Origin of the sequence: Collinsella aerofaciens (assembly GCF_001404695.1) — a bacterium.
GTDB classification, from domain to species: Bacteria; Actinomycetota; Coriobacteriia; order Coriobacteriales; family Coriobacteriaceae; genus Collinsella; species Collinsella aerofaciens_E.
This window is the reverse complement of sequence record NZ_CZAQ01000002.1, coordinates 57,672-101,875: the sequence shown is the minus strand read 5'-3', so window position 1 is coordinate 101,875 and position 44,204 is coordinate 57,672. Positions and strand designations below refer to the sequence as shown.

The 44,204-nt window shown below is 60.0% G+C and carries 42 protein-coding genes, 5 tRNA genes and 1 pseudogene (1 of these 48 only partly in view); 29 read left to right on the top strand and 19 right to left on the bottom strand.

The features are described from left to right. The first annotated feature begins 217 nt into the window (after positions 1–217). The 6 genes from AQ996_RS01285 to AQ996_RS01260 all read left to right on the top strand — a co-directional run bounded on the left by AQ996_RS01285 (position 218) and on the right by AQ996_RS01260 (position 12,659). Positions 218–1,786 carry a threonine/serine exporter family protein gene (locus AQ996_RS01285; RefSeq protein ID WP_216594982.1) on the top strand — a complete coding sequence of 523 codons (1,569 nt, stop codon included), beginning with the start codon at positions 218–220 and terminating at the stop codon, positions 1,784–1,786. A gap of 312 nt (positions 1,787–2,098) precedes the next feature. Further along, positions 2,099–2,647 carry a DUF2798 domain-containing protein gene (locus AQ996_RS01280; protein ID WP_055250338.1) on the top strand — a complete coding sequence of 183 codons (549 nt, stop codon included), beginning with the start codon at positions 2,099–2,101 and terminating at the stop codon, positions 2,645–2,647. Positions 2,648–2,928: 281 nt separating this feature from the next. Then, the gene (locus tag AQ996_RS01275; protein ID WP_055250335.1) at positions 2,929–7,368 is read left to right on the top strand and encodes an acyl-CoA dehydratase activase; all 4,440 of its coding nucleotides are present in this window, start codon (positions 2,929–2,931) and stop codon (positions 7,366–7,368) included. Beyond that, positions 7,352–8,041 carry a TetR/AcrR family transcriptional regulator gene (locus AQ996_RS01270; protein ID WP_055250333.1) on the top strand — a complete coding sequence of 230 codons (690 nt, stop codon included), beginning with the start codon at positions 7,352–7,354 and terminating at the stop codon, positions 8,039–8,041. The genes AQ996_RS01275 and AQ996_RS01270 overlap by 17 nt, the downstream gene beginning before the upstream one ends. Before the next feature lie 192 nt (positions 8,042–8,233). Further along, entirely contained in the window at positions 8,234–10,876 is a 2,643-nt protein-coding gene (locus AQ996_RS01265; protein ID WP_055250331.1) for an ATP-dependent Clp protease ATP-binding subunit, read from the top strand. Positions 10,877–11,201: 325 nt separating this feature from the next. Next, positions 11,202–12,659 (top strand): aminoacyl-histidine dipeptidase, encoded by a 1,458-nt coding sequence (locus AQ996_RS01260; protein ID WP_055250330.1) that lies wholly within the window; start codon positions 11,202–11,204, stop codon positions 12,657–12,659. 127 nt (positions 12,660–12,786) lie between these two features. Here AQ996_RS01260 and AQ996_RS01255 read toward each other — a convergent pair whose 3' ends face one another. From AQ996_RS01255 to AQ996_RS01245, 3 genes are all read right to left on the bottom strand, one after another. After that, positions 12,787–14,091: a type II toxin-antitoxin system HipA family toxin gene (locus tag AQ996_RS01255; protein ID WP_055250328.1), complete on the bottom strand. Its 1,305-nt coding sequence runs from the start codon at positions 14,089–14,091 to the stop codon at positions 12,787–12,789. Then, a complete protein-coding gene (locus AQ996_RS01250; protein ID WP_055250326.1) occupies positions 14,092–14,523 on the bottom strand; it encodes a helix-turn-helix domain-containing protein in 432 nt (143 codons plus the stop codon). Between the two features lie 120 nt (positions 14,524–14,643). Next, positions 14,644–15,228 (bottom strand): manganese efflux pump MntP, encoded by a 585-nt coding sequence (locus tag AQ996_RS01245; RefSeq protein ID WP_055250325.1) that lies wholly within the window; start codon positions 15,226–15,228, stop codon positions 14,644–14,646. A gap of 374 nt (positions 15,229–15,602) precedes the next feature. Between AQ996_RS01245 and disA the strand changes: the two genes are divergently transcribed. From disA to AQ996_RS01215, 6 genes are all read left to right on the top strand, one after another. Then, complete coding sequence (gene disA / locus AQ996_RS01240) at positions 15,603–16,643, top strand: DNA integrity scanning diadenylate cyclase DisA (protein WP_369796797.1); 1,041 nt, start codon at positions 15,603–15,605, stop codon at positions 16,641–16,643. Then, positions 16,643–17,371 carry a 2-C-methyl-D-erythritol 4-phosphate cytidylyltransferase gene (ispD, locus tag AQ996_RS01235; protein WP_035137545.1) on the top strand — a complete coding sequence of 243 codons (729 nt, stop codon included), beginning with the start codon at positions 16,643–16,645 and terminating at the stop codon, positions 17,369–17,371. The genes disA and ispD overlap by 1 nt, the downstream gene beginning before the upstream one ends. Next, complete coding sequence (gene ispF / locus AQ996_RS01230; protein ID WP_006234975.1) at positions 17,361–17,855, top strand: 2-C-methyl-D-erythritol 2,4-cyclodiphosphate synthase; 495 nt, start codon at positions 17,361–17,363, stop codon at positions 17,853–17,855. Before ispD ends, ispF begins: the two co-directional genes overlap by 11 nt. Positions 17,856–17,858: 3 nt before the next feature. Then, positions 17,859–19,325, top strand: coding sequence for a cysteine--tRNA ligase (gene cysS, locus AQ996_RS01225; protein ID WP_055250324.1), 1,467 nt, complete (start codon positions 17,859–17,861; stop codon positions 19,323–19,325). A gap of 186 nt (positions 19,326–19,511) precedes the next feature. After that, positions 19,512–20,426, top strand: a complete 915-nt coding sequence (gene rlmB / locus AQ996_RS01220; RefSeq protein WP_055250322.1) for a 23S rRNA (guanosine(2251)-2'-O)-methyltransferase RlmB — start codon at positions 19,512–19,514, stop codon at positions 20,424–20,426. 3 nt (positions 20,427–20,429) lie between these two features. Further along, positions 20,430–21,107, top strand: a complete 678-nt coding sequence (locus tag AQ996_RS01215) for an NYN domain-containing protein (protein ID WP_006234978.1) — start codon at positions 20,430–20,432, stop codon at positions 21,105–21,107. Positions 21,108–21,134: 27 nt separating this feature from the next. Here AQ996_RS01215 and AQ996_RS01210 read toward each other — a convergent pair whose 3' ends face one another. Continuing rightward, positions 21,135–22,475, bottom strand: coding sequence for a DNA-binding protein (locus tag AQ996_RS01210; protein WP_055250319.1), 1,341 nt, complete (start codon positions 22,473–22,475; stop codon positions 21,135–21,137). 224 nt (positions 22,476–22,699) lie between these two features. On the opposite strand from AQ996_RS01210, the gene AQ996_RS01205 reads away from it, so the two are divergent. Continuing rightward, positions 22,700–22,774 (top strand) — tRNA-Thr (locus AQ996_RS01205). A gap of 148 nt (positions 22,775–22,922) precedes the next feature. On the opposite strand, the gene AQ996_RS01200 is transcribed toward AQ996_RS01205, so the two are convergent. After that, positions 22,923–24,113 carry a hypothetical protein gene (locus tag AQ996_RS01200; RefSeq protein WP_055250317.1) on the bottom strand — a complete coding sequence of 397 codons (1,191 nt, stop codon included), beginning with the start codon at positions 24,111–24,113 and terminating at the stop codon, positions 22,923–22,925. A 118-nt stretch (positions 24,114–24,231) separates the two neighbouring features. Here AQ996_RS01200 and AQ996_RS01195 point away from each other — a divergent pair, with 118 nt between their 5' ends. Next, the gene (locus AQ996_RS01195; protein WP_055250316.1) at positions 24,232–24,480 is read left to right on the top strand and encodes a helix-turn-helix domain-containing protein; all 249 of its coding nucleotides are present in this window, start codon (positions 24,232–24,234) and stop codon (positions 24,478–24,480) included. Continuing rightward, positions 24,470–24,736 carry a hypothetical protein gene (locus AQ996_RS01190; RefSeq protein WP_055250313.1) on the top strand — a complete coding sequence of 89 codons (267 nt, stop codon included), beginning with the start codon at positions 24,470–24,472 and terminating at the stop codon, positions 24,734–24,736. The genes AQ996_RS01195 and AQ996_RS01190 overlap by 11 nt, the downstream gene beginning before the upstream one ends. 117 nt (positions 24,737–24,853) lie before the next feature. Here AQ996_RS01190 and AQ996_RS10220 read toward each other — a convergent pair. The 5 genes and pseudogenes from AQ996_RS10220 to AQ996_RS01175 form a co-directional block, all read right to left on the bottom strand. Next, a pseudogene (locus tag AQ996_RS10220) lies at positions 24,854–24,928 on the bottom strand (hypothetical protein); the annotation flags it as partial. Between the two features lie 104 nt (positions 24,929–25,032). Continuing rightward, on the bottom strand, positions 25,033–25,164 hold the full coding sequence (locus tag AQ996_RS10045) for a hypothetical protein (RefSeq protein WP_252204688.1): 132 nt from the start codon (positions 25,162–25,164) through the stop codon (positions 25,033–25,035). A 23-nt stretch (positions 25,165–25,187) separates the two neighbouring features. Continuing rightward, a complete protein-coding gene (locus tag AQ996_RS10040) occupies positions 25,188–25,442 on the bottom strand; it encodes a phage integrase N-terminal SAM-like domain-containing protein (protein WP_253274576.1) in 255 nt (84 codons plus the stop codon). An 856-nt stretch (positions 25,443–26,298) separates the two neighbouring features. Next, positions 26,299–27,495: a hypothetical protein gene (locus AQ996_RS09995; RefSeq protein ID WP_055250306.1), complete on the bottom strand. Its 1,197-nt coding sequence runs from the start codon at positions 27,493–27,495 to the stop codon at positions 26,299–26,301. Positions 27,496–27,531: 36 nt separating this feature from the next. Next, positions 27,532–27,939 carry a hypothetical protein gene (locus tag AQ996_RS01175; protein WP_148315792.1) on the bottom strand — a complete coding sequence of 136 codons (408 nt, stop codon included), beginning with the start codon at positions 27,937–27,939 and terminating at the stop codon, positions 27,532–27,534. Positions 27,940–28,261: 322 nt separating this feature from the next. On the opposite strand from AQ996_RS01175, the gene AQ996_RS01170 reads away from it, so the two are divergent. Continuing rightward, a complete protein-coding gene (locus AQ996_RS01170) occupies positions 28,262–28,492 on the top strand; it encodes a helix-turn-helix domain-containing protein (RefSeq protein WP_055250302.1) in 231 nt (76 codons plus the stop codon). A gap of 62 nt (positions 28,493–28,554) precedes the next feature. Here the strand turns inward: AQ996_RS01170 and AQ996_RS09720 are convergent, their stop codons facing one another. Further along, a complete protein-coding gene (locus tag AQ996_RS09720) occupies positions 28,555–28,704 on the bottom strand; it encodes a hypothetical protein (RefSeq protein ID WP_156333776.1) in 150 nt (49 codons plus the stop codon). Between the two features lie 318 nt (positions 28,705–29,022). On the opposite strand from AQ996_RS09720, the gene AQ996_RS09895 reads away from it, so the two are divergent. From AQ996_RS09895 to tnpA, 3 genes are all read left to right on the top strand, one after another. Beyond that, positions 29,023–29,322 (top strand): DUF2958 domain-containing protein, encoded by a 300-nt coding sequence (locus AQ996_RS09895; protein ID WP_055250300.1) that lies wholly within the window; start codon positions 29,023–29,025, stop codon positions 29,320–29,322. A 4-nt stretch (positions 29,323–29,326) separates the two neighbouring features. Next, positions 29,327–29,929: a hypothetical protein gene (locus tag AQ996_RS01160; protein ID WP_055250298.1), complete on the top strand. Its 603-nt coding sequence runs from the start codon at positions 29,327–29,329 to the stop codon at positions 29,927–29,929. A 188-nt stretch (positions 29,930–30,117) separates the two neighbouring features. After that, positions 30,118–30,576, top strand: coding sequence for an IS200/IS605 family transposase (gene tnpA / locus AQ996_RS01155; protein WP_055250296.1), 459 nt, complete (start codon positions 30,118–30,120; stop codon positions 30,574–30,576). A 365-nt stretch (positions 30,577–30,941) separates the two neighbouring features. Here tnpA and AQ996_RS01150 read toward each other — a convergent pair whose 3' ends face one another. From AQ996_RS01150 to AQ996_RS01130, 6 genes are all read right to left on the bottom strand, one after another. Then, complete coding sequence (locus tag AQ996_RS01150) at positions 30,942–32,900, bottom strand: type IV secretory system conjugative DNA transfer family protein (RefSeq protein ID WP_055250293.1); 1,959 nt, start codon at positions 32,898–32,900, stop codon at positions 30,942–30,944. Continuing rightward, positions 32,897–34,252 carry a hypothetical protein gene (locus tag AQ996_RS01145; RefSeq protein WP_055250291.1) on the bottom strand — a complete coding sequence of 452 codons (1,356 nt, stop codon included), beginning with the start codon at positions 34,250–34,252 and terminating at the stop codon, positions 32,897–32,899. Before AQ996_RS01145 ends, AQ996_RS01150 begins: the two co-directional genes overlap by 4 nt. Beyond that, positions 34,245–34,706, bottom strand: coding sequence for a hypothetical protein (locus AQ996_RS01140; protein WP_055250289.1), 462 nt, complete (start codon positions 34,704–34,706; stop codon positions 34,245–34,247). The genes AQ996_RS01145 and AQ996_RS01140 overlap by 8 nt, the downstream gene beginning before the upstream one ends. Positions 34,707–34,752: 46 nt before the next feature. After that, positions 34,753–34,911 (bottom strand): hypothetical protein, encoded by a 159-nt coding sequence (locus AQ996_RS09715; RefSeq protein WP_156333775.1) that lies wholly within the window; start codon positions 34,909–34,911, stop codon positions 34,753–34,755. A gap of 43 nt (positions 34,912–34,954) precedes the next feature. Continuing rightward, positions 34,955–35,161, bottom strand: a complete 207-nt coding sequence (locus tag AQ996_RS01135; protein ID WP_055250287.1) for a helix-turn-helix domain-containing protein — start codon at positions 35,159–35,161, stop codon at positions 34,955–34,957. 174 nt (positions 35,162–35,335) lie between these two features. Continuing rightward, complete coding sequence (locus tag AQ996_RS01130; RefSeq protein ID WP_055250286.1) at positions 35,336–36,562, bottom strand: tyrosine-type recombinase/integrase; 1,227 nt, start codon at positions 36,560–36,562, stop codon at positions 35,336–35,338. Positions 36,563–37,572: 1,010 nt separating this feature from the next. On the opposite strand from AQ996_RS01130, the gene AQ996_RS01125 reads away from it, so the two are divergent. The 10 genes from AQ996_RS01125 to rplA all read left to right on the top strand — a co-directional run bounded on the left by AQ996_RS01125 (position 37,573) and on the right by rplA (position 41,954). Further along, positions 37,573–37,654, top strand: a tRNA-Tyr gene (locus AQ996_RS01125). A gap of 10 nt (positions 37,655–37,664) precedes the next feature. Next, positions 37,665–37,740: transfer RNA gene (locus AQ996_RS01120), tRNA-Thr, on the top strand. A gap of 3 nt (positions 37,741–37,743) precedes the next feature. Next, positions 37,744–37,820: transfer RNA gene (locus AQ996_RS01115), tRNA-Met, on the top strand. A 96-nt stretch (positions 37,821–37,916) separates the two neighbouring features. After that, on the top strand, positions 37,917–39,107 hold the full coding sequence (gene tuf / locus AQ996_RS01110; protein ID WP_035137538.1) for an elongation factor Tu: 1,191 nt from the start codon (positions 37,917–37,919) through the stop codon (positions 39,105–39,107). A 279-nt stretch (positions 39,108–39,386) separates the two neighbouring features. Next, positions 39,387–39,536 (top strand): 50S ribosomal protein L33, encoded by a 150-nt coding sequence (gene rpmG / locus AQ996_RS09585; RefSeq protein ID WP_022093895.1) that lies wholly within the window; start codon positions 39,387–39,389, stop codon positions 39,534–39,536. Between the two features lie 13 nt (positions 39,537–39,549). Then, positions 39,550–39,625: transfer RNA gene (locus AQ996_RS01105), tRNA-Trp, on the top strand. A gap of 76 nt (positions 39,626–39,701) precedes the next feature. Continuing rightward, a complete protein-coding gene (gene secE / locus AQ996_RS01100; protein ID WP_022093894.1) occupies positions 39,702–40,040 on the top strand; it encodes a preprotein translocase subunit SecE in 339 nt (112 codons plus the stop codon). Between the two features lie 3 nt (positions 40,041–40,043). After that, on the top strand, positions 40,044–40,580 hold the full coding sequence (gene nusG / locus AQ996_RS01095) for a transcription termination/antitermination protein NusG (RefSeq protein WP_006234984.1): 537 nt from the start codon (positions 40,044–40,046) through the stop codon (positions 40,578–40,580). 120 nt (positions 40,581–40,700) lie between these two features. Beyond that, positions 40,701–41,129, top strand: coding sequence for a 50S ribosomal protein L11 (rplK, locus tag AQ996_RS01090; protein ID WP_022093893.1), 429 nt, complete (start codon positions 40,701–40,703; stop codon positions 41,127–41,129). A gap of 117 nt (positions 41,130–41,246) precedes the next feature. Next, on the top strand, positions 41,247–41,954 hold the full coding sequence (gene rplA / locus AQ996_RS01085; protein ID WP_022093892.1) for a 50S ribosomal protein L1: 708 nt from the start codon (positions 41,247–41,249) through the stop codon (positions 41,952–41,954). A 124-nt stretch (positions 41,955–42,078) separates the two neighbouring features. Here rplA and AQ996_RS01080 read toward each other — a convergent pair whose 3' ends face one another. Both AQ996_RS01080 and AQ996_RS01075 read right to left on the bottom strand, forming a co-directional pair. Continuing rightward, positions 42,079–42,789, bottom strand: coding sequence for a metallophosphoesterase family protein (locus AQ996_RS01080; RefSeq protein WP_055250284.1), 711 nt, complete (start codon positions 42,787–42,789; stop codon positions 42,079–42,081). Next, positions 42,786–44,204, bottom strand: the 3' portion of a protein-coding gene (locus tag AQ996_RS01075; protein ID WP_055250282.1) for a BMP family ABC transporter substrate-binding protein. It continues 498 nt past the right edge of the window; only the last 1,419 of its 1,917 coding nucleotides appear in the window; the start codon falls outside the window, past its right edge — the gene reads right to left on this strand; it ends in the stop codon at positions 42,786–42,788. The genes AQ996_RS01080 and AQ996_RS01075 overlap by 4 nt, the downstream gene beginning before the upstream one ends.

The following is a 44,204-nucleotide window of genomic DNA, read 5'->3' as shown; positions in this document are numbered from 1 at the left end:
GGCCGTCGCGAGGAAGCGGCTCAGGGCGATATACGCCGTGATGCGCGACCGGGTGCCCTACCGGGAGTAGCCCCGACGGTTGACAAAACTATAGGAACACCCAATGGCTACCCAATGGCTATTGCGCACATGGCTCGCATGACAGCCGTCTCTTTTATGTTTCCTTTAGCCGTTGCTGCCTAGGATGGGGGTTAGTCGGTAGGAAGGGAGCCCCTGTATGGACGATGTGAGCGAGCGTGCAATCGAAGAGGACATGCTCGATCAGTTCAATTACTTTGATGATGAGGATGAGGAGCTAATCGATCGTCGCGAGCCAGCGCCGCTTGATTCCTTTGATCTGGTCGATGAAGAGCCCGACGAGGACGAGGGCGAATCGGCGGAGCCCTCACAGCCTTCGCGCCTTGACTCGCTGCTTTCGAGAGCCCCCATGCACCACGGTGTCCGTGCCGGCGCGCTCCATATGAAAACTGACTGGCACCAGATCGTGACGGCAGGCGATGAACTTGCCGTCGATGCGCCGCTCACCGATAAATCATCCATCATCTGCCGCACCGGAATGCTTATGCTGGCAAGCGGAACGGGTGCCTGGCGCGTGCGCGATACCATGAATCGTGTTGCTGCCGTACTGGGCGTCACGATTCACGTCGACCTGAGTCTTCTGTCGTTTGAGTGCACCTGCATCGAAGATGGCCACTGCTTTAACGAGGTTGTCAGCTTGCCCACAACGGGCGTCAATACCCATCGCATTTGGATGATGGAGAGTTTCCTCAAGGAAATCGAGACCTATGGTCGTCGCTTCACGGTGCACGAGTATCACGAGATGCTCAAGACCGTTGAGAGTTCAAAACCTGATTACGCGCCTTGGCAACAGGGCCTTGCGGCGGCCTGCGCCTGTGGCGCCTTCGTTTTTTTGCTCGGCGGCGGCCCCATCGAGATGGCCTGCGCGTTCGTGGGCGCGGGTGTCGGCAACTTTGCCCGCTCCCATATTCTCAAGCAAGGCCTTGGTCAGTTCAGCGCGCTGACGACCGGCGTTGCGCTCGCTTGCGTTTCGTATCTGCTGGCATTGCTCGGCCTTGGCCAGGTCATACCGGGGGCAATGTCGCACCAAGAAGGCTATATCGGCGCCATGCTCTTTGTGATTCCCGGCTTTCCACTCATTACGGCAGGCCTCGACATCGCTAAGCTCGACATGCGAAGCGGTATCGAGCGCCTTTCATATGCCGTATCGATTATTGTGATGGCGACCCTCGTAGGTTGGATGGTTGCCGAGTGTGTTGGCCTGGCGCCGGACGACTTTGCCCCGCTCGGCCTTTCGCCGCTTGCCCTTACGCTCCTGCGCGTGGTGATGAGCTTCGTTGGCGTATTCGGCTTCTCGGTGATGTTCAGCAGCCCGGTAAAGATGGCCGCGGCAGCTGGGTTGATCGGCGCCGTTTCCAATACCCTGCGCCTTACGCTCGTCGATGCGCCGACGATGATTCCCTTCCTGGGCCTCAGCACGGGAATGCCTCCCGAGGCAGCAGCGTTTATCGGCGCGCTGGTATCGGGTCTGCTGGCAAGCTTGGCCGAAGTCAAGCTCACCTACCCGCGTATCGCTCTCACGGTGCCTTCGATTGTCATTATGGTGCCGGGTTTGTATCTGTATCGCTCGATGTATTACATGTGCACCTTCGACACAGTCAATATGCTCGGTTGGTTTGTGCGTGCAGTGCTCATCGTGGCGTTTCTGCCCGTTGGTCTGGGTGTGGCACGTACACTCACCGACCCCCGCTGGCGCCACACCAGCTAATTGGTGCAAGGGGGACATGTTACTTTGCACCAAATGAGTTGCGGTGAAATAGGGACTGAATTGCTGCTTAAAGGGTCAAAACAGTCCGTATTCCACCGCAACTTAGGGGGTCGGGGGATTGTTGGTGCCCTGCATCTTCATAAACTCAACGCTTACGAAGCGCGGGGTTTTCGTGCTAGGCTGGTTCCACCACATAAGTAGTCGCAGACGCACGTATCACGGGCGGGCGAGATGAAGTCCCAACAGCTCCATCTTGCCCGCCCTTTTTGTTGCGTGGTGTCGCGGCATAACACAGAAAGGACCATGCCCTTTATGCCTATCAACAAACGAGAGAGCCTGCTGTTCACCTTTATCATGTGCTTTTGCATGGTGCTCTGGATGAGCATCTACAACGTTGCCCTGCAGCATGGGGCCATCAACGGCGAGGTTGTTGCCGCCGCGTGGCTCGGCTTCCCCGTTGCCTACGTTTTTGCCATGTGCTGCGACTGGTTCGTCGCCAGCCCGCTCGCCAAGGGCTTCGCCTTTAAGTACTTGGTCACGCCGGGCAAGAGCTCGCCGCTCGCCATGACGCTCGCCGTCAGCTCCTGCATGGTCGTTCCCATGGTCATCATCATGTCGCTGTACGGTGCCTGCGAGGGTCTGACGCACATGCCCGGCGGCATCCTTGCGAACCTGTATTCCGTGCCCGCGATCTGGATGATCAACATCCCGCATAATTTTGTGATGGCGCTGCCGTGGAACCTTTTGGTAGCCGGTCCGATTTCCCACTTCGTCTTCCGTCGCGCCTTCCCTGTGGGGACGGTTTTCGAGGAGGAGCATGCCGAGCTCTTGGAGCAGGCTATGGCTCCTGAGTGCGAGTAGCTCGCTTAGGGATCTGCTGAGCGCGGGCGACTTGCTTGGTTGGAGCCCTAAGCGTGGATAGCTCTCTCGGCGACATCGCGGGCGTGAGCGGTGCGCATGACCGGAGGGCCCGTGCTGCTCCGTTGCCCGACGTGCTAGCGCGCAGAACAATCTGTTGGTGCATTCGGCGGCTGCTGAAGCGTTTCGGCAGCCGCTTTTTATACGGAGTTTAAATACAACAGTCTGTTGTATTACGTAGAGTGGTATATCTCTAGCGGGAAAAATGCGAGAGACGGAGCATTATGGCGTTGCTAGTAGGACTGGACGTAGGGTCGACGACGACCAAAGTTTACGCGATGCACGAGGATATGACCGAGGCGTGGTGGGGATATCGCCGCCACGGGGCGTGTCAGACAGCGAGCGTGCGCGCCATGCTCGGCGAGCTCGCCGAGCGCTTTCCCCATGAGTCGCTGCGCGTTGCGGTGACCGGCTCGGGTGCGCGCGATATCGCGACCGCGCTGGGCGCCTCGTACGTTCAGGAGGTGGTCGCCAACGCGCTCGCGATCAGCAGGTTCTATCCGCAGACGCGCTGCGCCATCGAGCTGGGCGGCCAAGACGCCAAGATGATCTTCTTCCGCACCAACGATAAGGGAGACATCGAGGTTGCCGACATGCGCATGAACGGCTCGTGCGCAGGCGGTACCGGTGCATTTATCGACGAGATGGCAAAGCTCATGGGGGTCGGCACCGAATCGGGCGAGTTCGAGCAGCTCGCAAGCCGGGGAACGACCGTCCACGAGGTCTCGGGCCGCTGCGGCGTGTACGCAAAGACCGATATCCAGCCGCTGCTCAACGAGGGCATTCCTACCACCGACCTGGCGCTTTCGGCGCTTCACGCGGTCGCCCGCCAAACGATCGGCGGTCTGGCCCAGGGTATCGACATCGAGCCGCCGGTAATCTTCGAGGGCGGTACGCTCGCCTACAACCCCACGCTGGTCCGCGTGTTCCGGGAGCAACTGAATCTATCGGACGATCAGGTTATCGTCCCGCGCGATCCGCAGATCATGGTCGCGCGCGGTGCCGCCCTGTCGCTGACCGACATGTTCGCATCGTCCCAACCGATCGACCTTCCCGACGCTTTTGTCCGGCTGGATAAGCTCGAGACGGTCGCGCCCGCAAGCGGGGAGGGACGTCTTGCCCAGCCCTTTTTTGCCACACCTGCCGAGCAGGCGGATTTTACGGCACGCCATGGCAAAGAGACGCCGGCAAAGGGTCCGGATGCGTATGCGCCCGGAGAGACGGTGCGTGTGGCGCTCGGTATCGATTCGGGGAGCACGACGACCAAGTTCGCCCTGGTCGATGAGGCGGGTGAGCTTGTCGATTCGTTCTACGCGTCTAATAACGGCAGACCGCTCGACGTCGCCCAACAGGGTCTTGTCAGCTTGAAGAACCGCTGGGAGACAGCGGGAGTCACGCTTGCGATCGATGCCGTGGGCACCACGGGATACGGCGAGGAGCTTTTCGCGCGCGCGTTCCACGCCGACTACCATACGGTCGAGACGGTCGCGCACGCCCGCGCCGCGTGCGCATGCGTTCCCGATGCGACCTTCGTGCTCGACATCGGCGGACAGGATATGAAGGCCATCTGGCTCAACCACGGCGTGCTGACCGATATCGTCGTCAACGAGGCGTGCTCTGCGGGCTGCGGCTCGTTCCTCGAGGGTTTTGCCAAAAACCTCGGAATAGCCGTTGAGGATATCGCGACCGAGGCATTTTCGTCCAAAGCCCCCGCCGTTCTCGGCAGCCGCTGCACGGTGTTCATGAACAGCAGCGTCGTTTCCGAGCAGCGGCGCGGTAAGGGTCCGGGCGACATCATGGCCGGTCTCTGCCGTTCGATTATCGAGAACGTGTTCACCAAGGTCATTCGCGTTTCAAATCTCAACCGTCTGGGCGACAAAGTCGTCGTCCAGGGCGGCACGTTCCGAAACGACGCGGTGCTGCGCGCATTCGAGCAGTATCTGGGCAAACCCGTCACGCGTGCGCCCCACCCGGGGCTGATGGGCGCTATCGGTATCGCCCTGCTCGCGCGCGAGGAATGCCGCAAGGGCGACGCCGGCACGTCGTTTATCGGGCTCGATGCCGTGGAGCGCTTCGAGCATCGCGAGTTCGGCGGCGTTACCTGCCGTCGGTGCAACAACCGCTGCCAGCGCGCGGTCGTGGCATTTGGCGACGGCTCGCTTTACGTCACGGGCAATCGCTGCCCGCGCGGCGGCGCCATCTCATGGGATGAGCTCGTGCGCGAGGTTCCCGCGGCGGAGGAGCTGCGTCCGCAGGGTGCTTGCGAGGCACAGGCACCCGGCACGGGGCGCGACCGGACCGCGGCTGCCCCCAATCTCTTTGTCGACCGCGAGAAGCTGCTGTTCGAGTCGTGCCCCACGGTTCCCGTCTGCGGGGGGCGCGATGTCACGATCGGCATTCCCCGTGTGCTCGAGTTCTGGGACACCATGCCGTTCTGGTCGACGTTCTTCAGCACGCTCGGCTTTAAGGTGCGCGTCTCGGGACGCAGCACCAAGGCGATGTACGAGCGCGGTCTGGCGCACGTCACATCCGACACCGTGTGCTTCCCGGCCAAGCTCGTCCACGGGCACATCCGCAATCTCGTCGACGCCGGCGTCGACCGCATCTTCATGCCCATCATCACGACGGTGCCCACCGAAAACACCGCCTCTACCAGCGAGTGGATGTGCGCCGTCGTAAAGGGATACCCCTACGTGATGCGCAATTCCGATAACCCGGAGGAGCGTTTCGGCGTTCCGTTCGATACGCCGCTGTTCCATTGGTACGACGAGGGCGACCGAAACCGCCAGCTCAAGGCGTGGTGCAAGGAGACCTTCGATATCGATGCCGACCTGGTTGCCAAGGCGACCGAGCAGGCGGACCGCGCGCAGCAGACGTTTGAGAACCAGCTGCAGCTGCGCGGCAGGCAGGTGCTCGAGAACGTGCGCGAGGACGGCGGCTACGCGGTGGTGATCGCTTCGCGCCCGTACCACAACGACCCGCTGGTCAACCACGGGCTGCCCAAGCTCTTCTCTGAGCGCGGCATCCCCGTGCTGACGCCCGATGCGGTGCCGGGGGTCTGCAACGTCGATCTTTCCAACAGCCGCATCGACATCGTGAACAACTACCATGCGCGCATGCTGTCGTGCGCGGTCATCGTCGCATCGACGCCCGAGCTCGAGCTCGTGCAGATGGGCAGCTTCGGCTGCGGCCACGATGCGTATCTCACCGACGAGATCGCGCGCATGATGGGCGAGATGGGCTCCAAGGTTCCGATGATGATCAAGCTCGATGAGAGCGACGTCGCCGGTCCCATGGGCATTCGCGTGCGTTCGTTTATCGAGTCGGTCAACCGTCGTCGCGCGGAGGAGCGTGCCGAGGGCGCCCGGGTGCACGCGGTCCATCCGCTCGACGACCCGTATAAGGTCAAGTACACCAAGCGCGACCGGCACGACAAGATCGCGCTGGTCCCCAACACCTCCCATGCGTTCTGCAGGCTCATGACCGCGGCGATGCGCAATCAGGGCGTGCGCGCCGAGGCCCTTGATATCGGGCGCGAGGATGCCATCCGCCTGGGCAAACGCTATGTGCACAACGACATCTGCTTCCCCGCGCAAATCGTGATCGGCGAGGCGCTCGCGGCACTCGAGAGCGGTAAGTACGACCCGCACGACGTCGCCGTGGTGACTGGCAAGTATATCGGCGACTGCCGCCTGACGCACTACATGCCCCTGCTGCGCCGCGCGCTCGACGACGCGGGATACGACTATGTCCCGGTGCTCACCAACGACGACGTCGATGCCCACAATGCGCATCCGGGCTTCAAGCTCGGCCTTGGCCCGAGCATCCAGATCGCCTACGGTCTTCCCATGATCGATGCCCTCGAGGCCATGCTTAGGCGCATCCGTCCCTACGAGCTCGAGAAGGGCGCGGCGGACGCTGCGTTCGACCGCGCGCTCGATGAGGTTATCGAGGGCATGGAGCGCTCCGGGCTGAGAGGCCAGGTGACGGGCTTCAAACGCGCGCTTGCGATCATGGACACCGTTCCGTACGACCGCTCGAACCCGCATCCGACCGTTCTCATCGTGGGCGAGTACCTGCTCAATTTCCATCTCGGCGCCAACCACGAGATCGAGCGCTACCTCGAGGACAACGGGCTCGAGGTCATCGAGGCGCGCATGACCGACGTGATCCGCAAGACCTATTTCTACAAGCATGCGCAGTCGCGCGAGTTCCACGTCGACCTGTCGCTGCCCGAAAAGGCCTGGTACGCCACGGCGGACAACCTGTTCGAGCTCGCGCACGACCGTTGCGACCGCCTGGGCGCGGCGAGCCCGCTCTACGAGCCGCCGACGCGCATGCCCGAGCTCGTGCGCGCGAGCGATAAGATCCTGCACCATACGTTCGATGCGGGCGAGGGCGTGCTGATTCCGGCGGAGATCCTCGAGCACGCCAAGCGCGGCTGCCGCAACTTCGTGATCCTGCAGCCGTTCGGGTGTCTGCCCAACCATGTCGTGGGGCGCGGGCTCATCCATGCGCTCAAGGAGCAGTATCCCACGGCGCAGTTCCTGCCGCTCGACTACGATCCCGACGTGAGCTTCGCCAACGTGGAGAACCGTCTTCAGATGCTCATCATGAACGCCAAGGCGCAGGGGTGCGGTGAGGCGCATGGCGAGACCGCGTAAGGACGCCGATGCGCCCGATGCACGCACCCGTATCATCGAGGCGTTTTGGGAGCTCATCGAGAACAACAGCATCTTCGAGCTGTCGGTTGGCGAGGTGACCCGCGCCGCCCAGTGCAATCGCGGAACGTTTTACTACTATTTTCACGATTTCGATGAACTCGTCGCCATCGCCATAGCCCAGCTGCTGCAGGATAACGAGCTCATCACCGATGCCCTCTGGCATTTTTCGAGCGAGGGCGACCTTTCGGCGTTCGACCGGCGCGACGTCCGCTGTCTGCTGCGGCGCATCGTCATCACCATGAGGGCGGGTGCCGCCGAGCAGGTCGTGCAGGGCATCCATACGATCATCATCGACCGCGTGAGAGAGATCGTCCACCCCGACGGAGAAGAGCTCAAGGCAGATTCGAGCTTTGCGGTGGGCTTTCTGGTCTCGGGCATCATGGACTTTGTGATGGCGGTCGGCTTTGCCCGGGAGGGCGGCGAGGAGATAGACCTCGAGCAGCTGGGGGACAGCGCGTGCGCGTACCTGAGGGCGGTCGCCATGCAGACGGTGGAAACGGTCGCGCAAGTCGAGGGCGTCGATACATCCGAGCTGCTCGAACGCGTCTCCAAGGAGGCCGATGCCTATCGCGCATCGCGTGCGACGAGTCCCGACGTGATGAAAGACGCCTAGGGTTTCTCTTGCGGGGCGCCTGTCGCGCATCGCGCGGTGAGTCCCGCGATGCGGTCATAACCTGCATTCATGTGAGCCGGGTTTATAGATATTCCTCCAGCTGTTAACATAGACAACCTGTGGGTAAAGAGACAAAAGCGCCGCCGACGGGCGGGCGTTTTGATTTCGATGAACTCATGTAAGGAAACGAGCATGTTAGATAGATTTACCGATCGAGCGCGCAAGGTCATGTCGATGGCCAAACAGGAGGCGCTCGATCTTCATTCAAATAAGGTGGGCACCGAGCACCTGCTGCTCGCGCTTGCCAAGGAGGACGAGGGCATTGCCGCCGAGGCGCTGCGTTCGCTCGACATCTCCTACGATGACATCATGGATACTCTCAAAGAGGTCCGGACCACCGTTCCCGAGCCCAGCGAGGAGACCGAGGCGGCCAAGCTCGCCTTTACGCCGCTCGTCATTAGCGTGATGGAGCGTTCATTCCGCGTGGCACGCGAGAACAACCAGACCTACGTGTCGACCGAGCACCTGCTCATCGGTATCGTCGAAGAGGGCAACGGCATGGCCATGGACATCCTCATGCGCCTGGGCGTGTCGTCCGCCTCCATCAAAAAGGCTATCGAGAAACTCACCGCCAAGGACCAGGACGAGAAGCGTCCGCTCGCCGGCGCCGGTGCCGGGCGTCCCGGTGCGGGCCTGCCGTTCTTTAGCGGCTCGGATGCCTCTCAGCAAAAGGGAAGTGGCACCGATACGCTTAAGCAGTTCGCGACCAACCTTACGCAGAAGGCCCGCGACGGCAAGCTCGATCCCGTGATTGGCCGCGAAAAGGAAGTCCAGCGCATGATGGAAATCCTTTCGCGCCGCACTAAGAACAACCCGCTCATCTTGGGCGACCCCGGCGTGGGCAAGACGGCCATCGTCGAGGGCCTGGCCCAGCAGATCGCCGCCGGCAACGTGCCCGAGAACCTCATGAACCAGAATATCTGGACACTCGACCTGCCGGGCCTCGTTGCGGGCGCCAAGTATCGCGGCGAGTTTGAGGAGCGCCTCAAGAACGTGATCCAGGAGGCGACCGAAGCCGACGACGTCATCTTGTTTATCGACGAGATGCACACCATCATCGGTGCCGGTTCTGCCGAGGGTTCTATCGATGCGAGCTCCATGCTCAAGCCGGTGCTCGCACGCGGTGCCTTCCAGATTATCGGCGCCACCACGGCCGAGGAGTTCCGCAAGTACCTCACCAAGGATCCGGCCTTTGAGCGCCGCTTTCAGACCATCGATGTCGAGGAGCCGAGCGTCGAGGACACGGTCAAGATCCTGACCGCGCTCAAGCCGCGCTACGAGGAACACCACCATGTGCGTTACACACAGGGTGCTATCGAGGCTGCCGCGAACCTCTCCAACCGCTACATTCAGGACCGCTTCCTGCCCGATAAGGCCATCGACCTCATCGACGAGGCCGGTGCCCGCGCCCGCATCGCCGCCAACCGCGCGCCCGAGCCGGTGCGCGAGGCCGAGCATCGCGTCGAAGAGCTCAAGGTTGCCGCACAGGAGGCCACCGAGAGCGACGACATGAACAAGGCTGCCGAGATCACTGAGCAGCAAAAGGCTGCCGAGATTGAGCTTGCCGAGGCCAAGGCTGCCTGGACGGCCGAGCTCGACGCGAGCCCGCTCACCATCGACGTCGCCCAGATCGCCGACATCGTCTCCGTGACCTCGGGTGTGCCGGTGTCTTCGCTCACCGAGAGCGAGAGCCGTCGCCTGCTGCAGACCGAAAGCGTGCTCAAGACCCGCATTATCGGCCAGGACGAGGCAGTCGAGGCCGTCGCCAAGGCCGTTCGCCGCAGCCGTTCGCCGCTCAAGGACCCGCGTCGCCCCGGCGGCAGCTTTATCTTCCTGGGCCCCACCGGCACGGGCAAGACCGAGCTCGCCAAGACGCTCGCCGAGTACCTCTTTGGCAGCAAGGACGCGCTCATCAGCTTCGACATGTCGGAGTTCGGCAGCGAGTTCGAGGTCTCCAAGCTTATCGGTAGCCCCCCGGGCTACGTTGGCCATGACGAGGGCGGTCAGCTCACCAAAGCCGTGCGCCGTCATCCGTACTCGGTTGTGCTGTTCGACGAGATCGAGAAGGCGCACCCCGATATCTTCAACATTCTGCTGCAAGTGCTGGAGGAGGGCCGCCTGACCGATAGCCAGGGCAAGACGGTCGACTTCCGCAATACTGTGATCATTATGACGTCCAACGTGGGCGCCCGAGAGATTGCGCAGGATGCGAGCGTTGGCTTTGGCACCACCGGCGAGCAGGGTCTCACGTCGAGTGAGATCAAGAGCCGCGCGATGGGCGAGCTCAAGCGCCTGTTCCGCCCCGAGTTGCTCAACCGTATCGACGACATTGTGGTGTTCCAGAAGCTTTCGGGCGAGAATCTGACCAAGATCGCGCACCTGCTGGTGGACGACTTGCGTCAACGCCTGATTGCCAACGGCATGAACATCAAGCTCACCGATGCGGCCTACGACAAGATCGTGGCCGAGGGCACCGACCTCACCAATGGCGCGCGTCCGCTGCGCCGTGCCATCCAAAAGCTCATTGAGGACCCGCTGTCCGAGGAGCTGCTGGCCGGCGAGTGGGGCGAGGGCGATACCGTCCTGTGCGATGTGGCCGACGGCAAGTTTGTCTTTAGCCACGGCACGGGCGAGATTCCGGCACCGCGTCCGGTCGGCGCGCTCGGCGGCGATACCGCTCCGGCGGCGCCGCACACCGGCAACGCCGCGCCCGTAAGCGGTGGAGTGAGTTCGGGCCCCGGCGGCATGATGCAAGCCGGTTCCGGCGCGCTGTAGGGCGTAACAAAAACCTTGTGTCCACGAGGGCGTTCCAAAGGAGCGCCCTTTTTCTGTTGGAAAGGCCCCTTCGTTCAAGGTAAATCTCATTAAACATACCAACGGCGTATGCATAAACGTTGATCAAGCGTTGAGGTTGGTTGAAGGGCCCAACGTTCCTTCGCGCGGCCCGTCTAACCTGCTTTATCTTAATAAAGTGGCGTTTCCCCGCCGTTAGCCGATGATGCGGGGGCGCTCGGCGTTTTCGACTGGTTTATGCACGCAAAGTCTGGGAATATACAAGTCGCATGTCTTACTGTCTAACCAGTTGCGCCAAGGAGGCACCATGGACTACAAGATTACCGGCTACGAGCCCGCCCAGCTGTTCCATTTCTTTGAGGAGGTCAGCGCGATTCCCCGCGGGTCTGGTAATGAGAAGGGCATCAGCGATTTCCTGGTCGCGTTTGCCAAGGAGCGCGGTCTCGATGTGTACCAGGACGAGGTCTACAACGTTATCATTCGCAAGCCCGCGTCTGCCGGCGCCGAGAATGCCCCGACCGTGATGCTGCAGGGTCACATCGACATGGTGTGCGACAAGCTGGGTTCCGTCGAGCACGACTTTACGACCGACGGTATCGACTTGGTCGTCAAGGACGGCGTCCTCACCGCTAACGGCACCACGCTGGGCGCCGACAACGGTATCGCCGTCGCTCTGATGCTCACTGTTCTCGATGACGATTCGATCGTTCACCCCGCTCTCGAGTGCGTATTCACCACCGACGAGGAGACTGGCCTGGTCGGCGCCGAGACGCTCGACAAGTCCCAGATTAGCGCCCGCACCATGATTAACCTTGACTCCGAGGAAGAGGGCGTTGCTACCGTCAGCTGCGCCGGCGGTGTCGTCGTTACCTACACCTGCCCGATCGCGCGCGAGCACAAGACCGGTAGCACCCTCACGCTCGACATCTCCGGCCTGCTGGGCGGCCACTCCGGCAGCGATATCAACCTGGAGCGCGGCAATGGTAACCTCATCATGGCCCGCATCATCGACCGTCTGATGGTTGCCGGCGAGCCCGCCATCGTCAGCTTCAACGGCGGCACCAAGGACAACGCCATCAACCGTGAGTGCAAGGCTGTTCTGGTCTACGCCGACCACGCTGCCGCCGAGGCCGCGGCCCAGATCGCAAAGGGCATCATCGCCGACGTCACTGCCGAGCTCGAGGTCTTCGACCCCGGCTTTACCTGCACCGTCGAGATTGCCGACGACGCCGAGGTCGAGGCCATGGACCAGAAGTCCGCGCTTGCCCTCATCCGCGCCCTGCGTCTTGCCCCTAACGGCGTGATTCGCCGCAACGTCGCCACCGACGGCTCCGTCGAGGTTTCCTCCAACATCGGTGTGGTTGCCACTTCTGACGACGAGGTCAAGATCATGCTGTCCCCGCGCTCCTCGATCACCTCGCTGCAGAACGAGTTCAAGGACCGCCTGCAGACGCTGGCCGATGTCCTGGGCTTCGACGCCAAGTTTGAGTTCGAGTATCCCGGCTGGAGCTATGCCGAGCATTCGCCGGTCCGCGACGTCTTTGTCGAGAGCTATCGAGAGCTCTTTGGCTCCGAGCTGCGCATCGAGTCCATTCACGCCGGCCTTGAGTGCGGCCTGTTTGCCGAGGCTCTGCACGGCCTGGACGCCATCGCCGTGGGCCCGACGCTCTCCGATGTCCATACCCCGGACGAGAGCATGGAGCTCGCTTCTGCCGAGCGCTTCTACGAGCTGCTCATCGACGTCCTCAAGCGCCTCGCTGCGTAAAGGTTGCGCTAGCAGCAGTCCGAGCCACGTGCTAGCGGATTGCAAATGACATTATGAGAGGGGGCACCCGGTCTTTTGCGACGGGTGTCCCCTCTCTTTTGTTTGATAACTGCGAAATTAAGGCCACCTAGTCCATTTCTGCCTTGATGAGGTCGAGGGTGCGCTGGCAGTTTTCGCGGACGGGGCCGAGCATATGCTCGCGCAGGTCCGCCATGCCGGGCAGGTCGGCGTATTCGTCCATGACCTCTTCCATGCAAATGGGCACCTCGTAGGCGAGGTCCATCATGGTCGCAAAGCAAAACTTCTCGGATAGCCCGGCATCGGTGAGTGCCGCCTCCAGCGCGGGGTCGCCCATACCGTGGTATCGGCGGATAGCGCCTGGACCGATGCGCCCCACACGATTTTCGCCGCCAACGCTCATGGCAAGGCGCGCCCGGCGGCGCATGCGCTCGTATGCCAGCCCCGATGCGACATCGTACATGGGTGCGAGCGCCGCGTTTGTGCCTTTGCCAAGGATGAGCGAGTAGTTTTTAGCGTGTGCGTCAGGCGCTCCGATAATGGCGTTATAGAACAACATATAGGTAAAAAGCACAAGATTCATGTGGTGGGGGACTGTGTTAATCAGTCGTTCTTGGATGTCTCGTGTAGTTGGTCCTCCGTCGGCGGTGTATTTCTGGATTGGCAATACACCGAGCGCCTGGCAAAAGTCCTCCTGATGCAGCCTTTCGATATTTCCGCTGCTATTGACCATTCTGTCGTACCGTTCAACGACGAGCGCGGCTTCGTCTTCAAATGTGTAATAGGAGACGTTGGCAGTTGGAATGCCAACACGCCGAGCCGTTTTCATGCAGACGAATTCGTTTAAGGCCTGATGTTTGAACCCAACGACACCATTTTTGAAGATATGGGTAGTGGGGGATGACCCTAGACATTCGCACCATTGGCCATCATGCCAAGCTAGTGCAAATTTGCCTTGATTGCCGCCCAGGGACCAGCTTTCGTTGGAGCCCATCCATGTCTCTCTTTCGTCATCGCGAATTGCTTTGAGCTTGTGAGCGATTTGAGAATTGGTAAGCGGGCGGTATGCCGAGACCCTGCCGCGGGCGGCGTCTAATTGATCGGCTCGACAAAACTGAACGGCCCCCGCGCAGTCTAGACCGATATGGCACAAGAGGGCGACGGGGTTGTTGGATGCAACATCATGCTCGGTGGCAATAGCGCGACGCTGCTCTTGACTGTCGGGCAAAAGGCCAAATAGGAACGGGCGGACGATGCTATGGCCATACGTGCGATTGGAAAGCGGCATTGTTAGCGATAACGGTGCTCCGCGATAGGTTGGGGCGTATGCAAAGCTGCAGAGTCCATGCTCGTCTTGGCGGAGAGTGCCGGCGATTTCGCCACAAATGAGGGTCGCGAGCTCCATCTCTGCCATTTATTTCACAACCTTGCAGCCAAAGGAGAGGTTTGAAGTGCCGGAAAGGCCTTGCTCGGCTGCGATTTGGGCCAGCAAGGCACCATAGGAAGATGGCGTTCCTTGTCGAGTGGGTCGTCTGCCTGCGCTTGGCTTTGGCAGGGTATTCGAGTTCGCGATAGGGAGGTTCACTATCGTCGTCGGATGTTCGGAGGGCGATGCGATGGAGTCGTTATCGCTTTGCGCGAAGAGACCAATGCCGAGTGCGTTAAAGACGGTCAGCAACTTGTCGAGTCGAATGCCGGTGGCGTCTCCTAGCTCGAGCGATGCGAGCAGGCGTTCCGAAACACCGGCTTTTTTAGCGAGGGCGGCACGGGTGATCCCCTGCGCCTCGCGCGCCTGACGCACGTAGATGCCGGCTTGGCGCGGCGTGGTGATGGGAAGGGTATCCATGGCAATCTCCTAACGTGCAGACTTTTGCATCCTAGTATGACATGCAAAAGTCTGCATGAAAAGGCCTCATGCAAAACTCTGCATGAGGCCTCATACGGACGTTTAGTTTTGAAGGGTGTTTTACAGCACCAAAATCCCCAGGTGCTCCAGCAAAATCTTGAGGCCGATGAGGATGAGCACGACGCCGCCCACGATGGTGGCGGGTTTTTCGTAGCGCTCGCCAAAGGTGTGGCCGATCGCTACGCCGGCGACGGAGAAGATAAACGTTGTGACTCCGATAAGCGATACAGCGGGAACGATGTCAACCGAGAGCGCAGCAAATGAGATGCCCACGGCCAGGGCGTCGATTGAGGTGGCGATAGCCAGAATCAGGTACTCACCCAGGTCAATCTTTTCGGCATCCTTGCCGTCGCTCTCGTCCTCATCCTCGTCTTCGGTAAAGGCCTCCCACAGCATTTTGCCGCCGATAAAGGCCAAAAGGATAAAGGCGATCCAATGGTCGATGGGTCCGATGATGCTCATGAATTGACTGCCGAGCGCCCATCCGATTACGGGCATGCCGGCCTGGAAGCCGCCAAAGAACAGGCCGAGCACTACGGCGACCTTAAGGTTGATCTTCTTCATGCCAAGGCCCTTGCAGATGGATACGGCAAAGGCGTCCATCGAAAGGCCGATAGCGAGCAATACGAGCTCTGCGAGTCCCATAGTCTGGCTCCCTTTCTGCGGGCGGGCCCGCGTGTACCTCTTGGGGGAGTAACAAAAAAGACCCGTGGCGTACGCGTTGTGCGCACAGCCACGAGTCTCGTTCATTAAGGCAAGCCAGACCGCATCGGCCAGTATGTTGACTTGCCGCGCCACCGGAGGCGAACCCGGTCACGCGACTACTCCCTCATTTATGCGAATCCCGATGCTACCACATAAGCAGCTCATTTGGATTGGGGCTCTCAGCTGTGTTCGCTCATTCTGTAAGCATCGGATTTTGCGGGCGTCACAGGGGCAAACCGTGAGAAACTTATTGACGTTTATGGAGCGTATACGATGGGAGCGATGCCTTGGATAAGAACGAGCTGCAAAAGCGTATGGAACAGGCCATTCGCCTGACGGCACCTGGCCAGCCGATCCGCACCGCCCTCGACATGATCATTGCCGGTCACCTGGGTGCCCTTATCTGCGTCGGCGACACCGAAAACGTGCTCGCTGCCGGTAACGACGGCTTCCCGCTCAACATTTCGTTTACCTCGAACCGCCTGTTCGAGCTTTCCAAGATGGACGGTGCCATCGTTATCGATGGCGACCTCACCCAGATCCTGCGCGCCAACTTCCACCTCAATCCCGATCCCTCGCTTGCCACGAGTGAGACGGGCATGCGTCACCGTACTGCCGCTCGCATGTCGGTGCTCACCGACGCCATCGTGATCTCGGTTTCGGCTCGTCGCGCCGTCGTTAACGTGTACGTTCACGGCAAGAGCTACGAGATCCAGCCCGTCACCACCATCATGAGCTCGGTCAACCAGCTCGTCGCCACGCTCCAGACTACCCGTCAGTCGCTCGACCGCTCCCTGCTGCGCCTGACGGCCCTCGAGCTCGACGACTACGTCACGCTCGCCGACATTACCGGTATTTTCTCGAGCTTCGAGATCATGCAGCAGGCAAAGACCGAGCTTAAGGATTGCATTGTCAAGCTGGGCAACCAGGGCAAGCTCGTGCAGATGCAGCTCGAGCAGCTCGCGGGCTCCAGCATGGATACCGAATACGACTTGATGATCCGCGACTACGCAAGCGATTCCTCCGAGGCAAACGCCGAGAAGATCCGCGCCGAGCTGAGCCGCATGACGCCTAAGGACCTGTCCGACCCGCAGCACGTGGCGGCAGTTCTGGGTTACGACGACCTGGACGAGGACTCCGTCATGACGCCGCTGGGCCTGCGCACGCTTTCGCGCGTGTCCGTCGTGCGCGACGGCGTGGCCGAGAAGATTGTCGACGAGTACGGCTCGCTGCAGGAGCTCATGGACGACATCAGCGAGGATCCGGAGCGCCTGGGCGACTTTGGCGTCAACAACCCTGCCATTCTTGCGGACTCGCTGTACCGCATGAAGGGCACCAAACAGGGGAACGCATAATGGCGCCCGTATGCGCCGTGGTCGTTGCCGGTGGCAGCGGCCAGCGCTTTGGTAACCCCGGTGGCAAGCAGCTCGTCAATGTAGCGGGCCGTCCGCTCATGAGCTGGTCCATCCGCGCGTTCGATCGAAGCGACAAGGTCGGCCACATCGTGGTGGTGTGTCCTGCCGAGCGCCGTGCCGAGATGCGCCGACTTGCCATCGACCCGTTTGACTATGACACGCCCATCAGCTTTGCCGATGCCGGCGATACCCGTCAGGATTCCACCCGTGCCGGCGTGCATGCGGTTCCGGCGGGTTTCGAATATGTCGCCATCCACGATGGCGCTCGTCCGCTCATTACGACCGAGGCCATCGACCACGCTATCGACGTGCTCGTGAGCGACCGTGCCCTCGACGGTGTCGTGTGCGGTCAGCCCGCGATCGACACGCTCAAGATCGTTGACGGCGATAATATCGTCGAGACGCCGCCGCGTGAGCTCTACTGGGCAGCGCAGACGCCGCAGATCTTTAGCGTCGATGCTATGAAGCGCGCCCACGCTGCAGCCATTGCCGAGGGCTTTATCGGTACCGATGATTCGTCGCTGGTCGAGCGCATGGGTGGGCGCGTCCGCTGCGTCCAGAGCCCACGCGATAACCTTAAGGTGACGGTGCCCGAGGACCTGCGTCCCGTAACCGCGATTCTGCTTGGCCGCATGGCCGAGGGAGAGGACCTTCCCCATGTTCAGTAACCTGCGCATTGGCCATGGCTACGACGTTCACCGTCTGGTGGAGGGGCGTCGATGTATCATCGGCGGTGTCGACATTCCCTACGAGCGCGGCCTGCTGGGCCACTCGGATGCTGATGTGCTCGCGCACGCCTTGGCCGACGCCATTCTGGGCGCCTGCCGCGGGGGAGACATCGGCAAGCTATTCCCCGATACCGACCCTGCCTACGAGGGCGCCGACTCGATGGTGCTGCTTGCCCGCGTAATGGACTATGCGCGTGAGCTGGGCTTTGAGTTTGTCGATGCCGACTGCACCATTGCCTGCCAGCAGCCTAAGATCACCCCGCATCGCGATGCCATGCGCGCCAACCTTGCCCATGCCCTGGGCGTTGACGTCGAAAACGTGGGCGTCGCCGCCACTACGACCGAAAAGCTCGGTTGGGAAGGCCAGGGCGAGGGAATCGGCGCCTGGGCCGTTTGCCTGCTACAGAAAACCGTTAAGGAGTAACGAATGCGTATCTACAACAGCGCTACCCATAAAAAGGAAGAGTTCCAGCCCATCGAGTCCGGCAAGGTCCGCATGTATGTGTGCGGCCCCACGGTCTACGACAACATCCACATCGGCAATGCCCGCACGTTCATCAGCTTTGACGTGATTCGTCGCTGGCTCATCGCGAGCGGCTACGAGGTCACGTTCGCCCAGAACCTCACCGATGTCGATGACAAGATCATCAAGCGCGCCAACGAGCAGGGCCGCACTGCCGCCGAGGTCGCGACGGAGTTCTCCGACAAGTTCATCGGCGTCATGCGCGCCGCCAACGTGCTCGATCCCGATGTGCGCCCCCGCGCCACCAAGGAGATCGGTCCCATGATCGCCATGATCAAGACGCTCATCGAGCAGGGCCACGCTTACGCCGCCGATAACGGCGACGTGTACTTTGCCGTGCGCAGCGATCCCAACTATGGTCAGGTCTCGGGCCGCAACATCGATGACCTTATGGTGGGTGCGCGCATCGAGGAGAACGAGGACAAGAACGACCCGCTCGACTTTGCCCTGTGGAAGGCCGCCAAGCCCGGCGAGCCCAGCTGGCCGAGCCCCTGGGGCGAGGGCCGTCCCGGTTGGCACACCGAGTGCGCCGCCATGGTACACCGCTACCTGGGCACCCCGATTGACATCCACGGCGGCGGCTCCGACCTTGCCTTCCCGCATCACGAGAACGAGTGCGCCCAGGCCACCTGCGCCTGGCACCAGGGCTTCTCCAACACCTGGATGCACACGGGCATGCTGCTGGTTGACGGCGAGAAGATGTCCAAGTCGCTCGGAAACTTCTTTACGCTGGCCGAGGTGCTCGAGCAGCACTCTGCCGCGGCCCTGCGCCTGTTGATGCTGCAGACGAGCTATCGCTCGCCGCTCGACTTCTCCTGGGAGCGCCTGGAGGGTGCCGAGAACTCACTCACGCGTATTGCCGGTACGGTCGAGAACCTTCGTTGGGCTGCGAACCATGCGACGGCCGATGCCGATGCGGGTGCCGCCGAGGCGTTTTCCGCCAAGGCCGCCGAGACCCGCGCCGCCTTTAAGGAGTGCATGGACGACGACTTTAACACCGCCGGTGCCATGGGTGCTGTCTTTGGCTTTGTCACCGAGTGCAATCAGTATCTGGAGCAGGCGGGCGATGCTGCCGACAAGGCCGCAGCCCTGGCTGCCGCCGATACGCTGGCCGAGCTGCTCGATACGTTTGGCGTTGAGCTTCCCGAGCCCAAGGTCGAGTTGCCGCTGGGCCTGCTGGGCGTTGCCGCCGGTTTGGTTGCCTACACGGGCGACGACGTGGACGAGGCCGCTGCCAAGATTCTCGAGGCTCGTGCCGAGGCTCGTGCCGCCAAGAACTGGGATCTGGCAGATGCCATCCGTGATCAGCTCAAGGACCTGGGCCTGACGATTGAAGATACCGCCGCCGGCACTCGTATCAAATCTCTCTAATCCCCGCGGGTTTCCCAAGCACCCGACCTTGCCGTTCAAACCGTCGCTCGCGTACTCAAGTACGCGTCGCTCCCCTTTCACGGCAATCTCGGGCACTTGGAAAACCCGTACCGACCGCCCGAATTAATATTCATGGGCGGTCGTTTATTTTGTTTCGTTTGATAGTTGTATTTAGGAGGTCACTTTATGGCCGACAATCGCAAGCGTGCGCCTCGTGGCGGCAAGCAGGCTGCTTCTGGCTCGCGTCCGATTCGCCGCAATGACCGCGCTGCCGCTCCCAAGGGCCAGCGCGATCGCACCCAGGCCGCACGTCCGCAGCGCGATCGCAACCGCGACGCTGTCCAGGCTCCCAAGGGCGAGTTTATCGAAGGTCGTCGTGCAGCCGCCGAGGCGCTGCGCACTGGTTTTCCCATCAAGTGCGCGCTCATTGCCGAGGGCGGGGAGCGCGATGCCGCCTTGTCGCGCCTGGTCGACGACCTCAACGCCGTGGGTGTCCGCATTAAGTATGTGCCGCGCGCGCAGCTCGACGCACTGTCGAGCCACGGCGCTCACCAGGGCATCGCGCTCGAGGTTGGCAACTTCCCCTATGCCGATGTCGCCGATATTCTCGACCGCGCAGGCGAGGGCCCGGCACTTGTCGTGGTGCTCGACCACGTGACTGACGACGGCAACTTTGGCGCCATCGTGCGCTCCGCCGAGGTTGTGGGCGCGGCGGGCGTCGTCATTGCCAATAAGCGTGCCGCCGGCGTGACCGTGGGCAGCTATAAGACCTCAGCCGGTGCCGTCATGCATCTGCCTATCGCGCAGGTTCCCAATATCGCCCGTGCGCTCGACGATTTTAAGGCCGCTGGTTTTTGGGTGGGCGGTGCTTCCGAGCACGCCGAAGGCAGTTGCTGGGATGCTCCTTTCGAGGGCCGCGTGGCGCTCGTCATGGGCTCCGAGGGCGACGGCATCTCGCGTCTGGTGCTCGAGAAATGCGACTTTTTGACCAAGCTTCCCCAGCGCGGTATGACCGAGAGCCTCAATGTTGCCCAGGCGACCACGGCGCTGTGCTTTGAGTGGCTGCGCCGCAACGCCGGCGAGCTGATGGGGGAGGAGTAGCGCATGTCCAAAAAGAACCGTGCCAAGTCCAAGGCCAAGCGCTTTGGCGAGGGCTCGGCCAAGCCGATTGTTTCGGCCGCGACCTATGGCGTGGGCGGCAATGCGTTTGCGCAGGCTATCGCCGACCCAGTCTCGACGGTGCACTCCAACAAGCCCGAGCTGCTGGTGGTCGACGGTTACAACGTGATCCACTGCACGCCGCGCTACGAAAAGCTCGTGTACGACCATTCCGACGATCCGTATTCCAGCGACGTTCACGATATGGCGCGCACGGCGCTCATTAATGACGTAGCTGCGTTTGCCCAGGGCCGCTACGAGGCCGTGATCGTATTTGACGGCGCGGGCAATATCTCCAGCGAGCGCCCCAACCTACCGGCCCGCGGTGTGCGCATTGAGTTTTCGCCGACGGGTGTTTCGGCCGATACCGTGGTGCAGAAGCTCTGCATCGAGGCGCGCGAGGAAGGCCGCGCGTGTTCTGTAGTGTCGAGCGACGGCACGATCCAGGCCGTCGTCATGGGCAAGGGCGTTACGCGCATCTCGAGCCGTATGCTGGTGGACGAGATCAAACAGATCGACAACGACGTGCACGAGGCCGAGGAAGCTCCACAAATCAAGATGACTCTGGGCAGTCGCCTGAGCCCCGATGCCCTGGCCAAGCTCAAGGCCCTGCGCGGGAGGTAGGGAAGTTGGCGGGGCAATGCTGCCTCGCTAACTCCATTCAGCGATGTCGATCATTCTTTCGAGGCGCCACGTTAGCGCCTCTTTTAGATATGGCAGCCTTGCCGTGAGCGCGTCGTTTCTGGAAAGAATCTCGATTGCCTCGTCAACGAAGCCTTCGAGTTTGTCGCAGTCAAACCAGCCCATGTCCTCGACGAGCAACATTTGTTTGGCGGGGCTTGAATGAAATTGTGCGCTGGTAAAACTGTGCTCTCCCGCCCTAAGCTCCTCTAGTGATATGTTGCACCAGAGCGATGAGCCCGAATCGAAGATGGGGGCAGGTCTGCAAGCTTGCGTGTTTACGTTTCGCACGAGGCCGAAGTTGCGCCAATGACGATCGTAGTTGGCAATGATGTCATCACATACGATCATGCGGTCAAGGGCATCCTTGACGCCTGTCACCCCGAGCTCCTCGCAGTTTGCTACATATCGCTCGTAGTCGGTTAGCCGTTCATCTGCGTTTGCGTGCTGGTTTACATAGAACGCAGGGACATACTCTTCTTCATCAGTTAAGAAGACATCGCATGTGCTCAGGGCGGAAGTGCCCGTGCCCTCGAGCGAGTAAGGCACACAATCGCAGGCGTTTAGGATGCGACTGTGGAGCGCGGTCGCCACCAGCTCGTTATAAGGTTCCTGGTCCAGGTGCGCTCCTGCCTTATGCAGAATTCGACGTTCGCCCTCGCACGTCCAGTACTTTTGAAGATTGCCGTCCGAGGTGTTATCGGGCTTTGCGGCAGCCGCTTTTCCCTCTGGGGCAAAGGGTGCAATGGACAGCGAGACGTCATCAAAGGCGTTATTGAAGAAGTTGATATCCTCCCAGGTGAGACCGGAACCTTGGGGCCTAATCCAATACTGGTCGGATAAGGAGAGGCCGAGATTTCGCTGGACGAGTTCATCGGGAACATCGACTGCGGCTTCTGCAAGCAGGGAGGCTAGCCCAATGCGTGCGAGCGGGATACCGCGGCCGCGCCACCAGATGCGGAAGGAGTCTAGCGATATGGGGCTATTAGGGCCAAATACTCCAATAGGGGCGTGGGCGTAATCGATGTCGGCACCGATGTGGGTAAAGTCTTTTCGCGATGTACTGTAGACCAGCTGAGCGACTTCGTACGTGCGGTTCATGAGGGTGAACGCGATCTCGCTCTTACCGTGGCCGCGGCGGGGACGTCCCCCCGTTTTGGTCACAGAGCGGAGTCGCGTGTCGACGCTGTCTTTGTCGATGAGCCATACACCAGAAGCCTTGCGGGCCTCAAGTGCTCCGTTTTTTATGAGCTCCTGCACCCTGCGCGGAGTGATGCCGAGCAGCTCGGCGGCTTCTTTGGTAGTAAGCATCGCGAAACCCTTCGCCAGAACGAATAGTTTTATATATAGCAATTGTAATTAAAACTATTCGTTCTGGCGAATGGTTTTAAGATTGAGGGCGCACTGACAGAAATGAACGGGCCTGGTACGCGTTGTCGCTGGATTTTGCATATTTGTATAACGCCGTGCGGCCTGTTGCGCCCCGTCCGCAATTCCTTTATTCTTAACTCGCTTCGCGTGAAAGCGCCAAGTGTGCCAGTGTGGCGCAACGGTAGCGCAACTGATTTGTAATCAGTGGGTTGCAGGTTCGATTCCTGTCACTGGCTCCATGAAAGAAAAAGCAGGTCAGAGGGTATTTTCCTCTGGCCTGCTTTCTTTTATATCGCCGCCGTGTGCAATGGGCTGTGCAACGATGTGTGCAATAAAACGGGTTTTTGATCCTATGTCGAATTATTAAAATTCATAGTTTCGCCATTATTATTGGTCGAGCCCGTCCATTTTCCGGGCGACTTTATCCATCTGATCGTTGCTGATCTTTTTATCATTTTTGCGTCGAATACGCTGTTCGTGCGCTTTGCAGCAATAGCCATTTTTGTCACGAGCGTTGTTTCGCTCTTTGAACCGGTCTTCGTTCGCGTCTTCTTGCTTGACGTAGGCCCTCATTTTCTGCTGGCGGATTTTGTACGGTCGCCCGCATTCTCGGCAAGTGTTCCAGGAGAAATGGCTTTCAAGGGTTTCTAGTAGTTGTATCGCCCAAGCTCTTGTTAGGCTTCCGTAAATCGGGTTTTGGCCGTTTAAATTCCGGTTGACCATTCGACGTAAAGTTTGCTCTTGAATGAAGGTATGGGGTTCTGGCTGAGGGTTAATAGCGAGGTCGATGAATGTTGCCAGGGCAACTTCTATTGTCTTGAATTGATTGCTCACCCATATCTTGGTTCCTTCGTCCATTTCAAATGTTCCGGGTTTGGCTACTGCTAACTGGGACTTAGACGCGTCGAACATCTGGAGCGCCATACGTAGCTGCGAAAATCTGTTTTCAATAATCTCCTTGTTTTGGGAGATGCATACTTGATGCAGAACATAGTCGTATGCACGGTCACCGTAAGCTGCTTTGCCTGTGAATAGAAGCGTAGCTAATTGCATGAATGCCATCGTTGTAACGAGATCGTCCAACAGTATGACCTGTTCCTTCTTGTATCTAATATCTTCGATTAAGTTTGCGACTTCTGTTCCCTGAGAGCGCCCCTTATCTTTGAAGTTATTAAACAAGGCGCACTCGGGGTTTAGGCTGATTTCAGAACACCTTTCTGATGCATTCAATGCGTCGTACCAAATATCTAGGCCATCTTGCTCCGGTTTATCGGAGAAGACGTCATTTGAAGTAAAACGCTTTTCAACACGCTCTGATTGCCCCGCGTATGGGGTGACGGGAAGTCCATACCGCTCGACAAATTGAATGATTTTCTTTGGATCTGTCAGATCTACGTCTAAAAGGGTCCCGGTGGAGAAGCCCGAGGGGATGCCGTAGGCCGTCGAATGGGGTTTACAGATAAGCGCGGGGCGTTCCATTCCAAAAATATCTAAATTTTTCTCTCGACATGAGGGCAACATCCACGGTTTGATTTCGGCTGCTATAGGTGCCGGTACTTCGATTGCGGGGTGACTCATAGCTCTCTCCTTAGCGCTGTCAACCGAATTTCACGTTCCATTCGTATCGTATATACGACATCATCCGTTGTAAAGCGTAGTGTGTGAATTGCATTCGAACTAAACGAAAGGAGTCTAAATGAACGGTATGGATTCGCAGAAACGAGACGCGATCGCGCGTAAAGCGTGGTACCAGGCAATCGTCAAGCTGCCATCCGCATACGTCACCTCGCGAGATATCGCCAAGTTGCTGAATGTCTGTAAGACCAAATCTATACAGATTCTTAAGGCGGCCGGCGGCGTGAAGATTGCCGGCGTCTGGCGCGTGGACAAGGCCGATCTGATCTTATACCTGGCTTCTATGGAAGAAGGCAACGATGTGTTCTAAGACAATCGCCGAGGCCTTGGCAGATGCGTTGCCCGTCGACGGTACGCGCGGTTGCGCTGCGCACGCCGTCGGCGCGTGCCGTGCAACCGAGCGTACCGTCGACCGTGGCAACACTGCAACAACTTCAAGCGAGGAGGACCGGATGGACGTGACGAACATTATGGATGTTGATCCATCCTCCGCTCCCATCCTCGATATCAAGACGGTCATTAGTACTGGGGAGTACAAGCGACTGGCGGGAAAACACGACATCTAAGTTAGATATCTGAGGTGGGATGCTTTGACGTTGCGCTGGTCGACCATTGCATACCTTAATGTGGTATCTATTTTTATGGCCAAGGAGCACCTGGACTTGTTCGATGGGCATGCCTTTGTCGATTGCCTTTGTGGCAAGCGTTCTTCTGAACTTATGAGAGTGGACCCTTCCTAAATCAAGCTCGCGCTCCAGTTTCTAAGCAACGCCTCGACGCCGCCAATTTACAGTCTCTCGTGCGGCTCCTTGCTCGACACGAAGAGGGCTTCCGGGCTGCCCATTCGGGTAGACAGGTAATTCTAAATATGGACTTTAGTCTTTGCATCAAAATAGACGATGCGGTTCTTATTGCCCTTTCCGTGTATGATGCACTCCCGATTGATGGTGTCGATGGAGTTCCTGTCCAACGAGACGAGTTCGCCTACGCGCATGCCGGTAGAGCGCAACAGGTCGATCAGGGCAAGGTTTCAGGGCAACCCGCAGTTATCGCAAAGAATCTCGCGACTTTGTCGCCATACGTTTCCCTTATGGGTTGCGGAGCCTTGACTCTTTTAATGCGTCTGACCGGACTTTCGATGATATGGTCTTCGTCTTCGATCCATGAGTAGAAGCTTGAGATGATTCTTCGGACGTTGTTGACGGTGACGTGAGTGACGCCGGCTTTTTGCTGATAGTTGGAAAGATAGGATCTAATTTCTTCGGTTCCCAAGTCGCAAACTGGCGCATCGAAAGATTCAAGCTTTTTTTGATGGTGGCTTCGTAGTAGCAGATGGTTCTATCCGAGCAGCCTTCGAGGCGTTTTGCAGACATAAATAGATCTAGGAATGATTCGCTTTCAAACTCGCAGCCGTCTTCAGCTAGCTGGCTTTCATCGAAAGGGCAGTGCGATATAACTTTTTCGAGTTGGCGGCTCTGCCGTGTGGTCAGGTAGGGGAGCATGAAGCGGGTAATTTCTCTGGCTGTTTTCGCGAGATCCATAGAGACGTCCTCCCTCGCACGGTGTGTGATGCTATTTTCCTTTGTTCACTCGTGCGTTACGGAGGGAATGCCGGGTGGCACCTCCGCTACGCCGCGTCAAGGGGGCCCATGAGACCCCGCACAAACCTCCGCTCCGCTCCGGTTGGTGGAGGTCGTCGTGGACCTCCCTTGACCCGCCTTCGCTCCGGTGCGGCTTTGCCCGCAGGGGCGAGATACTAAGGGCCATGTGCCCGGAACGGAGGAAGACATGTGAGAACAGATGATGAGGGAGATTGCGGAGGGGCTGCCGTCTGCATAGGGTTCGGCGAGGTGGAGAGCATCGACTGCGAGGGCGGCCGGGCCGTGTATATCACCGGAGGGGAGTGGGCTTCACCAAAAGAGTGTGGGCGTATCAATGGCACGTACACACCGGTTTTTTTTGGGACGCCTCGCATCATCCTCGCACCCTTGCGTTCCAAGGGGCTGCTGCCCCTTGGAACCTTGCCTGAGACGGCTCGGGGGCGACGGGTTTTGAGATTTATGCGCTTGCCGCCGCCGGATTTCAGTCTGGCATATAAGCGCTCTGACTCGGAATTCGGTGGCGGACGCTACTTCGTGGCACCGCAGGAAGAGCACTTGTACCCGGTGGTCACGGTCTCGTCCCATGCCTTGCTCACCAGCACTTGCTCGTCCCATGCTGCTTCGTCGGTCACAGTTTCAGAATACCCTTGCTTTACAGTCACATAGATAGAGTGATAGCTTCCGCAATTACCACCATTCATAAGAGAGTTGTTAATATGTCCCCATGGGTCTGACGTAATATCCGCACCGCACTGGTTGCAGATATAGTGTTCCTCCGTTACCGGGTCATGCCATACCTGATGCGTCACCGCGTCATGGTGGACGGTCTTGTACTGAGCGTCGTGATGGACGGTCTTTGTCTGGGCTACCCAGTTGTGCTGATGCGCCGTGGTGTCATCCTTCTTTGATGAGCCGCCCGAACTGGAACCGGAGCTGGAGTTTCCGCTACCTCCGCTCGGCTTGCTGTCCGACTTATTTCCAGAGCCGTTGTTTCCGCTATCGTTCTTGGAACCGGAATCGTTCTTCTTGTTGTCGGAGGTCTCCGGGGTCTTCGCGTCAGACTTGTCCTCCTTGGCCGTCTCCTGCGCCTTTTCGCTCTCCTTCTCGACGGCATCCGCGTCGGCGTTCGGGTTCTTCTTGATGTTGTCCTCGAACTTCTTCGCGACCGCCGCGCCCTTGTCTCCGGTCAGGGTGGAATCGCCCTTCTTCACGGCTGCTGCAACGTCCTTGGCGATGGCAGTCAGGTCATCCTTCGTCAGCTTGCCCGCATCCACCTTTTCGAGCGTGATGACGGTACCGTTCGTTTTCTTGTCATCTTTCCCGGCTTTGACCTTACTGGACGCTGCCTTATAGGTAGAGCCGTCCGCGTTCACCGGCGGGATGAGGGTGACGCTGTAGGTACCGGACTCGCCGATCTCTACGGTCACCTGCTTGTTCGCGGCGATGGCGGTGTAGAAGTCTACTTCCCCGTCCGCATCCTCTATATGGGCGATAATGGGCGTGGAAGTGTCCGCATCCCAGCCGTCAGCTTTTACCTCAAGGGTAAGTACCATGTCCTGTTTCTCATCGTCCTTTGACTGGGACACCGCAGGGGCATTGGAATCTCCCGTCCAGCTGGCATGTGAGATGGCGTAAGCCCCGCCGCCGATGAGAAGCGCCGCACAGAGGATTCCCGCACCAGCCACGCAGACCTGCTTACGGGAGAACTCGCGTCCGAAGAGCATAAGCGGTTTCCTTTCTTCTTTTCCTCTGCACCCCCGCTATGCGTTCGCGTCAAGCTGACGCTTGAGATTCGATACCTTCAACCACTGGAGAAGGAAGGCAAAGGGCGCAAATGCAGCCGGGATGGAAAGAAAAAGTGTCGCTATGAGGAGCAGTCCGAGAGCGTTGCCCCAAACGAACAGCCTTGAGCGCTTGATTGCACGCCATGCGGCAATGTAGCCAGCAGGTACCGTGCCGACATAGAACCCGGTAAAGGCTGTTGCAGCCAGCAGGACGGGAACGAGTGCAACGATTCCAATTGCACCCGTCTGAGTTATCAGGGCAGGGGAATTAACGAGAAGCAAAAGGAAAACAACTACCGCCGTTATCGCCCCGACGATATAGAGGAACTTCTTCATCAAATCGAAGACTCGTTTTTCCTCATCATATTCGGCGCGAATCGCCATAGCGTTGTCTTGGTATATCGGGTGTTGATAGGTTCGCATGGTATGACCTTCTTTCTAATGTTCTGTATGCAAGTTCTTTAGAAGTTGCAGTTGCCTGTCCGGGCGGAGTCCTCGACCAAAGGGTTTTGCGATATATGCATAGTCGCTGGGGAAGTCCAATGAGAGCATATCGTCCGTCACTTTCGGAATCTCCGTATCCACCATGGTTCCTTTCTGGTTGCAATGCCCCAATATTTGCATTGTATTTCAAATTGTCACTTATATAGGTGTGACTTATATAGGGTTGGCCTGAATCATTGACACCGGTGGATAGGAGGTGCCGATGACTGAGCTTGACCCCAAGATGCGCGTGGGGCTTCGCATTAAGGAGCTGAGGGGCGAGCTCGGCATGAGCCAAGAGGCCTTCGCATACTCCATCGAGATGTCTCGCACCTATTTCGCCGAAGTCGAGACAGGCAAGCGAAACGTGTCTATCGAGAATATCGAGCGCATCGCAGGCGGGCTTGGCGTCTCTCTGAGAGGGTTTTTCGATTCAGATCTGTTCGATGGTTAGTTCGGCTGCCGGCTTCTGACGTCATTTAAAAGTGCCCCGGTGGTAATCGCCGGGGTACTTTTCTAAAGAGGGGATTCGGCGGCGGCTGCTTCAGCGCGGATGCGCTGTTCGGCCTCTTCGAGGTCCCTGATAATCCTTCTCAGCGCCATGCAGCAAAAGAGCATCGACTCATGAAGGCAGGCGAGCTCGTAAACGATATCCTCGAGTTCCATATGGCTCCTATCGAAAAGTGAATAGCGTCTCTAATGGTTCCGATGCTGGACGTGGGCTGCCGGCGTCCGCCGCGAATCGGCCTCGGCCCCGCGGCCGGGTGGCACCTCCGCTACGCCGCGTCAAGGGGGCCCATGAGACCCCGCACAAACCTCCGCTCCGCTCCGGTTGGTGGAGGTCGTCACGGACCTCCCTTGACCCGTCTTCGCTCCGGTGCGGCTTTGCAGGGAGCAAAGCCGACGACGACGCGCGGCGTCGCCATTCGGCTTTGCCCGCAGGGGCGAGATGTTGAGGGCCACGTGCCCGGAACGGAGGAAGACATGCAGCAGCTGATGACCGAGGAAATCGCCAAGACGGCGCCGAGGCTCTACGGGCAGGACGGGGCGGAGGACCCCACGGTCTACGCCCACTACTTCTCGTGCGTGAACGGATGGGACTGGTGGCTGCTCGAGTTCGACGGAACGGACGAGGCGTTCGGCCTCGTCGAGGGCTACGACGACGAGCTCGGCTACTTCAGCATCAAGGAGATGGCCGAGCTGAACCGCCAGATGGGGTTCGCCGCCGTCGAGCGCGACGAGCACTTCTCCCCGAAGCCGCTCAGCGCCGTCAGGAGGAGGTAGCCGCATGGTCACGGTCGAGTTCGACTCCATGGGCGAGGCGGTCCGCCTCGCCCTCGTGGCCGGGGAGTACGCGGGCGGCGGCCTGGCCGTCCTCCTCCTCGACGCCACGGACCCGCGCTCCGAGGGCTACATGGCCGAGTGGGGCGTGCTCACGGCGAACGTGCCGGCGGCGGCCGAGTGGTGCCGCGGACGCGGCAACATCGCCATCGACGCCGACGTGCCCGCGGCGCTCCTCGAGGCGCTCGAGGCCGCCGGCTTGCTCCGCATGGCCGGCCGCTCGGCGGCGTCCGGGATGGCCCGCTACCCGCTTGTCACGGTCGCCGGGCACGCCCTCGACGGCATGGGCGGCCTGCCCGAGACCCTCGAGGAGGCTCTCGGCTCGACAGTCGTCGTCGAGTACGAGTCGGGCGGCGACGGCGGCGCGTTCGAGGTGGGGACCGCGCCGGCGGGCTCGGCCGAGCTCGAGCGCCTCATCGCCGTCGCGAGGTCCGAGGCCGACGCGCTGGCGCTCGCCGGCGGATGGGCCGCCGTCCGGGTCGGTTTCGGGGACGCCGAGACCATCGACTGCGAGACGGGCCGGACGGTCTACGTCGCAGAGCGAAATTGAGAGGAGCGGGAGCGCGGTCCAGATGGGCCGCGCTTTTCGTTCAAGACTTTAGTCTGCTGGCCGCGCAGCGGCCAGCTTTAAACCACCCGCTACGCGGGTGGAGACAAACGGCTTTACAAAGCCACCCCTCCGACCGATATTGACGATTGTTCAGGCCGTCAAGAATTCGAGTCGAAGGGGTGGTCGCCATGGCCCAGAAGGCCTACAGCCTTTCCCACACGAAGTGGATGTGCAAGTACCACATCGTGTTCACGCCGAAGTATAGGCGCAAAGTGATCTACAACCAAATCAGGAGCGACATAGGGGAGATCCTCAGGAAGCTGTGCGAGTACAAGGGGATCGAGATAATCGAGGGGCACCTGATGCCCGACCACGTGCACGTGCTGCTGGCGATCCCGCCGAAGTACAGCGTCGCGAGCGTCATGGGCTACCTGAAGGGGAAGAGCTCGCTGATGATATTCGACAGGCACGCCAACCTCAAGTACAAGTTCGGCAACAGGAAGTTCTGGGCGGAGGGCTACTACGTGTCCACCGTCGGCCTGAACGAGGCGACGATCGCCAAGTACATCAGGGAGCAGGAGTCCCACGACATCGCGCTGGACAAGCTGAGCGTGAAGGAGTACGAGGACCCCTTCAAGAGGAGGTGATCCTGCCGGTTCGACCGGCGCGCCACGGGTCAAGATGCACTAGGCCTGGACGAAGTCCGGGCCCGCGCCTTTAGACGCGAGCCCGGGGCCCGTGGGTTATACCCTAAGAGCAAACCACCCTTTTTAAGGGTGGTTCTGATTGCAGAGAATACGGAACTCCCACCGTCCAAGTGCCTTGGACGGTGGGAGCAGGATAAGGGCGCACTACGGGCGCCCGGGATTTTGCGGCGCAACTCGGCGTGCCGAGTTCGTTTCCGCTGGCAGCGTGGGCAGATAAAACGAAAGACCGCCGCGGCCCGCCGTCATACGCGCCTCGCGTGGCGTAGGACGGCGGACCGTTTTCGCAGACAGGGCCGTATGACGCATCAGAACCCGTCGGGCGCGGCGGACACCTTGCGCTTCCTGCTGCTGGATGGAGACCCCTTGGGCTTTTTCGGCTTCTCCGGGATGCGCCATACCGGTGCCGGGGCGGCGTTGCGAGCCTCCCCCTCGAGCGCCCGCGCGAGCAGCGCGCCCTCGGCCTCCGGCGACGTCATGCCGAGCAGCGGCCCCAGGAACGTCTCGGTGATGTCGCGGCTGGCGAGCGCCATCGGGCCCTCAGCGTCGATCACGAGCGCGCCGTTCTCGCGCGCGCTCCAGGCCATGAGCTCCGACGGGGTGATCAGCGGCCGCCGCGCCACGGAGAACGACTTTCCGGACGAGGAGCTCTGCGTCCCCTTGGTGGAGCTCTGCCCGGTCGTCTTGACGCTGTAGTCGCCGAGTCGCTTGCTGATCTCCTCCGCCTCGCCGACGGACTCTACCGAGAGGACGACCTGGGTGCCGAGCAGCGCCAGCAGCGCGTCCGACTCCGCCCTGGAGTAGCCGCACCGGGCCTCGAGCAGGCGGGTGTTCTGGAGCACGAAGACGACGTGCAGTCCGATGCTCCGGACCTCGGCGAGGTCGCCGAGGGGGCGGGGGACCTTGGGGATCCCGGACCCCTCGTCGATGGCGAGCAGGGTCTCGGCCGGCAGCCTGCCGCCCGACAGGCGCGCGGTCTCGCGCAGCGCCGACAGCGCCTGGGAGAAGATGCACGAGACGAGCGCGCCGCGGTCCCCTCGGTCCGTCGCGCTGGCGATGTAGAGGATGGTGGGCTTGCGCCCGACCGATGCGAGATCGACCTCGCCGTCCCAGAGCATTCGGCTGACGTCGTCGTCGCAGAAGGACATGAGGTAGTTGCGCGCGGTGGAGACGAGGGCCTCCCCTCCGCCGCCGTTCGACGAGGCGACGAGGAGGAACTGGCGCGCCGGGTTTCCCGCCGGCAGGTCCGCGGCGAGCTCCTCCAGCGACTTCACGGCGCTCTTCCCGTCGCGGGGTTCCAGGAGCGCGAGCACGGTCGAGAGGTTCCGCGCGCCGTCGGGGATCCGCCCGTCCGTTATCGCGAGCAGGCAGAGGCCGGTCAGCAGGTTGCGGCTGGCGTCCGTGAAGAACCTCTGGCCCGAGGAGAAGGCGTCGGGCACGATAGCGGAAGACAGCTCGCGGAGCTCGGCCACAGCGCCTGCGACGCCCTCGGTCCCGAGTGCCGCGATGGCGCGGTCGAGAGGGTTGAACCTAGCCGACTTGACGGGCTCGTCGAGCCGGATGGCGACGACCTCCATCCCGGCCCTCCTGGCGAGTGGCTCGGTCCATGCGCGGATCTCGGACTTCGGGTCGTGGACGATGACGGATGTCGGGATCCCGTGGGCGTTGCGGTCGATCGCCGCGGCTATCGATGGTGCCAGAGCGCGCCTGGTCTTGCCGGCGTTGCTGCCCGCACGTATCAGGCTGTGGACGGCGGGGACCGTCGCCAGGCCGTCACCGACGGAGCCCGCCACGATCACTCCCTTTGCGGCCTCGCGGCCGTCCCATACGGGGCACCTCCTCGCGACCCTGGAGGGCCTCGATTCGAGCCAGGCGTCCCCGTGCGTGCGCGTGGGCGCGCGGTCGCCGGCGAACGTCCCGTCGTGGAGTCTCGCCCATGAGCGGGCCCAAGAAACGAGGCCGAGGATGAGGACGGCCGTCGCGACGAGGGCGAGCGCCGCGAGCAGCTCGCCTGCCTCGCCCGACGCCGCCGCGTCGGCGGCCGCCTCGAGGGGGCCGCGGAAGACGTAGGCGGGCTCGGGGCCCGGGTCGGCCGTGGGCAGCCGCAGCAGGGCGGAGAGGCCCGAGACGAGGGATAGAGTCCACCACCTGGCGTAGTCCCAGGCGCTGGCGGTCGCGGCACAAGCTATGACGGCGGCGACGCCGTGGGCCGCGAGCGTGCCGGCGAGCTCCCTTCTCATGTCGCGGTTGAAGGATTTCGGTTTCATCTCGTGATCGTCCTCTCTATCCTGTTTGCTATCTTCAGCGCGGGGACGCTCGACGGCCCGGTGCCGCCGGAGGCGAGGACCCTCAGGGTCGCGGCGATGAGTTTCAGCGCCCTCTCGCCGGCCTCGTCTCCCATGTCGCGTCCTCTGTCGTCCCGTGTGGCTTCCCTGGCGACCAGGGTCGCCATCGCGGCGGCGCGCCCTAGGGCGGTGCCTGCCGACGGGGCGTGCCTGAATGCCCGGTCCGCCGTGGGACACCCCCTGAGGTCTGCCGGCTCGAGGGTCCGGCCGCGTGCGGCCTTTCGCGCGATCCTTTCGAGGCGCGTCTTCGGGATGCAGGCCCGGGCCTCGGTGGCGAGTCCGGCTTCCCGCCGCCTCTCCGTCGCGGGGCCGGTTTGGGGCGCGGCGCGTCGTGTCGGCACCTCCTCGCGAGCCGGCGTTCTGTCCGGGACTATGACCCGCAGCGCTGCGTTCTCGCACCGGAGGCCGAGGTCGGTGGCCGCCTTGTGGACGTAGGTGTCCCGCACCTCCCCGGTCAGGCACTTGAGACAGGCGCACCTCTCGACCGCCTTCCTGTGGCGGTCCAGCGCGCCGGCGAGCTCGGGGGAGTCGGATGCCGCCCGGTCGAGGGCCTCCCTCAGCGCGGCGGAGGCCTCCGGGTGGAAACGCCTGAGGTGGGCGGCCTCGATCCTTCCGTCCGGCGGCAGCTTGATATCGAAGCGGTTCCGGTCGATGCGGGCGACGGCGTCCAGCGCGGCCTCCCTCGCGAGGTCGCGCTCGATGTAGGCCTCCCGCAGCAGCGGCGCCATGGCCTTCGAGGAGATCTCGAGCCGCGCCGCCTCCATCTTCCGCTTGGGGAGCAGCGCGTCCCACTCGCCCGCGTGGTCGACCGTGAGGATGTGGACGTGGTGGCTCGTGCCGTTGACATGCATCGCCGCGTAGAACTCCACGCGGCTCTCGGGCACACCGGTCATCTCGGAGAAGAGCCTCGGCCACTCGGAGCGCACCAGCGCCTGCCAGGCGTCCAGGCGGTCGAGGCCGGCGGCTGGGGCGATGTCGTTCGGGACCGTGACGACGGTGGTGAGCACCGCACCGCCGTTTTGGGCGATGGCACGTCTGGCTTCTGCCACGGCGACCGGGCCGTCCGCGCCCCAGAGGCCGCCCGTCGAGCCGGTCCTGTTCGCGGCGTAGGCGGCCAGGCCGTCCACGCCGAGCCTCCTGCCGTCCGCCTCGCTTACCTCGATGACGACGCCGCGGCGGGTGCCGGCGTATGCCGCCAGGCCTGCGGCGGTCGCCCTCGCGGACGCTCCCGCGCGGACGACGGAGTGGTTGACGATGACGGGTGGGCTAGCCATCGGCGCGCTCGCGCGCGTGGAGCTTCACCTCGTCGATCTTGCCGAGGCCCGCGCGGCTGAGCTCGCCGGCCTGCGCGAGGTAGTTCTTCCAGATGTCCGCGACGGGGACGTCGTCGAGCGAGGCGTAGGAGGCCTTGAGGACGTCTGCCGACATGAGGCCGGCCATGATGGCGGCAGTCATGGGGCGCGAGAGGACCGCGGCGATGCGGTCCTCGGCGGCGTCGAGCTTGCGCTCGATGTCGAGTGCGGCGACGTCCATGCGCGCGTCGACGACGCCGCGGATGAAGCCCGCGACCTCGTTGCCGTAGAGGTCGAGCTCCTCCGCGGCGAGCGCCGAGCGCAGGAGAGAGCGGATCTCGTCGCTGACGTTGGAGTTGTCGAGCTCCGCCCGCGTCTTGAGGGCGGTGTAGAGCTTGTGGTCGATTTTTACGCTGATGGTTTTGGTTTCGTCCATAGGGTCTCCTCATAAAAACAGGGGGCCGTTTGGCCCCCTGTGGTGTCTATTCGTCTTCCGTGTGTGTAATCGGATAGCCTTTTGGCGCTTTAGCCGCCGGCAAGGGCGTATATGCGATGAGCTCGTTTTTCATTCGGACGGCATCGAAATCAATCAACTCTGCAATTAGTTCAATGGGTCCGGCGCTGGATTTGTTAATGCCCATGTTTGCTCCGAGCTCAGTTGGTCTTAGCCGGCGCTCGCTACATTCAGTTGACGCCGATGTAGCTAAGAACGCTGTCGCGATTGATGCGCCACAGCTTCCCGCACTTCACGGCTTTGAACGTTCCGTTCTGGCAGAGCCTGTAGACGGAGCGGTCGCTGATACCGAGCAGGTGGGCGACAGGCATCGGATCAACGATGTCTGGCATCGTGCGAAAAGCATCAAGAGTGATGCGTTTGCTCTCAACTTCCATTTCGACCTCCTTTCTGTCTGCTGCCGTCTCTTTGAGATCTAGTCTGGAGCGTCTTGGGCGACGGATTCAAAAACGCGGTCATGGCGGACGATACGGACCCGATGGACTGAAATGACTTACTACGGGAAGGTATAGGAAAGGCCGCGATGCAGTATCGCGGCCTTCGATTAGGTCCTATCCAGCTTTTGGATACAATGAAGCGCTCTTATAAAGGCGTCCTAGGGCGTTCATTGCCGATGCAGTTGCCTTCGGGTCGGCGCTGGCGTATCTATCTAGGGTCATGGAGGCTTTGGAGTGACCCATCAGACTTGCGAGCGTTCTTGGGTCTACGCCGTTGGCGACAGCGTATGTTGCGAAGCTGTGTCTTAGGTCATGGAAGGTCACCGTGTTTCTATTTAATACTCCATGAAGGTTTAGCGCCTTGGAGAGCGCACGCCAGGCGTCATTGACCCTGGGCGGCTTGAGGAACGAGCCGTCGGGAAAGCCCAGCACGAACATCTCCCCGCTGAATTCAGTCCCAAGCCTGGTACATTCTTCTTCCGTGTTTCGCTTGCGCGCGGCTAGATCGTGCATGAGGTCCTCCGGGCAATTCGGAATTGTCCGTCTACTGCTGACGCTTTTGGGACCTTTGATGTAGAACTCGGTGTCGGTGTGCCCGATTGCGGCTTCCACGCGAATCGAGGAATGGGAAAAGTCGACACATTTCCACTTCAGGGCGCAAAGTTCACCTCGGCGGAGTCCTGTATACAGGGCGATTTTCGCGGCTAGAATTGCCGGGACATCTATGGATGCGTTGAGGGTGTTTATGACGCGCACCCTTTCCCTTCCGGTAAGTGAATTCGGTCGTCCGTAGTCGGCATCCTCGTTCTTGGGAACCTTGGCCCATGCGGCAACATTTTCCGAAACTAGCTTTTTCCTTAGCCCGTATTTCAATGAGCCCCTCAACAGCCTAAGGGAATTGCATGCAGTTGACCTCGCGTGCTTCTTCGCCATTACGCTGACCCATTCCTGAACGTCTTCTTCAGTCAGGTCCTCTAGGGGGATGCTGCCAATATAAGGTTCGATGTTTCGGCGGAGCATGCCTGAATAGCCGGTTGCGGTTGAACGCGCGATGTCGGCGCACTCCATTGTTATATAGCTAGACACTAGTTCGGCGACTGAAATCGAGCTCGTTGGTTTCATTGCCTCGGCTTCCGCTTCTGCATTCAGGTGAGCGCGGATGGCCTCGGCTTCCACCATTGCAGCATCACGATGTTTATGGCTTCGACCTTTATCGCGGCCTCGATGCTCAAGAAGTTGGGTCTTCTTGCGCCAGGCTCCATCCTCGAAGTAGGGGAACTGCGCGCGCCAGCGGTCGCTCATGTACTTATATATAGATGAGGTAGCGTATTTCTCTTCCATTGTTCCTCCGTGTGCAATCACGTGTGCAATGACTGTGCAATTTGACTGTTTCGGAGACGTCTCAAGTGAGACTATAGGCGGAAAATGAAAGAAAAACGCGAGGTCACGGTCGGCATAGTCGCAGATGAACGCTAATAAACGATAAGGAAACCGATGTAATCAGTGGGTTGCAGGTTCGATTCCTGTCACTGGCTCCATGAGAGTTTCGGGCTCTGTTTCCTTGTGGGACAGGGCCCGTTTCTATTTATGTCGATAAGTCAGCGTGTTTGGCGCCAACCAAGCTTCAGGTTTGTCTCGATCCGTAACACGAGTGGGCTGAAGACCCTCCTTATAGTTACAGATCGAAACATTGCCAAGGGAAGGCCGATAACATCTCGATCCGTAACACGAAGAGGCTGAAAACCGTTCTTGCTGTTACAGAATGAGACGTAAGCGGGGGTTTCTGCGAAACATCTCGATCTGTAACAGATAGGGGAGGAATAACCCTCTTACTGTTACCGGTCGAGACATAGGCCGGGGCGAGGTTGGTCATCGTCATCGAGCGTGGATTATCGGACACACGAGCGTGGAAAATCTTCCGCCTAGTGAATGAGCGTGGATAATCTGCCACTTTGGATTCGATGGCACGGCAAAGTGGGAGATTATCCACGCTCGACTTCAAACGGAAGAAAATCCACGCTCGATTTTGCCTGGGAAGAGCAATCTTCTGTCTGGGCAGCCCCGATCTCGACCTATATATAGGTGCAAATAAGCTGGTATCGAAGTTCGATACTGAAGGTGTACTCCACTACAGCAAAGTGTTACCTTGGGAAACGTCACCTCAGTATCCAAAACCACTGTCCTTCATATCCAAACTCAATAAAACCGCAGGTCACGGCTATATAGATACGCCCGGCACCGTGTATCTAGAGGTTTTCGTTGACAGCCCCCAAGGTGGCATCGTATTATCTTCTTCGTTCGCGGGGGCGGCGGTCCAAAAGACCAAAGGACCTGCGGATACTTGAACGATTGGGAGTTTGCCCGAGTGGTTAATGGGGACGGGCTGTAAACCCGTTGGCTCTGCCTACATAGGTTCGAATCCTATAGCTCCCACCCGTCAAGTGCCTGTATAGCTCAGTCGGTAGAGCACTTCGTTGGTAACGAAGAGGTCACCAGTTCAAGTCTGGTTGCAGGCTCCATCCGGCGGTGTAGCTCAGTTGGTTAGAGCACACGGTTCATACCCGTGGCGTCACTGGTTCGAATCCAGTCACCGCTACCATAGGTAACACGGTGGCTTCTCAATAGTATGTTGAGAGGCCACTATGGTATAAAGGCAAAGTCCCGTCCGGGGACGACCTGTTAAGAGGAGGGCTTTATGGCCAAAGAGAAGTTTGAGCGCACTAAGCCGCATGTTAACATCGGCACCATTGGTCACGTCGACCACGGCAAGACCACGCTGACCGCTGCCATCACCAAGGTTCTCTCCGAGACCGAGGGCTGCAAGGCTGACTTCACTGCGTTCGAGAACATCGACAAGGCTCCCGAGGAGCGCGAGCGCGGCATTACGATTTCCGTCTCCCACGTTGAGTACGAGACCGCTGCCCGTCACTACGCTCACGTTGACTGCCCGGGCCACGCTGACTACGTCAAGAACATGATCTCCGGCGCTGCTCAGATGGACGGCGCTATCCTGGTCATCGCTGCTACCGACGGCCCCATGGCTCAGACCCGCGAGCACATCCTGCTCGCCCGTCAGGTCGGCGTTCCCTACATCGTCGTCTTCCTGAACAAGTGCGACATGGTCGACGATGACGAGCTCATCGACCTCGTCGAGATGGAGACCCGTGAGCTCCTCTCCGAGTACGATTTCCCCGGCGACGACATCCCCGTCATCCGTGGCTCCGCTCTGGGCGCTCTCGAGGGCGACGCCAAGTGGATGGACGCCATTCGCGAGCTCATGAAGGCCGTCGACGAGTACATCCCGACGCCTGCTCGTAACAACGACCTCCCGTTCCTGATGGCCGTTGAGGACGTTATGACCATCTCCGGCCGTGGTACCGTTGCTACTGGCCGTGTCGAGCGCGGTGAGCTCAAGCTCAACGAGCCCGTCGAGATCGTCGGCATCAAGGATACCCAGAACACCGTCGTTACCGGTATCGAGATGTTCCGTAAGTCCATGGACTTCTGCGAGGCTGGCGACAACGTCGGTCTGCTGCTCCGCGGCATCAAGCGTGAGGACATCGAGCGCGGCCAAGTTCTCTGCAAGCCCGGTTCGGTTACCCCGCACACCAAGTTCACCGGCGAGATCTACGTTCTGACCAAGGAGGAGGGCGGCCGTCACACCCCGTTCTTCGATGGTTATCGTCCTCAGTTCTACTTCCGTACCACCGACGTTACCGGTACGGTCAAGCTCCCCGAGGGCACCGAGATGGCTATGCCTGGTGACCACATCACCATCGAGGGCGACCTCATCCACCCGATCGCCATGGAGGAGGGCCTGCGCTTCGCTATCCGCGAGGGTGGCCACACCGTCGGTTCGGGCATCGTCTCCACGATCATTGAGTAAATTAGCTCTTTGATATAGCTGACTTAGAGAACCCGGCACTTATATGGGTGCCGGGTTCTTTTCTGCAATGGATATTGAGCCGTTGCTGGTGTCGAGAGGATCGATAATGGTCCTGGATGCACCGTCGATTAGCTCTCGATGGCTTCATTGATGTGTTCCAAATATGAATGGATCCACCGAGAACCAATTGACTCGAGGTTTTCATTGACAGCACTTACGTGGAGCTGATAAAGTAACAACTCGTGCCCGTACGGGGCGGAAATGAAAGGTTCAGGATACATGCGTACTCTAGTTACTCTTGCGTGCACTGAGTGCAAGCGCCGCAACTATACGACCACCAAGAACAAGTCGACCATGCCTGATCGTATGGAGATCAAGAAGTATTGCCCCTGGTGCCGTCACCACACGCTGCACAAAGAGACTCGCTAGTCTCTAGTCACATACGCCAGTAGTTCAATTGGTAGAGCATCGGTCTCCAAAACCGAGTGTTGAGGGTTCGAGTCCTTCCTGGCGTGCCAGTCATTATTCCGTAAGCTCCCACTTGGGGGCTTACGGTTTACTCATGTATAAGCGCATTGCGCGGAGGTAACCCAAATGGCCAACAAGAAGAACAAGAAGAAGGCTCAGCAGCCGGCACCTGCCAACAGCGCTGCCGCCAACTCCAAGGTTGAGGCCAAGAAGGCCGTTGCCAAGAAGAACGAGAAGGCTGCGAAGTCCAAGAAGAACGAGAAGCCTGGTTTCTTCGCCCGCACCAAGAAGTATTTCGCTTCGGTCAAGTCCGAGATGAAGCGTGTCACGTGGCCCGATAAGAAGGAGCTCGTGAACTACTCGGTCGTCGTTTGCGCTTCTCTGGTCGTCGTCGGCGTCGTCATCGCTCTGCTCGATGCTGGCTTTGGCGAGGCTCTTGCTCTGTTCTCTGGATTGAGGGGCTAAACCATGTCTAAGCGTTGGTACGTCGTTCACACTTACTCCGGATACGAGAACCGCGTAAAGTCCGATCTCGAGCATCGTATCGAGACCATGGGCATGCAGGACCGTATCTTTGATATCGAGATTCCTATGGAGCGCGTCACCGAGATCAAAGAGGGTGGCAAGCGCGAGACCAAGGATTCCAAGATCTTCCCGGGTTATGTCCTGGTCCGCATGGAGATGGATGACGATGCTTGGACGTGTGTTCGCAACACGCCCGGCGTCACCGGTTTCCTAGGCGGCAACGGCAAGCCCGCTCCGCTTTCCCGTGACGAGTACAACAAGATGACTCGTCGTCCCGGTAAGGGCGATTCGCCCAAGCGCACCTCGGTTGATATTCAGGTCGGCACGTCCGTCCGCGTCACCGATGGCCCGCTTACCGACTTTGATGGCAAGGTCTCCGAGGTTAACACCGAGGCAGGCAAGCTCAAGGTCACGCTGATGATCTTTGGCCGCGAGACGCCGGTCGAGCTCGACTTTAACCAGGTCGCTGTCATCGCTTAAGTTTTCGTCCGTTCGCGCGAGCGTGCTTCTTCTGTGACTGCTCATCTCAGGAGTGCTTCTAACACGTGCGTGCTTACGATATAGCAAGTACTTCACACTCGTGATTCGAAAGGAATGACCATGGCTGAGAAGAAGGTTGCCAACGTCATTAAGCTCCAGATTCCTGCTGGTGCAGCTAACCCCGCTCCTCCCGTCGGCCCCGCCCTGGGCGCTGCTGGCGTGAACATCATGCAGTTCTGCCAGGCCTTTAACGCCGAGACGCAGGACAAGAAGGGCGACATCATCCCCGTTGAGATCTCTGTCTACGAGGATAAGTCCTTCTCCTTCATCACCAAGACCCCGCCGGCGGCTCACCTCATCAAGAAGGAGCTGAACCTCAAGTCTGGTTCCGCTAAGCCCCAGGCCGACAAGGTTGGTCAGCTCTCCCAGGAGCAGCTCACCAAGATCGCCGAGATCAAGATGCCGGACCTCAATGCTAACGACATTGACGCCGCCAAGAAGATCATCGCCGGTACCGCCCGTTCCATGGGCGTCACCATCGCTGAGTAGCGATTTCTTATGGTAACGACGGGTGCTCCGACCGGGGCGCCCGTTAAATGTGTGCAATAGGGCATACGATACGATGTGGGAGGGCTCACGCCCGTTTAACCACAGGAGGTAATGCACATGGCTAAGCATGGTAAGAGCTATAACGCCGCTGCCGAGAAGATCGACCGCGCCACGCTCTACACCCCCCTTCAGGCTGCCAAGCTCATTAAGGAGCTCGACACCGCCAAGTTCGACGAGACCGTCGAGGCCCACTTCCGTCTGGGCATCGATACTCGTAAGGCTGACCAGAACATCCGTGGTTCCATCTCCCTGCCCCACGGCACCGGCAAGACCGTTCGTGTTGCCGTCTTCGCCGAGGGCGAGAAGGCCCGCGAGGCTGAGGCTGCCGGCGCCGACATCATCGGTTCCGACGAGCTCGTCGCCCAGATTCAGAAGGGCGAGATCAACTTCGACGCCGCTATCGCTACGCCGAACATGATGGCCAAGGTTGGCCGCATCGGTAAGATCCTTGGTCCCCGTGGCCTCATGCCGAACCCCAAGCTCGGCACCGTGACCATGGACGTCGCCAAGATGGTCTCCGAGCTCAAGGCTGGCCGCGTTGAGTACCGCGCCGACCGCTACGGCATCTGCCACGTGCCCCTGGGCAAGAAGTCCTTCTCTGAGCAGCAGCTCGTCGAGAACTACGCTGCCCTGTACACCGAGATCCTGCGCGTCAAGCCCTCTTCTGCTAAGGGCAAGTACGTCAAGTCCATCTCCGTGTCTTCCACCATGGGCCCTGGCGTCAAGGTCGATCCCGCTGTCCAGCGTGACTTCCTGGCTGAGTAACTGCTAGTTACTGCCTGAGCAAAGCAAGCATTGCTAAAGAAACCCGGTTCTGCCTTGTGCAGGACCGGGTTCTTGCTATCGCGTCAAAACCACCACAAAGGGGACGGTGTCCCCTTTGTGGTGGTTACCAGGGTGTTCTGGCTGTTGAGGACTCGATGGCATCGTGGCGTTTGAGCTCGCGGCGCATGGTTTGCGAATTGAGCCAGGCTGCCTGCCAGCCACGGATGGGGTAGCGCGTCTGGTCGAGCTCAAACTGCGTATAGCCGCAGGCGTTGATGATCGTCGTTCCACACACATGCTGCCGCTCGCGCTGAAAATCGTAACCGTAGCTTTGGTGTACATGCCCATGCACCATGTAGTCGGCCCCCCAGGACTCAAGCGCCGTGTTAAAGCACTCAAACCCTCGATGCGGCAGATCGTCCAGATCACCCATACCGGCGGCGGGTGCATGGGTAAGCAGAATGTCGCAGCCGCCGACCATCCTCACTTTGCGGGACAACTTGCGCATACGCTTGGCCATCTCGCGCTCGGTGTACATGTTGGCGCCGTCGCGATAACGCATGGACCCGCCAAGGCCCGCAATGCGAATCCCTCGGTACGTGTACACGCTGTCTTCCACGCAGATACATCCGCCCGGTGCATGACGTGCGTAGCGGTCATCGTGATTGCCGCGCACGTAGATGAGCGGTTTGTTGATGACCGTAACCAAAAACTCAAGATAGTCCGGGTCCAGATCGCCGGCGGACAAAATCAGGTCGACACCCTCAAAGCGTTCCTTGCGAAAGCACTCCCAAAGGCATCGTTCTTCGGTATCGGCTATGGCAAGGATCTTCATAGGGCGGTAACTCCCGGCTCATCGTCGAGCTGCGGAATGGTGCCTACCACGTTGTCCGCCAGCCAATTCATCTCGACAATCTGCGTGCTCGGCAGCGGAGGGAAGCCTTCGATCTGTACCACGCCGCTCTGGCTGTGGAGCTCGCCGCCAAAGGGGTTGATGGAACCCTCGACAATGCCGTTGCGGAGCAACTGCACGAGTTTGCGCGTCTGGTAGGGTAGGCCCGGAGCGTAACGGATGTCGATAACGCCGGAGCTCATGCCGTACCAGTAGTTGACGGCGCGCACTTGGTTGTCGTCGCTGGTCTCGTCCCACGTGCCGTGCAGAAGGCTGCGAACGATGAGCTCGTAGTAACGGCCCCAGTTCCATACGGGCATGGCGATGCCGGTGACTTTGCCGTCGACCAAGCGGTGAAGCCCGCAGGCCGTTGGGTCTTCGAGCGACTTTGACATGTCAGCGCCGGTCATGACACTCACGCCTTCGCGGCACATGGCCTCGGCAAGACCACCGGCGGGTACATCGCCCCAGGTCAGGATAATTTGCGCGCGGGGGTCGAGCAGCGAGGCGCCAATCGCAAAGGCATTGATCTCGCTGAGCGCGCCGGATGCGAAGACCGACGCGTGGTAGCCGATGCGGTGGTTGTCCGCCATGCTGGCGGCAAGGGCGCCCAGCAGAAACTTGGCCTCGTACATCTTGCCAAAGTACGAACGGACGCTTTGGTGGGGAAGGCCGATAGAGCAGTTAAGGAACCGAACCTGGGGATACTCAACGGCAGCTCTGAGCGTGTATTCCATCAGGCGGTGCGAGGTCGAGAAGATGACGTTGTCTCCATGTTTGACAGCCGTTTCCACGGCGGCGTAGAACACGTCCGGATCGTGACAGTCTTCGAACGCCTCGGTGCGCACGATACCGTCAAAGTGCTCATCGAGATACTGACGTCCTTGGTCGTGCAGACTGTCCCAGCTCGACGCCGCACAGGGGAACTCATGGATAAAGGCGATACGCAGGGGGTTGGCCGCCGAATAGACAGTCTTGCCCATAAAGAAGTTGAGCACGCCGGAGGTGGACTTGGCGGGCGACTCCTCCTCATCGACGCTCGGCGCTTCGACAAGATCGACCTTGTCCTCGTCGTTTTTGCCGGCAATGACCAGCTCGCGCCAAATCTTGCACAGGCGGTTTACGACGATATCCGTCGGCGTATCCAGCAGGCGGTCCTGGTTGTACACATTGAGGTAGACGAGCATGGCGTCGGCGGGCGTAATGTCCAGGTGGTCGCCGCCTGCGCGAAGGTAGGCGCGCTTAAAGAGCAGGAAGGTGTGGCGCAGGTAGTCGACCTTTTTCTGCGGCCATTTTTCGATAAGGTTCCGACCGAGCATCTTGGCGAGCGTCTCGTAGCTTCCCTCACGCGAGAACTC

Excerpts from the sequence above, each read along its gene's own strand:
- AQ996_RS01150 (WP_055250293.1), bottom strand. The coding sequence starts at position 32,900 with ATGAAACCGAAATCCTTCAACCGCGACATGAGAAGGGAGCTCGCCGGC.
- rplA (WP_022093892.1), top strand. The coding sequence starts at position 41,247 with ATGGCTAAGCATGGTAAGAGCTATAACGCCGCTGCCGAGAAGATCGAC.
- cysS (WP_055250324.1), top strand. The coding sequence starts at position 17,859 with ATGCGTATCTACAACAGCGCTACCCATAAAAAGGAAGAGTTCCAGCCC.
- AQ996_RS01195 (WP_055250316.1), top strand. The coding sequence starts at position 24,232 with ATGAACGGTATGGATTCGCAGAAACGAGACGCGATCGCGCGTAAAGCG.
- secE (WP_022093894.1), top strand. The coding sequence starts at position 39,702 with ATGGCCAACAAGAAGAACAAGAAGAAGGCTCAGCAGCCGGCACCTGCC.
- AQ996_RS01260 (WP_055250330.1), top strand. The coding sequence starts at position 11,202 with ATGGACTACAAGATTACCGGCTACGAGCCCGCCCAGCTGTTCCATTTC.
- AQ996_RS01265 (WP_055250331.1), top strand. The coding sequence starts at position 8,234 with ATGTTAGATAGATTTACCGATCGAGCGCGCAAGGTCATGTCGATGGCC.
- AQ996_RS01250 (WP_055250326.1), bottom strand. The coding sequence starts at position 14,523 with ATGGATACCCTTCCCATCACCACGCCGCGCCAAGCCGGCATCTACGTG.
- AQ996_RS01160 (WP_055250298.1), top strand. The coding sequence starts at position 29,327 with ATGGTCACGGTCGAGTTCGACTCCATGGGCGAGGCGGTCCGCCTCGCC.
- AQ996_RS01210 (WP_055250319.1), bottom strand. The coding sequence starts at position 22,475 with ATGCTTACTACCAAAGAAGCCGCCGAGCTGCTCGGCATCACTCCGCGC.
- AQ996_RS01145 (WP_055250291.1), bottom strand. The coding sequence starts at position 34,252 with ATGGCTAGCCCACCCGTCATCGTCAACCACTCCGTCGTCCGCGCGGGA.
- AQ996_RS01200 (WP_055250317.1), bottom strand. The coding sequence starts at position 24,113 with ATGAGTCACCCCGCAATCGAAGTACCGGCACCTATAGCAGCCGAAATC.
- AQ996_RS09895 (WP_055250300.1), top strand. The coding sequence starts at position 29,023 with ATGCAGCAGCTGATGACCGAGGAAATCGCCAAGACGGCGCCGAGGCTC.
- tnpA (WP_055250296.1), top strand. The coding sequence starts at position 30,118 with ATGGCCCAGAAGGCCTACAGCCTTTCCCACACGAAGTGGATGTGCAAG.
- ispF (WP_006234975.1), top strand. The coding sequence starts at position 17,361 with ATGTTCAGTAACCTGCGCATTGGCCATGGCTACGACGTTCACCGTCTG.
- AQ996_RS01280 (WP_055250338.1), top strand. The coding sequence starts at position 2,099 with ATGCCTATCAACAAACGAGAGAGCCTGCTGTTCACCTTTATCATGTGC.
- AQ996_RS01245 (WP_055250325.1), bottom strand. The coding sequence starts at position 15,228 with ATGGGACTCGCAGAGCTCGTATTGCTCGCTATCGGCCTTTCGATGGAC.
- AQ996_RS09715 (WP_156333775.1), bottom strand. The coding sequence starts at position 34,911 with ATGGGCATTAACAAATCCAGCGCCGGACCCATTGAACTAATTGCAGAG.
- AQ996_RS01170 (WP_055250302.1), top strand. The coding sequence starts at position 28,262 with ATGACTGAGCTTGACCCCAAGATGCGCGTGGGGCTTCGCATTAAGGAG.
- tuf (WP_035137538.1), top strand. The coding sequence starts at position 37,917 with ATGGCCAAAGAGAAGTTTGAGCGCACTAAGCCGCATGTTAACATCGGC.
- AQ996_RS01175 (WP_148315792.1), bottom strand. The coding sequence starts at position 27,939 with ATGGCGATTCGCGCCGAATATGATGAGGAAAAACGAGTCTTCGATTTG.
- AQ996_RS01080 (WP_055250284.1), bottom strand. The coding sequence starts at position 42,789 with ATGAAGATCCTTGCCATAGCCGATACCGAAGAACGATGCCTTTGGGAG.
- AQ996_RS01135 (WP_055250287.1), bottom strand. The coding sequence starts at position 35,161 with ATGGAAGTTGAGAGCAAACGCATCACTCTTGATGCTTTTCGCACGATG.
- AQ996_RS09720 (WP_156333776.1), bottom strand. The coding sequence starts at position 28,704 with ATGGAACTCGAGGATATCGTTTACGAGCTCGCCTGCCTTCATGAGTCG.
- disA (WP_369796797.1), top strand. The coding sequence starts at position 15,603 with ATGGAACAGGCCATTCGCCTGACGGCACCTGGCCAGCCGATCCGCACC.
- AQ996_RS01270 (WP_055250333.1), top strand. The coding sequence starts at position 7,352 with ATGGCGAGACCGCGTAAGGACGCCGATGCGCCCGATGCACGCACCCGT.
- AQ996_RS09995 (WP_055250306.1), bottom strand. The coding sequence starts at position 27,495 with ATGCTCTTCGGACGCGAGTTCTCCCGTAAGCAGGTCTGCGTGGCTGGT.
- AQ996_RS10045 (WP_252204688.1), bottom strand. The coding sequence starts at position 25,164 with ATGCGCGTAGGCGAACTCGTCTCGTTGGACAGGAACTCCATCGACACC.
- ispD (WP_035137545.1), top strand. The coding sequence starts at position 16,643 with ATGGCGCCCGTATGCGCCGTGGTCGTTGCCGGTGGCAGCGGCCAGCGC.
- AQ996_RS01130 (WP_055250286.1), bottom strand. The coding sequence starts at position 36,562 with ATGGAAGAGAAATACGCTACCTCATCTATATATAAGTACATGAGCGAC.
- rplK (WP_022093893.1), top strand. The coding sequence starts at position 40,701 with ATGGCTGAGAAGAAGGTTGCCAACGTCATTAAGCTCCAGATTCCTGCT.
- rpmG (WP_022093895.1), top strand. The coding sequence starts at position 39,387 with ATGCGTACTCTAGTTACTCTTGCGTGCACTGAGTGCAAGCGCCGCAAC.
- AQ996_RS01140 (WP_055250289.1), bottom strand. The coding sequence starts at position 34,706 with ATGGACGAAACCAAAACCATCAGCGTAAAAATCGACCACAAGCTCTAC.
- nusG (WP_006234984.1), top strand. The coding sequence starts at position 40,044 with ATGTCTAAGCGTTGGTACGTCGTTCACACTTACTCCGGATACGAGAAC.
- AQ996_RS01285 (WP_216594982.1), top strand. The coding sequence starts at position 218 with ATGGACGATGTGAGCGAGCGTGCAATCGAAGAGGACATGCTCGATCAG.
- AQ996_RS01215 (WP_006234978.1), top strand. The coding sequence starts at position 20,430 with ATGTCCAAAAAGAACCGTGCCAAGTCCAAGGCCAAGCGCTTTGGCGAG.
- AQ996_RS01255 (WP_055250328.1), bottom strand. The coding sequence starts at position 14,091 with ATGGCAGAGATGGAGCTCGCGACCCTCATTTGTGGCGAAATCGCCGGC.
- rlmB (WP_055250322.1), top strand. The coding sequence starts at position 19,512 with ATGGCCGACAATCGCAAGCGTGCGCCTCGTGGCGGCAAGCAGGCTGCT.
- AQ996_RS01275 (WP_055250335.1), top strand. The coding sequence starts at position 2,929 with ATGGCGTTGCTAGTAGGACTGGACGTAGGGTCGACGACGACCAAAGTT.
- AQ996_RS01190 (WP_055250313.1), top strand. The coding sequence starts at position 24,470 with ATGTGTTCTAAGACAATCGCCGAGGCCTTGGCAGATGCGTTGCCCGTC.